This window comes from Pseudomonas marvdashtae (genome assembly GCF_014268655.2).
GTDB lineage: Bacteria > Pseudomonadota > Gammaproteobacteria > Pseudomonadales > Pseudomonadaceae > Aquipseudomonas > Aquipseudomonas marvdashtae.
Genome location: NZ_JABWQX020000001.1, coordinates 3276028 through 3333698 on the forward strand (window position 1 = coordinate 3276028; position 57671 = coordinate 3333698).

46 protein-coding genes (2 of these 46 only partly in view) are annotated in these 57671 nt (G+C 61.2%); 25 read left to right on the forward strand and 21 right to left on the reverse strand.

The features are described 5' to 3' along the window. The 14 genes from HU742_RS14705 to HU742_RS14770 form a co-directional block, all read left to right on the forward strand. On the forward strand, positions 1-391 hold the 3' portion of the coding sequence (locus HU742_RS14705; protein ID WP_186640183.1) for a sugar kinase. It extends 563 nt beyond the left edge of the window; 391 of the gene's 954 nt are visible here — the last part of the coding sequence; the start codon falls outside the window, past its left edge; its stop codon occupies positions 389-391. 62 nt (positions 392-453) lie between these two features. Continuing rightward, the gene (locus HU742_RS14710; RefSeq protein WP_186644575.1) at positions 454-1752 is read left to right on the forward strand and encodes an MFS transporter; all 1299 of its coding nucleotides are present in this window, start codon (positions 454-456) and stop codon (positions 1750-1752) included. 13 nt (positions 1753-1765) lie between these two features. Further along, entirely contained in the window at positions 1766-2743 is a 978-nt protein-coding gene (locus tag HU742_RS14715; RefSeq protein ID WP_186644577.1) for a 2-hydroxyacid dehydrogenase, read from the forward strand. Between the two features lie 565 nt (positions 2744-3308). Further along, positions 3309-4481 (forward strand): YcaO-like family protein, encoded by a 1173-nt coding sequence (locus tag HU742_RS14720; protein WP_225923580.1) that lies wholly within the window; start codon positions 3309-3311, stop codon positions 4479-4481. Between the two features lie 33 nt (positions 4482-4514). Further along, positions 4515-6230, forward strand: coding sequence for an ATP-binding cassette domain-containing protein (locus HU742_RS14725; RefSeq protein ID WP_186644586.1), 1716 nt, complete (start codon positions 4515-4517; stop codon positions 6228-6230). 264 nt (positions 6231-6494) lie between these two features. Then, complete coding sequence (locus HU742_RS14730; RefSeq protein WP_039589986.1) at positions 6495-7454, forward strand: AAA family ATPase; 960 nt, start codon at positions 6495-6497, stop codon at positions 7452-7454. A 9-nt stretch (positions 7455-7463) separates the two neighbouring features. Then, on the forward strand, positions 7464-8408 hold the full coding sequence (locus HU742_RS14735; protein ID WP_186640175.1) for a DUF58 domain-containing protein: 945 nt from the start codon (positions 7464-7466) through the stop codon (positions 8406-8408). Continuing rightward, positions 8405-8899 carry a DUF4381 domain-containing protein gene (locus HU742_RS14740; protein WP_186644587.1) on the forward strand — a complete coding sequence of 165 codons (495 nt, stop codon included), beginning with the start codon at positions 8405-8407 and terminating at the stop codon, positions 8897-8899. Before HU742_RS14735 ends, HU742_RS14740 begins: the two co-directional genes overlap by 4 nt. After that, a complete protein-coding gene (locus HU742_RS14745; protein WP_186640173.1) occupies positions 8892-9971 on the forward strand; it encodes a vWA domain-containing protein in 1080 nt (359 codons plus the stop codon). The genes HU742_RS14740 and HU742_RS14745 overlap by 8 nt, the downstream gene beginning before the upstream one ends. Beyond that, entirely contained in the window at positions 9968-11701 is a 1734-nt protein-coding gene (locus tag HU742_RS14750; RefSeq protein WP_186644588.1) for a vWA domain-containing protein, read from the forward strand. Before HU742_RS14745 ends, HU742_RS14750 begins: the two co-directional genes overlap by 4 nt. Next, entirely contained in the window at positions 11698-13335 is a 1638-nt protein-coding gene (locus HU742_RS14755) for a BatD family protein (protein WP_186644589.1), read from the forward strand. Before HU742_RS14750 ends, HU742_RS14755 begins: the two co-directional genes overlap by 4 nt. Before the next feature lie 276 nt (positions 13336-13611). Further along, complete coding sequence (locus tag HU742_RS14760; protein ID WP_186644590.1) at positions 13612-14856, forward strand: exonuclease SbcCD subunit D C-terminal domain-containing protein; 1245 nt, start codon at positions 13612-13614, stop codon at positions 14854-14856. Continuing rightward, positions 14853-18494, forward strand: a complete 3642-nt coding sequence (locus tag HU742_RS14765) for an AAA family ATPase (RefSeq protein ID WP_186644591.1) — start codon at positions 14853-14855, stop codon at positions 18492-18494. Before HU742_RS14760 ends, HU742_RS14765 begins: the two co-directional genes overlap by 4 nt. Next, positions 18491-19093, forward strand: a complete 603-nt coding sequence (locus tag HU742_RS14770; RefSeq protein ID WP_186644592.1) for a glutathione S-transferase — start codon at positions 18491-18493, stop codon at positions 19091-19093. The genes HU742_RS14765 and HU742_RS14770 overlap by 4 nt, the downstream gene beginning before the upstream one ends. 162 nt (positions 19094-19255) lie before the next feature. Here the strand turns inward: HU742_RS14770 and HU742_RS26905 are convergent, their stop codons facing one another. The 7 genes from HU742_RS26905 to HU742_RS14800 form a co-directional block, all read right to left on the reverse strand. Continuing rightward, the gene (locus HU742_RS26905) at positions 19256-19381 is read right to left on the reverse strand and encodes a hypothetical protein (RefSeq protein WP_264082673.1); all 126 of its coding nucleotides are present in this window, start codon (positions 19379-19381) and stop codon (positions 19256-19258) included. Between the two features lie 169 nt (positions 19382-19550). Further along, positions 19551-19730 (reverse strand): hypothetical protein, encoded by a 180-nt coding sequence (locus HU742_RS14775; RefSeq protein WP_018611529.1) that lies wholly within the window; start codon positions 19728-19730, stop codon positions 19551-19553. 156 nt (positions 19731-19886) lie between these two features. Next, positions 19887-21062, reverse strand: coding sequence for a lactonase family protein (locus tag HU742_RS14780; protein ID WP_186644594.1), 1176 nt, complete (start codon positions 21060-21062; stop codon positions 19887-19889). Then, positions 21049-21345 (reverse strand): DUF5629 family protein, encoded by a 297-nt coding sequence (locus HU742_RS14785; protein ID WP_186640160.1) that lies wholly within the window; start codon positions 21343-21345, stop codon positions 21049-21051. Before HU742_RS14785 ends, HU742_RS14780 begins: the two co-directional genes overlap by 14 nt. A gap of 199 nt (positions 21346-21544) precedes the next feature. Next, the gene (locus tag HU742_RS14790; protein ID WP_186644596.1) at positions 21545-23125 is read right to left on the reverse strand and encodes an aldehyde dehydrogenase (NADP(+)); all 1581 of its coding nucleotides are present in this window, start codon (positions 23123-23125) and stop codon (positions 21545-21547) included. Positions 23126-23137: 12 nt separating this feature from the next. Further along, complete coding sequence (gene araD1 / locus HU742_RS14795) at positions 23138-24130, reverse strand: AraD1 family protein (protein ID WP_186644598.1); 993 nt, start codon at positions 24128-24130, stop codon at positions 23138-23140. A 174-nt stretch (positions 24131-24304) separates the two neighbouring features. After that, positions 24305-25627 carry an MFS transporter gene (locus tag HU742_RS14800; protein WP_186644599.1) on the reverse strand — a complete coding sequence of 441 codons (1323 nt, stop codon included), beginning with the start codon at positions 25625-25627 and terminating at the stop codon, positions 24305-24307. 192 nt (positions 25628-25819) lie between these two features. On the opposite strand from HU742_RS14800, the gene HU742_RS14805 reads away from it, so the two are divergent. From HU742_RS14805 to HU742_RS14815, 3 genes are all read left to right on the forward strand, one after another. Further along, positions 25820-27556: an IlvD/Edd family dehydratase gene (locus HU742_RS14805; RefSeq protein WP_186644600.1), complete on the forward strand. Its 1737-nt coding sequence runs from the start codon at positions 25820-25822 to the stop codon at positions 27554-27556. 105 nt (positions 27557-27661) lie between these two features. Next, positions 27662-28381: a FadR/GntR family transcriptional regulator gene (locus HU742_RS14810; RefSeq protein WP_186640150.1), complete on the forward strand. Its 720-nt coding sequence runs from the start codon at positions 27662-27664 to the stop codon at positions 28379-28381. Between the two features lie 167 nt (positions 28382-28548). Beyond that, positions 28549-33219 (forward strand): dermonecrotic toxin domain-containing protein, encoded by a 4671-nt coding sequence (locus tag HU742_RS14815; RefSeq protein WP_186644601.1) that lies wholly within the window; start codon positions 28549-28551, stop codon positions 33217-33219. 71 nt (positions 33220-33290) lie between these two features. Here HU742_RS14815 and HU742_RS14820 read toward each other — a convergent pair whose 3' ends face one another. The 8 genes from HU742_RS14820 to HU742_RS14855 all read right to left on the reverse strand — a co-directional run bounded on the left by HU742_RS14820 (position 33291) and on the right by HU742_RS14855 (position 43662). Then, entirely contained in the window at positions 33291-35666 is a 2376-nt protein-coding gene (locus HU742_RS14820) for an efflux RND transporter permease subunit (RefSeq protein ID WP_186640147.1), read from the reverse strand. 43 nt (positions 35667-35709) lie between these two features. Then, positions 35710-36762 (reverse strand): WD40/YVTN/BNR-like repeat-containing protein, encoded by a 1053-nt coding sequence (locus HU742_RS14825; RefSeq protein WP_186640145.1) that lies wholly within the window; start codon positions 36760-36762, stop codon positions 35710-35712. 365 nt (positions 36763-37127) lie between these two features. Next, positions 37128-39785 carry an aminopeptidase N gene (gene pepN, locus HU742_RS14830; protein WP_186644602.1) on the reverse strand — a complete coding sequence of 886 codons (2658 nt, stop codon included), beginning with the start codon at positions 39783-39785 and terminating at the stop codon, positions 37128-37130. Positions 39786-39798: 13 nt separating this feature from the next. Further along, positions 39799-40629, reverse strand: a complete 831-nt coding sequence (locus HU742_RS14835; RefSeq protein ID WP_186644603.1) for a DUF2797 domain-containing protein — start codon at positions 40627-40629, stop codon at positions 39799-39801. Beyond that, the gene (locus HU742_RS14840; RefSeq protein WP_186640141.1) at positions 40626-40886 is read right to left on the reverse strand and encodes a YeaC family protein; all 261 of its coding nucleotides are present in this window, start codon (positions 40884-40886) and stop codon (positions 40626-40628) included. The genes HU742_RS14835 and HU742_RS14840 overlap by 4 nt, the downstream gene beginning before the upstream one ends. Before the next feature lie 45 nt (positions 40887-40931). After that, positions 40932-41804 carry a rhomboid family intramembrane serine protease gene (locus HU742_RS14845; RefSeq protein ID WP_186640140.1) on the reverse strand — a complete coding sequence of 291 codons (873 nt, stop codon included), beginning with the start codon at positions 41802-41804 and terminating at the stop codon, positions 40932-40934. Beyond that, positions 41801-42775 (reverse strand): metallophosphoesterase, encoded by a 975-nt coding sequence (locus tag HU742_RS14850; RefSeq protein ID WP_186640229.1) that lies wholly within the window; start codon positions 42773-42775, stop codon positions 41801-41803. Before HU742_RS14850 ends, HU742_RS14845 begins: the two co-directional genes overlap by 4 nt. Beyond that, positions 42772-43662 carry an NAD(+) kinase gene (locus HU742_RS14855; protein ID WP_003180647.1) on the reverse strand — a complete coding sequence of 297 codons (891 nt, stop codon included), beginning with the start codon at positions 43660-43662 and terminating at the stop codon, positions 42772-42774. The genes HU742_RS14850 and HU742_RS14855 overlap by 4 nt, the downstream gene beginning before the upstream one ends. 105 nt (positions 43663-43767) lie before the next feature. On the opposite strand from HU742_RS14855, the gene HU742_RS14860 reads away from it, so the two are divergent. Then, positions 43768-44733, forward strand: a complete 966-nt coding sequence (locus HU742_RS14860; RefSeq protein ID WP_186644604.1) for a DUF1853 family protein — start codon at positions 43768-43770, stop codon at positions 44731-44733. 47 nt (positions 44734-44780) lie between these two features. Here HU742_RS14860 and HU742_RS14865 read toward each other — a convergent pair whose 3' ends face one another. Together HU742_RS14865 and HU742_RS14870 are read right to left on the reverse strand one after the other, a co-directional pair. Then, positions 44781-46064, reverse strand: coding sequence for an arsenic transporter (locus HU742_RS14865; RefSeq protein ID WP_186644606.1), 1284 nt, complete (start codon positions 46062-46064; stop codon positions 44781-44783). A gap of 189 nt (positions 46065-46253) precedes the next feature. Beyond that, positions 46254-46811, reverse strand: a complete 558-nt coding sequence (locus HU742_RS14870; RefSeq protein WP_186644607.1) for an NADPH-dependent FMN reductase — start codon at positions 46809-46811, stop codon at positions 46254-46256. 186 nt (positions 46812-46997) lie between these two features. On the opposite strand from HU742_RS14870, the gene HU742_RS14875 reads away from it, so the two are divergent. Together HU742_RS14875 and HU742_RS14880 are read left to right on the forward strand one after the other, a co-directional pair. Beyond that, positions 46998-47228 (forward strand): hypothetical protein, encoded by a 231-nt coding sequence (locus HU742_RS14875; RefSeq protein WP_186644608.1) that lies wholly within the window; start codon positions 46998-47000, stop codon positions 47226-47228. An 88-nt stretch (positions 47229-47316) separates the two neighbouring features. Then, a complete protein-coding gene (locus HU742_RS14880) occupies positions 47317-48210 on the forward strand; it encodes a LysR substrate-binding domain-containing protein (RefSeq protein ID WP_186640130.1) in 894 nt (297 codons plus the stop codon). Here HU742_RS14880 and HU742_RS14885 read toward each other — a convergent pair. The 4 genes from HU742_RS14885 to HU742_RS14900 form a co-directional block, all read right to left on the reverse strand. Continuing rightward, on the reverse strand, positions 48176-48790 hold the full coding sequence (locus HU742_RS14885) for a GNAT family N-acetyltransferase (RefSeq protein ID WP_186640128.1): 615 nt from the start codon (positions 48788-48790) through the stop codon (positions 48176-48178). The genes HU742_RS14880 and HU742_RS14885 overlap by 35 nt on opposite strands. 172 nt (positions 48791-48962) lie before the next feature. Further along, the gene (gene dnaQ, locus HU742_RS14890) at positions 48963-49724 is read right to left on the reverse strand and encodes a DNA polymerase III subunit epsilon (RefSeq protein ID WP_186614965.1); all 762 of its coding nucleotides are present in this window, start codon (positions 49722-49724) and stop codon (positions 48963-48965) included. Between the two features lie 125 nt (positions 49725-49849). Continuing rightward, positions 49850-50302, reverse strand: a complete 453-nt coding sequence (gene rnhA / locus HU742_RS14895) for a ribonuclease HI (protein WP_003180633.1) — start codon at positions 50300-50302, stop codon at positions 49850-49852. A gap of 89 nt (positions 50303-50391) precedes the next feature. After that, positions 50392-51150, reverse strand: a complete 759-nt coding sequence (locus tag HU742_RS14900) for a class I SAM-dependent methyltransferase (RefSeq protein WP_186614963.1) — start codon at positions 51148-51150, stop codon at positions 50392-50394. Between the two features lie 65 nt (positions 51151-51215). Between HU742_RS14900 and gloB the strand changes: the two genes are divergently transcribed. The 5 genes from gloB to HU742_RS14925 all read left to right on the forward strand — a co-directional run. Continuing rightward, positions 51216-51983 carry a hydroxyacylglutathione hydrolase gene (gene gloB, locus HU742_RS14905; RefSeq protein WP_186640126.1) on the forward strand — a complete coding sequence of 256 codons (768 nt, stop codon included), beginning with the start codon at positions 51216-51218 and terminating at the stop codon, positions 51981-51983. A 99-nt stretch (positions 51984-52082) separates the two neighbouring features. After that, positions 52083-53531 (forward strand): transglycosylase SLT domain-containing protein, encoded by a 1449-nt coding sequence (locus tag HU742_RS14910; protein ID WP_186640124.1) that lies wholly within the window; start codon positions 52083-52085, stop codon positions 53529-53531. Positions 53532-53764: 233 nt separating this feature from the next. After that, positions 53765-55597 carry an extracellular solute-binding protein gene (locus HU742_RS14915; RefSeq protein WP_189664453.1) on the forward strand — a complete coding sequence of 611 codons (1833 nt, stop codon included), beginning with the start codon at positions 53765-53767 and terminating at the stop codon, positions 55595-55597. Further along, complete coding sequence (locus HU742_RS14920; protein WP_186644609.1) at positions 55594-57447, forward strand: extracellular solute-binding protein; 1854 nt, start codon at positions 55594-55596, stop codon at positions 57445-57447. The genes HU742_RS14915 and HU742_RS14920 overlap by 4 nt, the downstream gene beginning before the upstream one ends. A gap of 4 nt (positions 57448-57451) precedes the next feature. Then, on the forward strand, positions 57452-57671 hold the 5' portion of the coding sequence (locus HU742_RS14925) for a microcin C ABC transporter permease YejB (protein WP_186644610.1). It continues 854 nt past the right edge of the window; the window shows 220 of its 1074 coding nt (coding positions 1-220); it begins with the start codon at positions 57452-57454; its stop codon lies off the right edge, out of view.

Genomic DNA, 57671 nt, shown 5'->3' on the forward strand with positions numbered 1-57671 from the left:
TGCCCTGGCTCATTGGGTCTTGCCGGGGCTTGGCGAAGGTCGCTTGCTGACCGGCCGTGAAGATCCGGCCGACATCGCCGCGTTCTACCTCGACCAGGGCGCCGAAGTCGTGGTGGTCAAGCTCGGCGCCGACGGGGCCTATTACCGCACCGCACTGGACCAGGGCTTTATTGGCGCCGTGCCGGTTCCCCGGGTCGTGGACACCGTGGGCGCCGGTGATGGCTTCGCCGTCGGCCTGATCAGCGCGCTGCTTGAAGGCCGCGACGTCACCGAAGCGGTACGACGCGCCAACTGGATTGGCAGCCGCGCGGTGCAGAGTCGCGGGGACATGGAAGGTCTACCGACGCGCCTGGAGTTATCGGCTGAATTCGAGGCCGCCTGCTGCCAATAGAGGCTGGAGAAGTCTCTCAAACGCACCTGCTGAACAAAAACAACAAGCTCAGGAGTCATGACATGCAAACGCTCAATCTCGCCGCCCGCCGCTGGTGGTACATCATGCCCATCGTGTTCATCACCTACAGCCTGGCGTACCTCGACCGGGCGAACTACGGTTTCGCCGCCGCCTCGGGAATGGCCGAGGACCTGATGATTACGCCTGGGTTGTCGTCGCTGCTGGGCGCGCTGTTTTTCCTCGGTTACTTCTTCTTCCAGATACCCGGGGCGATCTACGCGCAAAAACACAGCGTGAAAAAACTGATATTCGTCAGCCTGATCCTCTGGGGCTCGCTGGCGACCCTGACGGGTGTGGTCTCCAACGCGTACTGGCTGATCGTGATCCGCTTCATGCTCGGCGTGGTCGAAGCCGCGGTGATGCCGGCGATGCTGGTCTACCTGTGCCACTGGTTCACCCGCGCCGAACGCTCGCGCGCCAACACCTTCCTGATCCTTGGCAACCCGGTGACCATGCTGTGGATGTCCGTGGTCTCGGGCTATCTGGTGGAGCAATTCGACTGGCGCTGGATGTTCATCATCGAAGGCTTGCCGGCGGTGCTCTGGGCCTTTGTCTGGTGGCGCCTGGCCGATGATCGCCCGGCCCAGGCCAAGTGGCTCACCGACCAGGAAAAACAAGACTTGGAAAGCGCGCTGGCCGCCGAGCAGGTCGGTATCAAGGCGGTGAAGAACTATGCCGAGGCCTTCCGCTCGCCCAAGGTGATCATCCTGGCCCTGCAGTTTTTCTGCTGGAGCATCGGCGTCTATGGTTTCGTGCTGTGGCTGCCATCGATCCTCAAGGCCGGCCTGAAGATGAACATGGTCGAAGCCGGGTGGCTGTCATCGCTGCCTTATCTGGCGGCGGTGATCGCGATGCTGATCGTCTCCTGGGCGTCGGACAAAGTGCAGAAGCGCAAGCGCTTTGTCTGGCCGCCGTTGCTGGTCGCCTCCATCGCCTTCTACGCTTCCTACCTGCTGGGGGCGGAGCATTTCTGGTGGTCCTACACCTTGCTGGTGATCGCCGGCGCCTGCATGTATGCGCCTTACGGTCCGTTCTTCGCCATCGTCCCGGAGATCCTCCCGGCCAACGTCGCCGGCGGCGCCATGGCATTGATCAACAGCATGGGCGCGCTGGGTTCGTTCGGCGGTTCGTACCTGGTGGGCTACCTCAACGGCTCCACCGGCTCCACCGGCATGTCCTTCTTGTTGATGAGCGGCGCGTTGCTGCTGTCGGTGGTACTGACCCTCGCCCTCAAGCCCGGCGCCAGCGACCGGGTCGTGTCCAAAACTGCGACGCCACAGCCGGCGCCCGCCCGTTCCTGAATCGAGAATCCTCATGAAAAAACACGTCGTGGTGTACAAAGCACTTTCAGCGCAATTGATGGAACGCCTGCAAGCGCAGGCCCAGGTCACCCTGATTGAGCGCCTCGATGAGCAGGGCCTGGCCCAACTGCGCGAAGCCCTGCCCAGCGCCCATGGCCTGCTGGGCGCAAGCCTCAGGCTCGATGCGTCGCTGCTGGACCTGGCGCCCCACCTGGAGGCGATCGCCAGTGTTTCGGTTGGGGTCGATAACTACGATATCGATTACCTGACCGAACGGCGGATCGTGCTCACCAACACGCCGGATGTGCTGACCGAGACCACCGCCGACACCGGATTCGCCTTGATCCTGGCGACCGCCCGCCGCGTGGTGGAGCTGGCCAACCTGGTCCGCGCCGGGCAATGGCAGCAGAGCATCGGCGCCAAGCATTTCGGCAGCGATGTCCACGGCAAGACTCTCGGCATCGTCGGCATGGGACGCATCGGCGAAGCCTTGGCCCAGCGCGGGCATTTCGGTTTCGGCATGCCGGTGCTCTATCACAGCCACTCGCCCAAGCCGGCGGTGGAGCAGCGGTTCGGCGCACGTTATTGCAGCCTCGAAACACTGTTGCAGCAGGCGGACTTCATCTGCTTGACCTTGCCGCTCACGGCCGATACCCACGGGCTGATCGGCGCACAAGCCTTCGCGCAGATGCGTCCCGAGAGCATCTTCATCAATATCTCCCGGGGCAAAGTGGTAGATGAAGCGGCGTTGATTGAGGCCCTGCGCAACCAGAAGATCCGTGGCGCGGGGCTGGACGTGTTCGAGCGTGAACCCTTGAGTACGGATTCGCCGTTATTGCAGATGGACAATGTGGTAGCGACCCCACACATGGGATCGGCCACCCACGAGACGCGGGAAGCGATGGCGCGCTGTGCCGTGGACAACCTGTTGGCGGCATTGGCGGGTGAGCGGCCGGTGAATCTGGTGAATGCGGGGGCGTGGATAGGCTGACCTATAGCCGCCTTCGAATATGCCATCGCGAGCAGGGTCGCGATGGCAACTGTGTTCATTTAGAGATTCAAGCAACACAACCTTTCCGGGCACACCCGCCTTAAACACCGCTGCCAGATTATCCTTTTGATCCTTGCTTAAAATAATATAAACATCCCAAACGGCGAGAACAGTAGAGAGAAACCACACTTTCAACAAAGCAGCTACATTCCTACACTCCCCTCCTACTCAACGGCAAGAACGAACCTACGTCAGCCTCGGAAGTCGCGCAATAGCCTTCACCTCACCCCAATGCTATTAATTAATCACTTGCGAACAAACGCAAGTTGGGCGCTCGCGTCGCGACGCCCATCAACTACATTGGAGTAACCGACATGGGTAGAAAACGCTCTGAAATAAATAACACCTTCTTTGGCCTGCCGCAGGCATTAGGCTTTTCTAAAGACCTCCTCGCAACGGAAGCCGATTTTTTTGCGTCACTGACCAATTAAGCCAGTGACCGATTAATTATCGGCGAACAGATGCCGAAAGGATCCCCTTTCGGCATCCTTTAATGGAGATCCATATGTCAGAACGAGAACTATCACCCACCGAAGCGCTATTCAATATCATGTCCACGCTCCATACACTGGGCCTCAGTGCAGTAACACGATATACGACATCATCCAAGTTAGTAGCAACGGCCGAACTGTTTGATGATAACGACAACCTCGTTGAATCGGGAGCAGGCAAGGGACCAGATTCACTAATAGGCGCACTGGCAGAAAGCATTGAACACTTCAGCACGTTTCAGCCTCTTGCTGATGCTCCCATAGGATACCGCTCCGACAAGATAGCTACTCAAAAAGCAGTTACAGACGATGGAATTTTTACCAGCCTGCCTCACACCGAAAAATTAATCGAATGCTTTAGGCTTACTTCGCTCAACAACAATGAGGAGCTATTCGCGCCGTGCGTCCTTCTATGCCCTGAAACGACGCAAAACATCCACGGCGATTCGAATTCCGCACTGCGTTTTCTATCTCGCTACTCGTCAAACTCAGGAATTGCTTTTGGTTGCACAGAGAACGAAGCACTGTTACATGGTACCCACGAAACAATCGAGAGGCATATCCTTTCTCTTTTCTACATGACTGTCTGTGGCCTCGGCCCGGCAATGGAACTATACACACCTTCTGTCGCGTTGCTTCAAACAGCGCTGGGGAGCCACCCTGCTGCCTTGGCGTCAGCGAACAGACTGCAAGTGATCATTATCAAGGACGTGCTGTCAGTTTATTTTGCAGTGGCATTTCCCAAAGGGGGCCCTGGAGCTCACCATCTTTCACCCATCGGCTCCGGATGCTCGCTTGAAATCCATACTGCAATCCAAAGGGCAGTTACTGAACAGTTCCAGTCCGAGGACTTATATGATGGCGCTGAAGAATCCATAGATAGAGAAACCTTTGACCTATTATCTAAATCAAGGCACCTGAAATGCTTGATTGACTTCGCACCACTCATGAGAGCGACACTTCCTATAATTGACACCCCTGCACACATCGCCCCCTTAACAGTCTCTGAACAATTAGAAAAATTGCAAAAAAACCTATCAAATAAAAGAATGAAAATATTCCGCCGAACAGTAGCTCGTTTTTCAGACTATAGCTTCGTCACTCAAATTTACATTCCAGGACTTGAGCGCTTCAATATCATTAGAAACGGTCGCCTGGTGGTGCCTCAGTACGTGTTACGCGGTTGAATTATCGAACACAAAGCAACCAGGAGCGAGTACATGCACAGCATCTGGGCAATGATAAAAAACGCCTGCAAACAACACACCAGACTTCTAGCAATAACCATAACCACAATCATCGCACTTAAACTGATTACACTTGCCCCTCCACTGTTACTCGGAACCATCATCGACACCCTGCAAGGCACTGGAAATCCAGCATCCAGCACCCTGCTCGCACTGACGACAGGCCTGATTATCGCGGGATGTATTCATGCCATCATCACTCCTTTGCAACTCCATGCGCTGTCGAAGCTGGTCCAGAGCATTATCATGAACGCTTCCATTGAGTGGATCACCGAACTCATAGGCAAAGAGTTTTCGTTATTCAACTCCTGGAGAATCGGCCACTTCATCAAATCGGTCGAGCGCGGAATTACTGCGCACGAACAACTACTCACCTTCATTGTGACCATTGCGCTTCCCGTACTCTTGGAATTCATAGTCGTTGGGGCTGCTTTTATTTACATAGGGGGCGGTGAAATTTTTTTGAGCATGACGGCGTTCGGAATTATCTATCTGGCAGCCACCCATAAAATTATCAAATGGCGGAGGAAGCACATCGATGCAGTCAATGAACAGGAGGATGAGTTAAGCGCCCACCTCTACAACACCCTCAACGCGGGAAAAATCATAAAGCTGGAAAGTGCCATACCTACTGCCCTGCTCCCGTTGAACGCGGCGTTCGGACGTTATGCCAGCGCTGCGGTGACTACGGCATCCTCTGGCGGCCTGCTGAGCACCGCCAAGATACTGTTCGTAAGCCTTTCCACTGGGGGATTGCTCTACTGGGGCGTCGTGGACCAACTTTCGGGTCAGCCCAGTATCAGTGTCGGGCAGCTGGTTGCCATTTTTTCAATCGCGGGGAGTTATCTGCTCAGTATTTCAACCTTGACTGAAGGGTATCGTGTTCTTGATCAGTTCCTTGCAGACCAGCGTCAATTTCAGGGTCTGCTATCACTTCCGGCTTTCGATCGCAGCAATCGGCTGGCGTGGGTTGATTTCCACCGATCCTCAGTTCTGGAGCTTGGACCCTGCGAAGTGGCAGGAACGGGACCGCTTCGCCTGTCGATCAAGCGCTCCCTGGCATTTGTTCAAGGGCAGTCAGTGGCCGTTACAGGCCCTAGCGGCGCAGGCAAAACCACTTTTCTGGAAGTCCTCGCCGGGCTTGATGCATCAATGCGGGACCAACTGAGTATCGACTCGGTACCGGTTTCACTTTTGACCGGTCAAGCTCACTTGGACACCTTGAGGTACTGCCCCCAGCAACCACGGTTTCTGGAAGGCTCTTTTGAACAGTCGGTTCTGTTTGGAGGCAGCGCATCGCCGATTTTGTCAAGAGCCATACGACAACTGGAACTGGATGAGATCGTGACAACACGGCAGGTCAGCGAAAATGCATCAAATATCTCCGGAGGCGAAGCCAAACGCCTGTCGCTGCTGCGCCTGATCAACAAGCCTGGGAAATTCAATATGTTCGACGAGCCAAGCGCATCCATCGAACCTAGGCTAACCACGCCTCTTTGGGACCTGTTATTCGACGTTTTTGCCGGGCAGGGGTTGATATGTGTCACCCATGACATTGACCACTTGCATCGGTTTGACCGGGTCATTGTGATGCATGACGGGGCAATCGTGGAGGATGGTCCGTGGCGGGATCTGATCGACAGGCCAGCAATCAAGCTGCTGATGGATGAGATTCGGATGCAAAACTAGCGAAAATATGAGGTGCCGGATCTACTACGGTAATCGCGAGCAGGCTCGCTCACAATGGATCGGCGGCGCTCCTTGATCCTGCCTCCACCGCCAATCCCCTGTGGGAGCGAGCAAGCCCACTCCCACACCAGATCCAAACCGATCACAAATCCGCACACCAGACAAAATCCCGTTAGTCGCCACCCCCCGCCATGCATTAAAGTAACGCCCCCAGCCCCGGCGTTATCCAGACGCCTGGGCCACCCTTTCCAGGAACAGTCACCGATGGAACATCGTGAAGCGCTGCTGGCGCTGCGAACCTTTCTTTCAACGCAGATTCTCGGCCAGGAAAAACTCATCGAGCGCCTGCTCATCGCCCTGCTCGCCGACGGCCATATGCTGGTGGAAGGCGCGCCCGGGCTGGCCAAGACCAAGGCAATCAAAGAGCTGGCCGAGGGCATCGAAGCGCAGTTTCATCGCATCCAATTTACCCCCGACCTGCTGCCCGCGGACATCACCGGCACTGAAATCTATCGCCCGGAAACCGGCAGCTTCGTGTTCCAGCAAGGGCCAATCTTTCACAATCTGGTATTGGCGGACGAAATCAACCGGGCCCCGGCCAAGGTCCAGTCGGCCTTGCTCGAAGCGATGGCCGAGCGGCAGGTCAGCGTCGGGCGCAGCACCTATGAACTGTCGCCGCTGTTCCTGGTGATGGCCACGCAGAACCCGATCGAGCAGGAAGGCACCTATCCGCTGCCCGAAGCCCAACTCGACCGCTTCCTGATGCACGTCAAGATCGGTTTTCCGGATGCCGCGGTTGAGCGCCGTATCCTGCAACAGGCCCGGGGCGAAGCACTGAATGGCGAAACCAAGCCTGAGCGGCGCGTCAGCCAGCAGGCGATTTTCTCGGCGCGTAAGGAAATCCTCGGGCTGTACATGGCAGACGCCGTGGAGGAATACCTGGTGCAGCTGATCATGGCGACCCGCAACCCGGCCAAGTTCGACCCGGAAATGGCCGAGTGGATCGCCTACGGCGCCAGCCCACGGGGCTCGATTGCCCTGGACCGCTGCGCCCGCGCCCACGCCTGGCTGGCCGGACGCGACTTTGTCAGCCCGGAAGACATCCAGGCCGTGCTGTTCGACGTGCTGCGCCATCGCATCATCCTGTCGTTCGAAGCCGAAGCCGCCGGCATTGACCAGGACCGGGTCGTGCAGCGGATTCTCGACGTCGTCGCAGTCGCTTGAGTATTGGCAATGAATGACCCACTGGCGCCCGTCCCGGGCATCCGCGTCAGCCTTTCGGAGCTGATCGAGATGCGCCACCGCGTGCGCGAGGTGCAATTGTTCTCCACCCCGGGCCAGCGCAGCCCGCTGATCGGGCTGCACCACTCCAAGCTGCGTGGACGCGGGGTGGATTTCGACCAGGTGCGGGTCTATCAGGCTGGCGACGATGTGCGGACCATCGACTGGCGCGTCACCGCGCGGACCCAGGAGCCTCATACCAAGCTGTTCCACGAAGAACGGGAGCGACCGATCTTCATCATGATCGAGCAAAGCCATCGCCTGTTCTTCGGCTCCGGGCAGGTGTTCAAATCGGTGCTGGCCGCCCAGGCCGCCAGCCTGATCGGTTGGGCCGCGCTGGGGCACAACGACCGGGTGGGCGGGCTGGTGTTCGGCAATAACACCCATTACGAAGTCAAGCCCCGGCGCAGCAAGCAGAGCCTGCTGCAATTGCTCAATCGCCTGGTGCGCGTCAATCAATCGCTGAACACCGAAGGTGAGTCGGACCGCGACTCGTTCGGAATCGCCTTGCGCCGAGCCCGGGAGGTGCTGCGCCCCGGTAGCCTGGTGATCGTGATTTGCGACGAACGCGCCCTGTCCGACAGTGCCGAGCAGCAATTGAGCCTGCTATCGCGCCATTGCGACCTGTTGCTGCTGCCGTTGTCCGACCCGCTGGACCACGCTCTGCCCGCCGCGGGGCTGCTTCGGTTTGCCCAACGCGGCGAGCAGCTGGAGCTCGACACACTGAATTTCGAATTGCGCCAGACCTATCGCGCCCAGGCCGAGGCGCGGCTGGAGCGCTGGGAGTTGCTGGCGCAGAAGCTGCGAATCCTGTTGCTGCCGTTGAGCACCCAAGGCGACATGGTCGAACAACTGCGCGAGTACCTGAACCCCAAGCGGCCAGGGAAAACCCGATGAGCAGCCTTGATCAACTGCAGCCGCTCATGGTCCCGCCCCCGATTGGCTTCTGGCCGCCCGCGCCAGGCTGGTGGTTGCTGCTGGTGCTGATGCCACTGCTGGGCCTGGGCCTGTGGCAGTTGCGCCGGTTCATTCCCGCCAGGCGCAGCGATTCGCGCACCGAGCAACCGCTGGACCCGGTACGCCTCGCGGCGCTGGCCGAACTCGCCCTGTTGCCCAAACCCTACGACGGCGCACCCGCCGGGGCCTGGCTGCAGCAACTCAATGCGTTGCTCAAGCGCCTGTGTCGCAATCACTATCCCTACAGCCAGAGCCACACCCTCAATGGACGCAAATGGCTGGCCTTCCTCGATAACCGCTGCCCGGCCGCCGGCCTGACTCGCTGGATGATCCTGGTCGAAGGCGCCTACAAGCCTGAATGCAAGCTCGATGACAAAGCCATCGCCGGCCTGACCCAGGCGGTCGAGATATGGATTCGCAAGCATGTTTGAATTCGCCTGGCCGTGGATCTTCGCCCTGTTGCCATTGCCCTGGCTGATGCGCCTGGTACTGCCGGCGGCGGACAGCGGTGAGCCAGCCCTCAAGGTCAGCTTCCTGGAAGACCTCGAAGGCTTGGTTGGGCGCCGGGCCCGGGCCAACCTGCCCACCTGGCGCCAGCAGGCGCCCTTCATCCTGCTGTGGCTTCTGCTGCTGATCGCCGCCGCCCGCCCGCAATGGCTGGGCGACCCTCTGCCGATCGCCGCCAGCGGCCGCGACCTCTTGGTGGCGGTGGACGTGTCAGGATCGATGGATTTCCCCGACATGCAATGGAAGGACGAGGAAGTCAGTCGCCTGGCGCTGGTCCAGCACATGCTCGGGGACTTTCTCGAAAGTCGCGAAGGCGACCGGGTCGGCCTGATCCTGTTCGGCAGCCAGGCTTATCTGCAAGCCCCGTTGACCTTTGACCGTCACACCGTGCGCCGCTGGCTCGACGAGGCGCGGGTGGGCATCGCCGGCAAGAACACCGCCATCGGCGATGCCATTGGCCTGGCACTCAAACGCCTGCGCCAACGTCCGGCCCACAGCCGCGTGCTGATCCTGGTCACCGATGGCGCCAACAACGGTGGCGAGATCGATCCGCTGACCGCCGCCCGACTGGCCGCCGATGAAAGCGTGAAAATCTACACCATCGGCGTGGGCGCCGATCCGGAGCAAACGGGCACGGCCGGCTTCCTGGGCGTCAACCCGAGCCTGGATCTCGACGAAGCGACACTCAGGGACATCGCCCAAGTCACCGGCGGTCAATATTTTCGAGCCCAGGATGGTGAGCAGTTGCTGGCGATCAAGACCACGCTCGACCAACTCGAACCGGTGGCGCAGCAACCGACCCAGGCGCGCCCGTCCCTGGCGCTCTATCAGTGGCCGCTGGCCGTTGCGCTGTTGTTGAGCATGTTGCTGGTGGCTAGGGAACGCTGGCCGGACAACCCGTTGCAGCGGCTGTTCACCCAGCCGCTGTTTCAGCCATCGCAATCCTCTGAATGGCGCAAGCGGCTCAAGCGCCTGCGACTGCGGAGGCGCCGATGATCGCGCTCTGGCCGCATTGGCTGCGCCCTGGTTTCATCCTGCTGCTGCCTCTGTTGGGTTGGCTGCTCTGGCAACTGTGGCACCGGCAGAAACGCGTGGGCCGCTGGCAGATGATCCTGCCCCCGGCGTTCCATGCGGTGCTGCTCAGCGGTGGCAGCGGCCGTGAAAGCCGACTGCCCTGGATTGCCCTGGGCCTGGGCTGGCTGCTGATGGTGCTGGCCTTGCTCGGCCCAAGCTGGACGCGGGTCGAACAGACCAGCCAGAAACCCGCCGATCCTCTGGTTGTGATCCTGGAACTGAGCCCGGAAATGCTCGCCAACGACGTCCCGCCCACGCGCCTGGAGCAGGCCCGGCGCAAAGTGTTGGACGTGCTGCAAAATCGCAGTGACTCGCAGACCGCGATCATCGTTTACGCCGGCAGCGCCCACACCCTGGTGCCGCTGTCCGACGACCTGGCCACCAGCACCAACCTGCTCGAGGCCCTGACGCCGTCGATCATGCCGCAAAACGGCCACCGCGCCGACTTGGCCGTCATCAAAGCCATGGCCTTGCTCGATCAGGCCGGGCTCGGTCATGGCCGGATCCTGCTGATAGGGTCGTCGCTGAACGAGCAGGAACGCCTAGGCATCCGGCAGGTTCTGGACGGTTCCGCGACGCGCTTGCTGATGCTCGGCATCGGTACCCGCGAAGGCGCGCCGGTGGCCCAGGACGATGGCAGTTACCTCAAGGACGCACAGGGCGCCATCCTGGTCCCGCGCCTCGACAGCCCGAGCCTCAAGTCCTTCATCAATGAACTGGACGGCCGCTACCGGCCGGCACGCCTGGATGACGGCGACCTGCGCGGCCTGGGGCTGCTGGACGGCCCAAGCCGTCTGCGCAGCGATGGTCAGAAACTGCGCCTGGATACCTGGGCGGACCAAGGCTATTGGCTGCTTCTGCCACTGTTATTGCTGGCCGCTTGCGCCGGGCGGCGTGGTTGGCTGTTCTGCCTGCCGCTGCTGTTCGCCTTTCCGCAAACCGGCCATGCCTTCGAATTCCAGGACTTGTGGTTGCGCGCCGATCAACAGGGACAGCATTTGCTCAAGCAAAAACGCCCCGCCGAGGCGGCCGCCCATTTCGAGGACAGCCAATGGCAAGGGGTTGCCTTGTACGAAGCCGGTGCATACAGCGAAGCCGCCCGACGGTTTGCCGAAGGCAACGATGCCCGGGCTCATTACAATCGCGGCAACGCCTTGGCCAGGAGCGGCGAGCTGGAAGCCGCCATCGATGCCTATGAACAAGCCTTGGAGCTGCAACCGGACCTGCGCCCGGCGCAGACCAACAAAGCCCTGGTGGAAAGTTTGTTGAAAGAGCAGGCACCGCCGCCGGATACGCCCAAGCCTGCCGAACGCGAGGAACCGGACCCCGCCGTGCAACCGCCGGATACCAATGCTTCAGCCCAGTCTTCAGAGCCGGGCCAGCCGTCTTCCGACGCCAGCGCGACGCCCGACGAATCCCAGGCATCCCAGGCACCGCCGCCCGGCGCCCAGGATGTTCCCGGCAGCGAATTGCCGGACGAGCAGACCACCACCCCGCCACTGCGTCCGGCCGCGGGCCAGCGCAATGAAGAAGAACAGCGCCAGGCACTGGAACAATGGCTGCGCCAGATCCCGGATAACCCGGGGGAACTGCTCAGGCGAAAATTCTGGTATGAACAGCAAAGCCACCAGGCCCAGGAAAAACACCAATGAGCCGCTGCACCGTCTATCTGCTTCTATTGCTGCTCTGGGCTGCCGGCTCCCAAGCCGCACAGCTCACCGCCAGCGTGGACCGCAGTCGCCTGAATTCCGGGGAGACCGTTGAGTTGACGCTCGAATCCAACGACGCCACGCTGTTCGGTAAACCCGACCTGAGCCCACTGCAAGCGCTGTTCGATGTGCGAGGCACCCGCCAGGTCAACCAGTTGACCACCCTCGACGGCGAGAATCGCGCCACCACCCGCTGGATCGTGACCCTGCTCCCGCGCCAGAGCGGCACCGTGGTGATACCGGCCCTGCAATTGGGCGAAACGACCAGCCAGCCGATCACGTTGCAGGTGATCGAAAGCGAAACCCGCAACGCCTCCGGCACCCTCGCGCCCGTCTTTATCGAGGCCAACCTCGACCAGGCCCAGGTGTATGTGCAGGCCCAGGCGATCCTTACGCTGCGCATCTACCACTCGGTGTCGCTGTACGACGACAGCAGCCTGACACCGTTGCACATTCCTGACGCACGCACCGAGCAACTGGGCGAATCGCGTACTTACGAGAAGGTCATCAACGACGTTCGCCACGGCGTGATCGAACTGCGTTACGGCATATACCCGCAGCGCAGCGGCGAACTGACGATCCCTGTCCAGACCTTCAGCGCCACGCTGGTCGAGCCAACCGCCCAGGACACGGCAACGCCGGGCGCCAAACCTGGCCAGTTGATGCGCGTCAGCTCCACGCCATTGCCATTGACCGTCATGCCCAAGCCCGCCAGCTACCCGGCCGATCTGCCGTGGCTGCCGGCCCGCAGCCTGTCCTTGAGCGAAAGTTGGAGCCCGGAACCGACCCACAGCCAGGTCGGCGACTCACTGACCCGCAGCCTGACGCTGGAGGCCGAAGGCTTGACCAGCGCCCAACTGCCTCCGTTGCCCGCGACCGAGATCAACGGCCTGCGACGTTATCCCGACCAGCCGGTGCTGAGCAGTCGCAGCAGCGAACGCGGCCTTGTGGGCAGTCGTGAAGATCGCGAGGCGCTGGTGCCCAACCGCAGCGGTACCATCGAGCTGCCACCGGTGGAAGTGGTCTGGTGGAATACCCTGGAAGATCACCTGGACCGTACCAGCCTGCCCGCGCGAACCCTGCAAGTGGCGAACAATCCGAGCCTGATGGTGGATACACCGGCGGGCCCCGCTCAAATCGTCACGACCGTGGACAGCGAGACGCTGTGGTATTGGCAACTGAGCACGCTCATCCTGACCTGTACCACACTGCTCGGGTTCGGCCTGTGGTGGCGAGCCCGCTGGCAACCGGCGATCCTGCGCTCGGCCCAGGCCGGACCGAGCCCACGCACCCTGCTGGACGACCTCAAGCGTGCCTGCCTGGCCAACGACCCCCACGCCACCCGCCAGGCGCTGGACGCCTGGGCCCGCCAGCAACCGGAAACCCTGGCCGACATGGCGGCGCGTTTCGTGCCGCTGTCCGACGCCCTCGACGGCTTGAACGGCGCCCTCTACAGCGAAACCGGCCAGCACTGGCAAGGCGAAGACCTGTGGCGTGCGATTCGGACCATCCCGCCTCTTGAGGGCGCACAAGATTCGACCAGCGATTCGAGCCTGCCGCCGCTCTATCCCAAATGACCCTCGCGAACGGCGCCGATCTTTTGTGGCGAGGGAGCTTGCTCCCGCTGGCGCGCGCAGCGCGCCCAAAGCCAGGCGCCTCGGTGTATCGGAAAGGTTGCGACTGGCTAGTTGGGGCCGCTGCGCAGCCCAGCGGGAGCAAGCTCCCTCGCCACAGGATCGCGCTGCAGCAGATCCAGGGAAGTTGACCAAGTCCCCAACGCCATTTCCCAGTAAACTCTGCATTTTTGCGCCGCCTCTCTTCCCGCGGCCATCCTCTGTTTTCTGGAGTCTGCCTTGCGTCTGTTTCACACCTCCGATTGGCACCTTGGGCAAAACCTCCACGGCCAGGATCGCGACTTCGAACACGCCTGTTTCCTCGAATGGCTGCTGCGTCAGCTGGCCAACGAAAAGCCCGACGCGCTGCTGATCGCCGGGGACATCTTCGACACGGTCAACCCACCGGTCAAAGCCCAGGAGCGCCTGTACGACTTTATCGTCAGCGCCCACGAACAAAATGCCAACCTCACCATCGTCATGATCGCCGGCAACCACGACTCCGGCTCGCGCATCGAATTGCCGGCGCCGTTGATGCGTCGCCTGCGCACCCACGCATTGGGCCGGGTGTTGTGGCTGGACGATGGGCAGCTCGACGTCGAGCGTCTGTTGCTGCCGTTGCCGGATGCCAAGGGCAAGGTCAAGGCCTGGTGCCTGGCCTTGCCATTCCTGCGCCCCGCCGAGGTCACCGGCGCACAACTGGGCGACGACTATTTGCGGGGCATCGGCCAGGTGCACGAATGGCTGATCGCCGCCGCCAACAGCAAACGCAAGAAAGGACAAGCGCTGATCGCTGTCAGCCACGCGCACATGGCCGGCGGCTCGGTGTCCGAGGACTCCGAGCGCAGCCTGATCATCGGCAACGCCGAGGCCTTGCCGGCCAGCCTGTTCGGCCCGAGCATCAGCTACGTCGCCCTCGGTCACTTGCACAAGCCACAGAAGGTCAATGGCGAAGAACGCATCCGCTACAGCGGCTCGCCGATTCCGCTGTCGTTTTCCGAGATCGGCTACCAGCACCAGATTCTCGACGTCACCCTGGATGGCGAAACCCTGGTAAACGTCGAACCCCGGCTGATTCCCCGGGCTGTCAACCTGCAACGCCTGGGGCCAGGGCCACTGGCCGATCTGCTGGTGCAACTGAAGGAGCTGCCGGACATCGACCTGTTGGCCGATGTCCAGCGCCAACCCTGGCTGGAAGTACGAGTGCGCCTGGACGAACCGCAGCCGGACTTGCGCCATCAGGTGGAAACCGCCCTGCAAGGTAAAGCCGTACGCCTGGTGCGAATCGCCGCCGAGTATGCCGGCAACGGTGGTGCCGGCGGTGCCGATGACGGCAGCGCACTGGTGGAACTGGACCAACTCAGCCCGCAGGAACTGTTCAGCCGCGCCTGGCAGGACACCTACGGCAATGAAGTCGACGAGCAGACCCTCAGGGACTTCGCCCTGCTATTGCAGGACGTGCAGATGGAGAGCGAGCAGCCATGAAGATTCTCGCGATCCGCCTCAAGAACCTCGCCTCCCTGGCCGGCCCTTTCGAAATCGACTTCACCGCCGAGCCATTGGCCAGCGCTGGCCTGTTCGCCATCACCGGCCCCACGGGTGCCGGGAAAAGCACCCTGCTCGACGCCTTGTGCCTGGCCTTGTTCGGCGCGGTGCCACGCCTCAACAACACCGGTCGCGACGCCAAGGTGCCGGACGCCGACGGCGAAATCGCCACGGGTGACCCACGCACGCTGTTGCGCCGGGGTACGGGCGATGGTTACGCCGAAGTGGATTTTCGCGGCGTCGACGGCCGCCGCTACCGCGCTCGCTGGGAAGCCAATCGCGCTCGGGAAAAAGCCGCCGGCAAGCTACAAGCCAGCCGCCAGAGCCTTCGCGACCTGGACAACGATCAACTGCTGGCCAGCCAGAAAGGTGAATACAAGACCCAGCTCGAAGCCGCCCTCGGTTTGAACTTCGAGCAGTTCACCCGTGCCGTGCTGCTGGCCCAGAGCGAGTTCAGCGCCTTTCTCAAGGCTGACGACAACGACCGCAGCGAGTTGCTGGAAAAGCTTACCGACACTGCCCTCTATACGCGCCTCGGTCGCCGCGCCTTCGACAAGGCCAAGCAAGCCAAGGAAACCCACAAGCTGCTACAGGACCAGGCCACCGGCGTCACGCCGCTGTCCCCCGAAGCCCGGGCCGAACTGGACCAGCGCTTCAACCAAGCCCAGCAATTGCTCAAGGCCCAGCAGGCGCAGCTCAAGCAACTGGAACAGCAGCACACTTGGCTCAAGGACCTGCGCCAATTGCAGGATGAACAGGCCAGCGCCGCCGAGCAGTTGCAACAGGCCCAGGTCGATTGGACCGCGCTGGCGGATGAACGCCTGAAACTGGCACGCCTTGAGCAATTGGCGCCCCAGCGCCATCAATTCATCCGCCAGGCTGAGTTGACCCGGCAACTTGAACCGCTGGCCGTCAGAATCCTGCAACTGACCCAGCAGCAGGTCGAGCTGCATGAACAACAGACCGAACTGGAAAAGGGCCTGGGCGTGGCGCAGTTGGCGCTGGCTGCCGCCCGCCAGCAGAGCAACGATAACGCGCCGCTGCTGCGCCAGGCGTTCGATGAACAAAGCAACCTCGCTCGCCTGGCCAGGGAAGTCGGTCAAGGCGCCGAGCAGTTGCAACAGGCCCAACAGGCTTGCAGCGATGGTCAACGCACCATCGACACGTTGCTCGAACAGCAACGGCACGTCAGCGAGCGCCTGCAACGGATTGCCGGCGAACTGGAGCAAAGCGTCGATCTTGCACCACTGGGCGATGCCTGGAGTGCCTATCGTGATCGCCTCCAACAACTGATGTTGATCGGCAATCGGTTGAACAAGGGCCAGGACGAACTCGCCCTACTGGAACAGAACGCGACTCGCGCCGCCGATGATCTCGCGGCCCGTCGGCAGAATCTCGACGTGCTCTACAAGGAGGCCGGTGCCGAACCGCAAGCGGTCGCCGAGCAGATCCAGTTGCTGGCCAACCTGCTGCAAGACAATCGCAAGCAACTGCGGGCGTTCGAAGAATTGAGCCGGCTATGGGCCAGTCAACAGGAACTGAACAGCCGCAGCGCGCAATTGGAGCAGCGCCAGCAACAAGCCTTGCAGGAGCGCGACCGACTGGTACGTGAAGGTGGCGAAGCCAAGGCCGAGCTGACCGTCGCCGAACAGACCCTGGCCGTGACCCGTGAGCTACTGGAGCGCCAGCGCCTGGCTCGCAGCGAAAGCGTCGAGCAACTGCGCGAACAGTTGCAGGACAACCAGCCCTGCCCGGTGTGTGGCAGTGTTGAACATCCTTACCATCAACCCGAAGCGCTGCTGCAAAGCCTTGGACGATTCGATGAAAGCGAAGAGGCCAACGCGCGCAAGGCCGTCGACCTGCTCAATGAAAAAGTCATTGATCTGCGGGCGCAATACAGCGGAGTCATCGCCCAGCTCAAGGAATTCAAGCAGCAACAGGAACAACTCGCGGCCCAACAACAAAGCCTCGCGCCAAGTCTCGAAGCCCATCCACTGGCGGAGCCGTTGCTGGCCCAGGATTCGGACAAGCGTGACGCCTGGCTGGCCCAGCAAAACAGCCAGTTGACCCAACGCATCAGCCAGGACGAACAGCGCCAGGCTGCCCTGCTCACCCTGCAACAAGACGCCGCGCGCCTGTCGCAACAACTGCGTGATGCCGAAACGGCGAGCCAGCAGGCGTCACAGCATCTGAACAACCAGCAACAGGAGCTGGCCCGGGATCGCCAGCGCCTGGATGAAGAGCTGGAGCATTTCAGCACGCTGTTGCCGTCCGCCACGCTACAGGCTCTGCGCAGCGACCCCGCGGCAACGTTCATGCAACTTGACCAGCGGATCAGCCAGCGCCTGGCGCAACTGGAACAGCAACGCGAGGAACTCAGCGAACAGCTTCAGCGTCAGCAAACCCTGGAGAAAGAACAGGACCGCCAGCAGACCCGCGTACAGCAACTGGAATCGGCGCAACAGCAATTCCATGCGCTGAATGAGCAACATCAATCCTGCCAGCAGAAACTCGCGCACCTGCTAGGCGAACATGCCAGTGCCGAACAATGGCAGCAACAGCTCGATCTGGCCCAGGAACAGGCCCGCAATGCCGAGGCAACAGCCCATCAGCAACTGCAGGATCTGCGCAACAGCCTTGTCCAACTGGCTGCCGAACTCCAGGCCCGTCATGAACAGGCCCATGGTTTGGAGGCCGAACAACAGACGCTGGCCGCTGGCATTGCGCAATGGCGCGCCTCTCACCCTGAACTGGACGACGCGGCGCTCGATGGCCTGCTGGGCCTCGACGAGCAACAGGTCAGCCAACTGCGGCAACGCCTGCTCAACAACGAAAAAGCCATCGAACAGGCCCGCGTCCTGCTGACCGAGCGCGAGCAGCGCCTGCAAAATCACCAGGCCCAACACAACGGCCACCTGCCATCGGAAGAATTGGCCGATGCCCTGTCCGTGCTTCAGGATCAATTTGCAGTCAGCGAACAACAGTGCGCCGAGTTGCGTGCCCAGCAGGCCGAGGACCAACGCCGACAAAATGCCAACCAGGCACTGGCCCAACAGATCGAGCAGGCTTATACCGAGTACCAGCGCTGGGCACGCCTGGACGCCTTGATCGGCTCGGCCACTGGCGACCGTTTCCGCAAACTGGCCCAGGCGTACAACCTCGATTTGCTGGTGCACCACGCCAACGCCCAGTTGCGCCAACTGGTGCGCCGCTATCGCCTCAAGCGCGGAGGCAGCATGCTTGGCCTGCTGGTGATGGACACGGAAATGGGTGATGAGCTGCGCTCGGTGCATTCGTTATCCGGCGGCGAAACCTTCCTGGTCTCCCTCGCCCTCGCCCTGGGCCTGGCCTCGATGGCATCCAGCACGCTGAAGATCGAATCGCTGTTCATCGACGAAGGCTTCGGCAGCCTCGACCCCGAGTCGCTGCAACTGGCGATGGACGCCCTCGACGGCTTGCAGGCCCAAGGCCGCAAAGTCGCGGTCATTTCCCACGTGCAGGAAATGCACGAGCGGATCCCGGTGCAGATCCAGGTCCGTCGCCAAGGCAACGGTTTGAGCACGGTGGAAGTGAAATGAGCCGCGCCACGCTGTATTCCTTCCGTCGTTGCCCGTATGCCATGCGAGCGCGGATGGCGCTGCGCTACAGCGCGATCGATGTGGCTATTGTCGAAGTCAGTCTCAAGGCCAAGCCGGCCGAAATGCTCGCACTCTCGAGCAAAGGCACGGTGCCGGTGCTGCAGGTCGATGGTCGGGTGATCGATGAAAGCCTGGAGATCATGCACTGGGCCTTGGCCCTGCACGATCCGCAGGATTGGAAACTGCGGGACGATGCCCAGGGCCAGGCGTTGACGGCGGCGTTGATCGAGGAAAACGATCAGGTCTTCAAGCTCCACTTGAATCGCTACAAATACCCGGAGCGGCATCCTGAACATCCGGCAGCGCATTATCGGAGCGAGGGGGAAGTTTTTCTGCGCAAGCTGGAAGGACTGCTGGAAACCCGACCCTTCCTGGTTGCGGGCCACCTGAGCCTGGCGGATGTAGCGCTACTGCCATTCGTCCGCCAATTTGCCCATGTCGATCGCGACTGGTATTCCCTGGCGCCCTACCCCCGGCTCCAGAAGTGGGTGCAGGGCCTGCTCGATTCCGAGCTGTTCGTAGCGATCATGGCCAAGTAGCTGTTGGTCTTGCGAGCGCGCTTTTGTGGCGAGGGAGCTTGCTCCCGCTCGGCTGCGCAGCAGACGCCTTGGTTGTAGACCGAATAGGCCTGCTGCGCAGTCCAGCGGGAGCAAGCTCCCTCGCCACAAAAGCGATGATGATGTTCAAGCCGCGCGACCCGATCAGTCTCTCACCAAATTCAACAACCGCTCGCGAGCCACTTCCATTTCGCCGGGAATTGGCTGGGCTGCCGAGACAATCGGCGTGGAATAGAGAAACAGCAACATCACTGCAAGACGCATCGCCATGGTGTCGATCCTTATTGGTAAGGAGTCAATTAACTAGCGTCAAATTTAACCACATGGCCAAGTGATATCACAATAGGGTTTTTACCCAGACGCACGAAGCCTGCGATCTTTTCTCTCTTTAGCACGCTAAGGGAGATGAAAAGATCGCAGGCTTCATTTGCAGCGAGAGTCAGTGTTGGGTCTTGTGGTCCAGCGCCGCGTAGAAGTTGGCGCTCTGTTGCAGGTATTTCTCGGTGTAGCTCTGGGTGCGGTTTTTCTTGTCGCTGATTTCGATGCTGGCACTGGCTGGCAAGGCCACGGTAGCGGAAATGGCGGAAGCAGCGATCACGGAGAAAAGATTCAGATTCATGGCGGTAGTCCTCGGATTCAGTTAGCTGATTTGCCCGTTGGGGCCGTGAAGCAAACTTACGCGCCGAGGCGTCTCGCCTTGAAATGCTTTGTAATACTAGCGACTATCAGTCTCGTTGATACAACTGCGAAGGCCCCGGGAATCGGGGCCTTCGGTCTATTGACGGACCAGGAATTCAAGATCGCTGGGCGCATCCATTGATAACTTCTGCACGGTCTTTCCCAGTAGACCGGTCTTTGGATCACGCTCGATGACCACGATCTGGTTGCTCTTCTGATTGGCCACCAGGACGAATTTTTCGCTCGGATCGAGGCTAAATTCTCGCGGATGATCGCCTTCGACAGAGCGCCGCTGGAGTTCCTTCAGCGTGCCCGTCGCCGGGTCGATGGCCAATACCAGAAGTTCGTTGGTGGTGCCGCGGTTGCTGACATACAGAAACTTGCCATCCTTGGAGGCATGCAGCGCCGCCGCTGCCCTGCCCGGCTGGGGCTTGTCCGCCGCCAAATCAACAAGCTGGCGCTGGGTCAGGCGGCCATCGGCGTAGTCGAACACGGCGACCTGGGCGGTCATTTCCATGGTCAGCCAGGCGTGCTTGCCGTCACGGCTGAACAACAAGTGGCGCGGCCCGCTGCCCGGCGGCAACTGCACGAATGCCGGGTCGGCGGGTGTCAGCGGCAGCTCGGGATTGGCCTTGGGGTCGTAACGGTAGACGAAGACCTTGTCCGCCCCCAGGTCATTGGCAAACACGTACTTGCCGTCTGGCGAAGGCACCGCCGAATGCACATGGCCGGACTTCTGCCGCTCAGGATTGACCCGGCTCGGCTGATGACTGCCCGACTGCACCACCGGCGCCAGCTTGCCGCCTGGCCCCACCGGCAGCACCACCAGGGTGCCGCCCGGGTTTTCCAGCACGGAATAATTGCTGACCAGCAAATGCTGGCCATCGTGGCTCAGACTGGAATGGGTTGGCTCGTTGCCCAGGCTTTGTACCTGATTGATCAGGCTCAGTTCATGGGTCTTCGGGTCGATGGCGTAGCTGCTGACCTTGCCCACCGGATCCTTCTGTCCCGGGCCGTTTTCGTTGACCACGAACAACCGGGTCATGTCCTTGGAAAGGGTCAGCCAGGAAGGGTTGTCCGTCTTGATCACTTGCAGCGGCTTGGCGTCGAGCTGTCCGGTGCGACTGTCGAACTGCATGCGGTAGATGCCTTGGCTCTGGTCCGCCGTGTAGGAGCCGACCAGCAGTTGATAATGTTCGGCGGTTTCTGCCTGGACGCCCATGGCGCCCACGCTGCCGGCCATCAACAACGGCCAGAAACTACGCATCTTCATCTTCTTGGTCCTCGTCGTCGTGGCCGCTGGTCGCTTCCACGCATTCCAGGTGATGGTCGCCCGAGTCGCTGGTGATGATCCAATGCTTCAGGGCTTTGTCAAACGTCGCGGCCTGCATCTGCGCGGGCGTAAAACGCCAGTGCTCAAGGGTGCGGCCGTTCATGCACTCAACGTGCAACTGGTCTTGCTCGTCGAGGGAAAAATCGAACGCGTGCAGCCCGTCAATGATCAGCATGTCGCAGTGTTCGAGGGCGTGCAGCAGGGTGTCGGTGGAAGCAGTCATGGCGATCAGTCGGTCATTGGGAAAGGCAGCATGATAACCCAATGTCGGACCGGGCCTGGGCCCATAAGGTTCGAAAAACCTGCCACCGGCACATTCGCCAACGCAAACAGGCCCGCCCCACACCCGAACGCATTCGAAGTGTGGGAGCGGGCCTGCCTGGATCAGGCAGTCCATCAAAGCTCAATGGACTGCCTGATCTTCAGAGCGCCGCGCGCCCCGGTACGCCATCCACCAGCCGCTGGATGCCCAGCGGGTTGGCGTTCTTCAACGGCTCCGGCAACAGGCTGTCGGGGTAGTTCTGGAAGCACACCGGACGCAGGAAACGATCGATCGCCAAGGTGCCGACCGACGTGCCACGGGCATCGGATGTCGCCGGATAAGGCCCGCCGTGAACCATCGAGTCGCAGACCTCGACGCCGGTTGGATAACCGTTGAGCAGGATGCGGCCGACCTTCTGTTCCAGCAGCGGCGTCAGTTCGCCGAACTGTTCGAAGTCCGCCGGCTCGCCAATGATCGTAGCGGTGAGTTGGCCGTGCAGGCCGTTCAGCGCGGCGGTCAGTTGCGCCTGGTCCGCCACTTCGACAAACACCGTGGTCGGCCCGAAGACTTCTTCCTGCAACGCCTCGTCACCGTTGATCAACAAGCTGGCGTCGGCCTTGAACAACTGCGGCTGGGCCTGGTTGCCTTGCTGCTCGCGACCGGCCAAGTGCTCGATGCCCGAGTGAGCCAACAACTTTTGCAGGCCCTTGCCGTAACTTTGCAGCGTGCCGGCGTTGAGCATGGTTTGGGGTGCCTGGTCGCCGATCAGGGCCGCCACCTGCTGGGTGAACGCGGTGAACTCAGGCGAACGGATGCCGATCACCAGCCCAGGGTTGGTGCAGAACTGACCGCAACCCTGCACCACCGAGGCGGTCAGGTCGCGAGCAACGCTGTCGGCACGGGCCTGCAAGGCTTTTGGCAAGACGATCACCGGGTTGATGCTCGACATCTCGGCGAAGACCGGGATCGGCTGGGGCCGGGCGGCGGCCATGTCGCATAGGGCACGGCCGCCCTTGAGGGAACCGGTGAAGCCGACGGCCTGGATCGCCGGATGCTTGACCAGCCATTCGCCGACACCACCGCCGTAGATCATGTTGAACACACCGGCCGGCATCGAGGTCTTTTCGGCTGCGCGAATGATCGCATCGGCCACGTGTTCGGCCGTGGCCATGTGGCCGCTGTGGGCCTTGAACACCACCGGGCAACCGGCGGCCAGCGCCGCTGCGGTATCACCACCGGCGGTGGAAAATGCCAGCGGGAAGTTGCTGGCGCCGAACACCGCCACCGGGCCGAGGCCGATGCGGTACTGGCGCAGGTCCGGGCGCGGCAGCGGCGTGCGCTCAGGCAACGCGCTGTCGATGCGCGCGCCGTAGAAATCGCCACGGCGCAAGACTTTGGCAAACAGGCGCATCTGCCCGCTGGTGCGCCCGCGTTCGCCCTGGATCCGTGCGGCTGGCAAGGCAGTTTCACGACAGACCACGGCGACGAACTCATCGCCCAAGGCATCCAGCTCATCGGCAATCGCGTCGAGAAACTCGGCCCGACGCGCCGCGCTCAGGCTGCGATAAGCAGGATAAGCCGCCGCCGCGGCCTTGGCGGCAGCGTCGACTTCTTCAGCCGTGGCCTGGACGAAATCATGGGGCAAGGCCTCGCCGGTGCTGGCGTCGACGCTTTGCAGGCGGGTCTGGCCGGCCGCGCTGCGTGCGCCGCCGATGTAGTTGTGGCCAAGGATCTGGTTCATCGCAAGTCTCCTTTAAAGTGTGCCGATAGTACCTGGGTTGAACACCGCGTCTACCGGGGCAATGCCATTGACCAGCGGCGCGCCGAATTCAGCCTGGCTGATTTCGAACACATCCCCCGGCTGGGTGCGGATGCCATCGGCGAACGACAGGGTCGCGGTGCCGAAGAAGTGAACGTGCACATCCCCCGGGCGCAGGAACTGACTGTACTTGAAGTGATGGAACTCCAGGTTTTCGAGGCTGTGGCACATGTTCGCCTCGCCGCTGAGGAATTCGTTCTGCCACAGCACTTCGCCGTTGCGCAGGATACGACTGGTCCCGGACAGATGTTGAGGCAGTTCACCCACGCGAAGTTCCGGGCCAAAGCTGCAACTGCGCAGTTTCGAATGGGCCAGGTACAGATAATTCTTGCGTTCCATCACATGGTCAGAGAATTCGTTACCCACCGCAAAGCCCAGGCGATAAGGCTTGCCGTCGAGACCGATGACGTACAGGCCGCTGATTTCCGGTTCTTCGCCGGCGTCTTCGGCGAACGGTGGCAGAGGGAACGGCTGGCCCGGACGGACGACGATACTGCCGTCGCCCTTGTAGAACCATTCCGGTTGCACGCCGGCCTGCCCGGCCTGGGGTTTACCGCCCTCCACGCCCCATTTGAAAATTCGCATGGTGTCGGTCATCGCGCTTTCGTCACCGGCCTGCTGATGCATCTTGTCCCGGGCAGAGGCGCTGCCCAAATGGGTCAGGCCGGTGCCGCTGACCAACAGGTGCGCCGGGTCCGGGTGATCCAGCGGCGGCAGGATGCGCAACTCTGCGAGCAGTTGCGCGTAGTCGTGGCTGGCACTCAGGCCCAGGCCATTGACCTGCTGCTCAAGCTTCAAGCCCGCTTCGATGGCGGCCAGCGCCAGCTCCCGCACAGTACCGGCGCCCTGCACTTCGCGCACCTGATCGCCGTCGACCAGGCCGACACGGCGCTCGCCGTTACTCAATTCGAACTGAACTAAACGCATGCTGTTCTCCTGTTAAACAAACACAACACTGTACGCATCGATCGTTCCCACGCTCTGCGTGGGAATGTAGCCCGTGACGCTCCGCGTCACTGGACGCGGAGCGTCCCTTGAGGCATTCCCACGCAGAGCGTGGGAACGATCAAACAAAAGCTCTCTTCCACAATTGCAATAAGTTCAGGTACGCGTCGCCCCGCGGGCACTGGCGGCGAACTGATCGGCCGGCAACACGTGCTTGCGCTCTAGCAGGCGATACACCACGCCGGTCAACACCAGGCCGAACACCATCACACCCGACAGGAAATACAGCCCCGACGCCAGGTTACCGGTGTATTCCTTCAGCGCGCCGATCACGAACGGCCCGATGTAACCGCCCAGGTTGCCCACCGAGTTGATAAGTGCAATGCCCGCCGCCGCACTGGCGCCGGCAAAGAAACGCCCCGGCAAAGTCCAGAACACCGCCGTGCAGGAAAACAGCGCGAACGCCACCAGGCACAACGCCGCCAGCTGCAGCACCGGCACCGTCAGCCAGGCACTGAGGAACAGGCCGATGGCGCCCAGCACATACAACACCGCCAAGTGGCCGTAGCGATCGTTCAAGCGGTCGGAACTGCGTGGAATGATCAACAACCCGATAATGCCGAAGATGTATGGCACCGAGGACACGAAACCGGTCACCAGGTCCGTGCCACCGAACTGCTTGATCAGCGTCGGCAGCCACAGGCCCAGGCCGTAGATGCTCAGGGTCACCGGCAGATAGAACAGCGCCAGCAGCAACACACGCTTGTCTTTAAGCGCATGCAGCGGATTGCCATGGCGGGTCTGGCCGTATTCTTCAAGGTCCTTTTTCAGCTCACCGGTCAGCCAATCCTTTTCGCTCTGGTCCATCCATTTGACCTGGTGCGGGCCGTCCGGCAGATAACGCAGCACCGGCCAGGTCAACAGCACCGCCGGCATGCCGATGACGATGAACAGCCACTGCCAGCCATGCAGACCGAGGATGCCGTCCATGCCCAGCAAGCCACCGGACACGGGGCCGGTAATCATCATCGCGATGGGTTGGGACAGAATGAACAGGCCGAGGATCTTGCCGCGATGGCGCACCGGGAACCATTGGGTGATGTAGTACAGCACGCCCGGGAAGAACCCGGCTTCGGCCGCGCCCAGCAAAAAGCGCATCACATAGAAGCTGTACGGCCCTTGCACGAAGGCCATGCCGATGGTGATGGCGCCCCAGGTGATCATGATCCGGGCGAACCAGCGTCGGGCACCGAAGCGTTCGAGCATCAGGTTGCTGGGGATCTCCAGCAGGAAATAGCCAATGAAAAACAGCCCGGCACCCAGGCCGTAGGCAGCATCGCCGATACCGAGGTCGGCGCCCATATGAAGCTTGGCAAAGCCCACCGCAGAGCGGTCCACGTAGGCGATCAGGTACAGCAGGATCAGGAAGGGAATCAGTTTCAGCGTGATGCGACGAATAAGCCGCAATTCCTGGCTCATGGGACCGGTCTCCGATTGTTGTTGTTATAGAAGCTCGGGGGATTTCTCTGGCGATTTACGCTAGGACAACCCCTCCGTTGAACCGGACTATATAGTAATACTATTTGAGCAACAACACTTCCAAACCGCGCAAATTGCGCTTATGTTACGCTTCAGCTAGAACAATATAGTCATACAATAAGAGAATCGATCATGTCTGATAAGAAACCCTCCCTGCGCTCGGCCCAATGGTTTGGCACCGCCGACAAGAACGGCTTCATGTACCGCAGCTGGATGAAAAATCAGGGCATCGCCGACCATCAGTTCCATGGCAAGCCGATCATCGGCATCTGCAACACCTGGTCGGAGCTGACACCGTGCAACGCGCACTTCCGGCAGATCGCCGAACACGTCAAGCGCGGCGTGATCGAGGCCGGGGGCTTCCCGGTGGAATTCCCGGTGTTCTCCAACGGCGAATCGAACCTGCGCCCCACCGCCATGCTGACCCGCAACCTGGCAAGCATGGACGTGGAAGAGGCCATTCGCGGCAACCCGATTGACGGCGTGGTGCTGCTCACCGGTTGCGACAAAACCACCCCCGCGCTGTTGATGGGCGCCGCCAGCTGCGACGTGCCAGCCATCGTCGTCACCGGTGGGCCGATGCTCAACGGCAAGCACAAAGGCCAGGACATTGGCTCCGGCACCGTGGTCTGGCAATTGAGCGAACAGGTCAAGGCTGGCACCATCACCATTGACGATTTCCTCGCGGCCGAGGGCGGCATGTCCCGCTCGGCCGGTACCTGCAACACCATGGGCACGGCCTCGACCATGGCCTGCATGGCCGAAGCCCTTGGCACCTCCCTGCCCCACAACGCCGCCATTCCAGCGGTGGACGCGCGGCGTTATGTGCTGGCCCACATGTCTGGCATGCGCGCCGTGGAGATGGTCCGCGAAGACCTCAAGCTGTCGAAGATCCTGACCAAGGAAGCCTTCGAAAACGCCATTCGCGTCAACGCCGCCATTGGTGGCTCGACCAACGCGGTGATCCACCTCAAGGCCATTGCCGGCCGCATCGGCGTGCAACTGGACCTGGACGACTGGACCCGCATCGGTCGCGGCATGCCGACCATCGTCGACCTGCAACCGTCCGGGCGTTTCCTGATGGAAGAGTTCTACTACGCCGGCGGTTTGCCCGCCGTGCTGCGGCGTCTGGGCGAAGCCAACCTGATTCCGCACCCGAACGCCTTGACCGTCAACGGCAAGAGCCTGGGGGAAAACACCAAGGACGCGCCGATCTACGGCCAGGACGAAGTCATCCGCACCCTCGACAATCCGATCCGCGCCGACGGTGGCATCTGCGTGCTGCGCGGCAACCTGGCGCCACTGGGTGCAGTGCTCAAGCCTTCCGCTGCCACCGCCGAACTGATGCAGCATCGCGGCCGCGCGGTGGTGTTCGAGAACTTCGACGAGTACAAGGCGCGGATCAACGACCCGGAACTGGACGTTGATGCCAGCTCGATCCTGGTGATGAAAAACTGCGGGCCGAAGGGTTATCCGGGCATGGCCGAAGTCGGCAACATGGGCTTGCCGGCCAAGCTGCTGGCCCAGGGCGTGACGGACATGGTGCGGATTTCCGATGCGCGCATGAGCGGCACCGCCTACGGCACCGTGGTGCTGCATGTGGCACCGGAAGCAGCGGCCGGCGGACCTCTGGCGGCAGTGAAGGAAGGCGATTGGATCGAACTCGATTGCGCCAGCGGCCGCCTGCACCTGGACATCCCGGACGCCGAACTCGCCGCGCGCCTGGCCGACATCGCCCCACCGCAGCAACTGTTGGTCGGTGGCTACCGCCAGTTGTACATCGACCACGTACTGCAAGCGGACCAAGGCTGTGACTTCGACTTCCTGGTGGGCTGCCGTGGGGCCGAGGTGCCACGCCACTCTCACTAATCCCCTCGCCACAAGTCACTCAAGCCCAAGGGTTTAGCCTGATGAATACCCGCCGCGCCTGCTATCATGCGCGGCACCCCCTCGTACAGGATCGCGCCGCGCCCCATGGATTACCGCAAACCCTCCGACCGCAAAAGCATGCATGCGCGCATCGTCCAGGAACTGGGCATGCAGATCGTCTCCGGGCGCTTCAAGCCCGACGACAAACTGCCGGCCGAAGCCTTGCTCTGCGAAGAATACGCGGTCAGCCGTCCGGTGTTGCGCGAAGCCACGCGGGTGCTGGTCGCCAAGGGCCTGGTGTATTCGCGACCGCGCGTGGGCACGGTGGTCAAGCCGCGTCGGGAATGGCACATGCTCGACCCCGATGTGCTGCATTGGCTGATGCAAAGCAGCCCGCAAAATGAATTTTTCAACCTGCTGACCAGCGTGCGCAGCATCATCGAGCCGGCCGCCGCTTCTCTCGCCGCGCAATTCGCCACCGATGAAGACATCGCGGCCATCAACGAAGCCTACCAGCGCATGGAAGCAGCTCCGACCCCCGAGGCGCTGCTGCAACCGGACCTGGACTTCCACAGCCGCATCGCCGACGCCACCCACAACGACCTGCTCGCCAACTTGTGCAACATGCTGTCGGTGGCCATCGCCGAGGCGCTCAAGCATTCCAACCAACGGCCCAACCTGCATGAGCTGGCGATGCCCCGACACAAAGCGATCCTCACCGCCATCGAGAACCGCGACGCCCTAGGCGCTCGCCATGCCACGCTGGTGCAGCTGGACGATGCCCGTAGCGCGCTGAACGTGGTGCTGGGCAGCGACCCAGCCTGATCACCCAACTCAACACCCTCGCAGGAACTTCAAAAAGCGCTGTCGACCAGGACGGCATGACTCGCGCTTGAAGAGGCGGTACTTATATACCGCACGCCATACAAAGGGACGCTGATACTTGCCCCGTCGTCATCCCGACGGCCATGAGATCAGGAAAAGGATGTCTTATGACCTCGCCCTCTTTGGCTGACCGCCCCTCTGCGCTTGCGCAAAATGTCAGCTTGCAATTCGCCGACTGCCCGACCTTCGAGCAGATCGTCCAGCAAGAGCTTAAACGCGCCCTCCAGTCGAAATACCCCTCGCTGGTCATCGACCTCGCCAAGACACAATTGGCCAGCCCCGATGCGATCGTCCGAGGTTGGAATTTTCAAGCGCTCATGCCGCTTGTGCTCGACTACCTGTCCCTCGGCACGCCCGTGGATTTTGGTTCACAGGGAATCCTTGAATGCTATCTTTCCGACTCACCGCCCCGACGCCTTCGGCCAGCCGATGGAAGGCTGGACATGGCGCTCGTCGAAAAGTGCGTACTTGAACTGCCTTGGCGCGTCCCCATCGGACTGCAAGATGCACTGACCCATTATTGGAATGGCGACATCGCTGCCCGCTCCCAGGCCGTCCCCCATGCTCGCGCCAGCCGCTGGCAATGGCTCAGCGATACCCTCAAGAACATGCTGAATATCCACGGGCTGCAACAGCCGGGATTGTCCGAACCGGCGCGCGACGCCCTGGACCAGATCGTCCGCTGGCCGGACCGTGAGGAGCGCTTCAAGCGCAATCTTCCACCGGTCTATGCCTACCGTCTGGAAAGTACCGTCACCTACGGAGCCACCAGTACCGTGCTGCCCGGCACGGCCATCCTCCTGATGCATTACACACGGTATGGACTGGTCATTTTACTGAGTTGCCCCGGCAGCGCCGTGCAATCCTTCGAATCGATAGAAGCCTTCAACAGCTTTTGGGCCGAACGAATCTCCAATCGCTACGCCGTCGACACGGTCATCTGCCAACGCTACGAGATCGCTGGCAATGCCTTCGACACCCAGGCCGCGATGATACTGGAGCAGCAACTGACCGACCTGAAAACCGTCCAGTTACCCTCTCGGATCGGACAGAAGGACTTGAGTAAGCTCTTCCAGGAACTGAGCGATCCTGCCCGCTATCTGCACGATGCCCCACGCCTCGCGCCAGACCTCTCGACACAACTGCTGCCTGAATGGCTGGCAAAGGCGTCCCTCCTGGACCAGACCAGATTCCAGCGATACAGCCTGGCACTCGCCGGTGCCAGAAGTCGCGGTCAAGGGCGTCCGCGCCTGATGGATATCAACGCTTTTACGGCAGACGCCTTGCTCGCCCGGATGGAAAAAACCAACGGCAGCAGCCCGATCAGGGCCCATTCCGGGCAATTTCAACCCGACGACGTGCAACTGACCTTCACTCTATCCACGGGATACCCCGGGACCATCGGAATCAGCCAGAAAAAAACCATGAGCCTGACCCAACTGGCCATCAATAACCTGGTCGCGCGCCCCAGCGGCTATCTGGTGCTCAGTCATCGTCGGGGCCTGACCTTACCGGCGTGGTTGACACCCGGCTACATCACCGACAAGGGCGGGCTGATCGAACAGGTAGATATAGGCAGCAGCTATCCGCGTTATCTTCAGCAGGAGCTGCTGAGCGACTCGTCTCAAGCGCGCCAGTACCAAAGAATTTTTGCTGAACAGATCCCGGCGCAGTTGATGCTTGAAGCACTGCAGCAAGCGCTCGATAACCAGAATGGCATGACCCACGAAGGGCTGCGTCTCATTGAGACACTGTTCCAACCTGACGCTGGCGACCAACGGGTTGACGGTCGTCCCGTGTTCATCCGGCACTTGGCTTTCCTGCGCAAGCCCAAGGCTACGCCTGACATCGTCGCCAATATGTTCATCATCGAGGCACAGGGCACCCAAACCGGTCCGCACATATTGTATCGTCCCCTTTACACACCCTCCTTGTTGGCGTTTGCGACGCGCCAGGCGCTGTTAAAGGCCATCGCCACCGCCGGGGATCTGCAAGACAGTGTGCTGACCTGGATGTCCGACGGTGCACGGGCGGTGTATGCCAACGGTGGTTTCCTTGAGCCACACGTCGTGCATTTTTTCCAGGGCGACGAGTTCAACCTGCCCGAACGGCCCGCCCCGGCGACGCTCGCCGACGACGGCGTCAACGATGAGTTGCTGCAATACCAGCGCCACGGCGAGTTGATGCAGTATCTTTATGGCTGCAACGCACGAGCCCTGATCGCCCAGGCCGACCGCAACTCTGTCTCTAACCGCGAGAGCCGCTGGGCGGTGTTCCTCGAAGGTGGCAGCCTGCTGTTCAATGCGTTCCTGTTTCCGGTCTTGCGTGGTCCAACCATGGCCGTCGCCTGGCTATGGAGCCTGATGGCCAGCGCCAGCCAGGATATCCCGGCCCTGGTCAGTCAGGACCCGGAGACCCGCGAACTCGCCGCCGTCGATGTGCTGGTAAACCTGGCCATGCTGGTAAGCCAGTTACGCGCCGCCCGGCTGCCCGCCCGTTCACCGCTGCCCGACGCACTCAAGACGCGAGCTCTTCGCCCTCCCGCCCCACGAGTCGTCGCACAACAATGGCCCGCGCCGCCCCCGCCCAGCGTCTTCGAGGGAACCGTGACCTTACCCGGCGAACCCTCCGGCAGACATTTGGCCCTTGCGTTCAGCAGCCCCCGCTACAACCTGAGCCCGGAACAGCGCACTCGCATACGAGGCATGCAGGTGCCACGCCCCGCCACGTTGCCTGAACCAATAAAGAATGGGCCCTTGAAGGGCCTGTATGTGATCGGCAACAAATGGCACGCGGTAATCCAGGAAAACCTGTATCGGGTCGACCCGGATCCGGAGGCTGGCACTTCGATTGTCGATCCGCTCGATCCCACACAAATCGGGCCTCTGTTGCAATCGGACCTCGACGGCAACTGGACACTGGATTTGCGCTTGCGCCTGGTGGGAGGAGCCCTGCCAAGGCGCCTGGAAAATCAGCGACGTCTCAATGCAAAAAAAGCCGCTGACCTTAGCAATGAACTGGCGGATTACCTCGCGCAAGAGAACAAACGAGACAAGGCGCTGGACATCGCCCAGCAAGTCATGACGCGATTCGAAGAAACACCCGGCTTTACCGAAGAGCAACGCGCGCCGAGACGCAAGCTGTTTTACGACCTGCTCAACGAGCAGACCGAGGCCTATCTCAAATTGCTCGACAGCCTGCCCGAACGAGACAGGTTAGGTATCGGCCTGCCCTCCGAGAGTATCCGCGCACTGATGGAAAATGTAGTCAACAACGCCCGCAAGGCCGTGCTTGTGATCGAAGCACAAATGCAGGCGCTCAATGCGGCTCACCCCGGTTTTTCAGGGGAATTGGTCGTGCGAGTCGTGATGAGCGATATGGACGGCTACCTGACGTACCTTGATGGCATGAGCGATATCAACGACCGCGCAATCCATTGGCTGGAACTCAAGGATGAGTACCTGGAAAAGTTATTGAACCTGGACTCCATCGGGGCGCAAGCGTTCGAACGCCTGACACAGGGTCGTCCGCTCAATGAAAGAAACGTTATCGGTGCAAAGGCCTTGCAGGTGGCTGCACTTCCCATGCTCGCAATCAAAAATCCGGCATCCGATTTACCCGATAGCCTGTACCGCATCGTCACACCGTTGGCGGAGCAAATGCGCTCCCATGCTGATCTGCAAGCGTATGAGCTGTCCCCTTCGGAGCAATTGGACGTGCTGACGAGCCTCACCCAGCACTACGGCGAGGCCTTGGACGCGCTGCAAGGTATGCGAGTGCTCTATGTCGACGATATCAACGAGTCCTATTTCGACAGACTGATCAAGCTGCTCGACAGTCTGTATCGCGACGTATCCCGGAAACTGGCGGCCGAAGTCAAACCCGAACCCACGCCGCGCAAGCGTGGGCCAAAACGTCCCAAGGTAAATTCGGGACGCCCCAATAAAAAGGTGATCAAGACGCGCAAGAATGGCGTGCTGATCGGCGACCTCAAGCCAGCCGGCACCGTCTTGCCGATCGAGGTCGTCGAGCTGCGCTCCGAAGTCGATGACCAGGTCATTGCCACGTATTCGCGTCACGACGAGGTCTGGGATGTCGTTGAAGAACGTCGCCCCACTCCTGCGCCAAGGACGAGAGCTGTCAAAACGATTAAAAGTGATGCGCGCCAGTTGCTGGAGCAGTTGGAAGAACGTTTACGTCGTGTGGAAAGCTATAAGAAGCACTGCCGCCATCCTCAGGAAATCGAGGAAATCATGAACAATGAGGCGGACCGCTTTAGCGCCCTCGCAACCGAACTCGACAGGGCCTTCACCGCGTCGCAAGCCACGCGCACGCCAGCCGAAAAGGCGCTGGGTAACCAATTGTCAGAGGCGATATCCAGGCTGAAGACCAAGGGCAGTGCCCTGCGCACCGAGTTGAGCCTGCAGTTGCCACCCACCGACGGCAACCTGCGGTTCCTTTTCGAAAAAAACCTGATCCAGGTCGCACGCCTGGGCGAACGCAAAGCCCTGAAAGGGGCCCGCATGGATTTTCTTCAGGAATATGCCGTCAATGACCGTAACGGCTCCCCCCTCTGGTACGCTCACTTTCACTACGAAACGGCTGATACACCAAAAGCCGACTATAGCGTCGCGCATCTGAAAAGCCGGGAGCAACGCCGGGAACACTACCATTCGCTGCTCGCCAAGGCGCAAAACCCCTACGCGGTGATGGATGTGCACCGAGGGCAGATTGGCAAATCCCTGGCCAGCGACAAGTTCCTGCCGTTGGCGCCCTGATCGCAACGAAAGAAAAAGCCGCAGCCCCTGGGCTGCGGCTTTTGCCGATCAATCAAGTGAAGTACACCCCATCAATGGGCAAACAACGAATTGCCCTTCTGCCCCGCCAATTTCTCAGGCTTGATCAGGAACCGCGCCAGCGCCGGCAGCAGCCACAGCGCGCCGAACATGTTCCACAGCAGCATGAACGTCAGCATCAAGCCCATGTCGGCCTGGAACTTGATGGCCGAGAAAATCCAGGTGCACACGCCAATCGCCAGGCACAGACCGGTGAACAGCACCGCTTTACCAGTGGATTTGAGCGTCTGATAGTAGGCTTCCTGCAACGGCAAGCCGGCCCGCAGGAAACTTTCCAGGCGGCTGTAGATGTAGATGCCGTAGTCCACGCCGATCCCCACGCCTAAGGCCACCACCGGCAAGGTCGCGACCTTCACGCCAATGCCCATGAATGCCATCAGGGCGTTGCCCAGCACCGACGTCAGCACCAGCGGCAACACGATGCACAGCGTCGCCGCCCAGGAACGGAAGGTGATCATGCACATGGTCGCCACGCAGATGTACACCAGGATCAGGATGGTCAGTTCCGACTCCTTGATCACTTCGTTGGTGGCCGCCTCGATCCCGGCGTTACCGGCGGCGAGGATGAACTCCAGGCCATCGCGGTTATTTTCCTTGGCGAAGTCCTGCACCGCCTTCACGGCGCGGTCCAGGGTCTCGGCCTTGTGATCGTTGAGGAACACCAGCACCGGCGCCAGGGAGCAGCTGTTGTTGTACAGGCCATCGGCCCGGGCAATGGAGTTGTTCAGCACGTCCGGGTTGCGCGACAAGGTTTCCCATTTCAGGTTGCCCTCGTTCATGCCCTTGATCATTTGCTTGGACACGGTCACCAGGGAAATCGCCGACTGCACGCCCTCGGTGTTCTGCATCTTCCACATCAGCTCGTCGATAGGCGCCATGGCCTCGTAGCGCGAGCAGCCTTCGGCCTTGGTCTTGACCATCACCACCAGCACATCGGAACTGGTGGAATAGTTACTGATGATGAAATTGTTGTCCTGGTTGTAACGCGAGTCCGGACGCAGTTCCGGCGCCCCCTGGTCCAGGTCGCCAATCTTCAGGTTCTGGCTGTACCAGAGGCCGCCGCCAAAGGCGAGCACGGCCAGGGCAATCGACACCGGCGCGACTTTGGCGCTGGCGAAATTCGACAGCAGGCGCCAGAACGGATGCTCGCGGGTCGCGTCTTTCTTGCTGCGCTCAACGGCACGCTTGCTGATGCCGACGTAGGAAATCGCCACCGGTAGCAGGATCAGGTTGGTGAACACGATCACCGCCACCCCGATGGACGCGCCGATGGCCAGCTCGCGGATCACGCCGATGTCGATGATCAACAGGGTAATGAAGCCGACGGCATCGGCCAGGATGGCGATCATCCCCGGCAGGAACAATTGGCGGAAGGTGCGCCGTGCGGCGGTCAGGGCGTTGTCCGCCTCGCTGGACTGCAAGGCGATGCCGTTGATTTTCTGCACGCCGTGGGAAATGCCAATGGCGAAGATCAGGAACGGCACCAGCATCGAATACGGATCGAGACCGAAGCCGGCCGCGTGCATCAACCCCAACTGCCAGACCACCGCCACCAGCGTTGTGCTCAACACCGCGACGGTGCTGCGCATGCAGTTGGTGAACCAGTACAGCAGGATCAGGGTAATGACGAAGGCCACGCCGAAGAACAGCACCACCATGACCAAGCCATCGATCAGGTCACCGACCTTCTTGGCGAAACCGACGATGTGAATCTGCACATTCGGATTCTGGGCTTCGAACTTGTTGCGGATCTTGTCTTCAAGCTCGTGGGAAAACTTGCGGTAGTCCAAGGCGAGCAATTTGCCCTGGTCCTGCGGGTCCGGGTAAGACTCCAGCAGCGGGATATCGATGATGCTCGACTTGAAATCGTTGGCGACAAGACGCCCCACCTGGCCGGACTTGAGCACGTTGTTGCGCAGAAGATCGAGGCTTTCGGCCGAGCCGTTGTAACTCTGCGGAATCACCTCGCCACCGGCGAAGCCCTCTTCCGTCACCTCGGTCCAGCGCACGCTGGGGCTCCAGAGTGACTTCAGGCCGGAGCGGTCGACGCCCGAAATGTAGAACACTTCGTCGTGGATCTGGCGCAGCGTCTCCATGTAGTCCTTGGAAAAGATATCGCCGTCGGTGGCCTCCACGGAAATCCGCACCGTGTTGCCCAGGTTCGCCAGGTCATTGCGGTGCTCGAGCATCTTCTCGATGAAGGGGTGCTGGAGGGGGATCATTTTTTCGAAACTGGTGGACGGCCGGATCAGCGTGGCCTGCCAGAACAGGAAAATGCTGACCAGCAGGCAGATGATGATCACTGCCGGGCGGTTGTTGAATATAAGGCGTTCGAGAAACGTCGCCTTGTCTTGGTGATGACTGCTCATGGGGTCCGCCTTCTTGTTATTGTGCCCGTCTGACAGGCCCGGCTCATTTGCTCAATTCGGCGCCCGAGGACGTGGTGGCGCGAACGCCGCCCTGTCCCGCCAGGATCAGGTTGCCGTTGCCCGCCGCCGTGACCGCCGCCACCGAAATACGATCCGGGCGGTTGAACACGCTGAAGGTCACGCCGTCATCGGTGCTGCGCACCACACTGCCGCCGTTGCCGACGATCACGATCGAGCCGTCCGACAGAAGCGTGCTTCCCGACAAACCGAACTCCAACGCGCCACGGGCGGCCTTGAGTTCGACCTGCTCCCAGGTATCGCCGAAATCGGTGGAGCGGTAGAGGTTGCCGCGCAGGCCATAGGCCAACAGTGTCGAAGGCTGGGCGGTGCCAATCACGCCAAACAGCGAGCCCTCATACGGGCCTTCGAGCTTTTCCCAGGTCTGTCCCCAGTCGGGGGATCGGAACATGCTGCCGGCTTCGCCGACGATGAACAGCCCGGCGTCTTTCACGGCGGTCAAGGCGTTGAGGTGGAATTGGTCTTCGTTGTCGAGGCGGTCACTGACGTCGGCCCAGTGCTTGCCGCCATCGGTGGTTTCGTACAACGCACCGTAGGCGCCCACCGCAAGACCATGGCTGGCGTCCTTGAACCAGACGTCCAGCAACGGCGCTTCGCGGGTGAGGTCTTCGAATTGCTTGGTCCAGGTACTGCCGCCGTCGTCGCTGGCGAGGATCTGCGCGTCGTGCCCGACGGCCCAGCCGTGTTTGTCGTCGACGAAAAACACCGCGGTGAGCAGTTGGCGAGTCGGCACCTTGGCCTGGGTCCAGGTCTTGCCCTGGTCATCGGAATAGACGATATGCCCACGGTCGCCGACCGCCACCAGGCGCGGCCCGGCGTGGACAACATCGAGCATCAGGGTCTTGCTGGCCTTGGCCGATTCGACGGAATAGATGACATCGGACGTCGATGCCGCGACCGCCAGCACCGGTGCCGACAAGACGGCAGAGCCCAGCAGCGAGAGCACCGAGGCCAGCAACGCCACTCGGCGCAGCAACGGCGGCCGGCAGCGGCCCACAGCCATGACAGGCTCATTCATAGACCTTTCCCCCATTATTATTGTTATGGCGTGATACGTTGCCAGTCTTGGAGCATAGCCCTGAAACCTGCAATCTAGAGCCACTCGCAAGCGGAACCTATCGTATCGGGCTTTCGAAAGGTCTGACAATCGACGCCACGTTATCTTTTGTTAACCACGGGGGGTTGACGCTTGGAGTGAATGGCGAGGTATTCGGCGGGGTGATGGCCAGGGGCTCGGCGGTGGCGGGTATTCCCGATCGTTCCCACGCTCTGCGTGGGAATGTATCCAGTGACGCTCCGCGTCACGGCTTTAAAACGGACGCAGAGCGTCCAAGGCGGCATTCCCACGCGGAGCGTGGGAACGATCAGCAACGCAGAGCCTGTTTATGCCAGGCTCTTGCTCACCACCTCGAACACATCGGCGGAAAGCCCGCCGGACGCCAGGATGCGCTCCAGCTCGGCCTTCATCAGCGCCTGGCGGGCGCTGTCGTACTTGCGCCAGCGAGTCAGCGGCGCCAGTTGCCGCGAGGCGATCTGCGGGTTGAAGCCGTTGAGCTCGATCACCAGGTCCGCCAGGAAGCGATAACCCGAGCCGTCGGCTGCGTGGAAGTTGATCAGGTTCTGCCCGGCAAACGCGCCCACCAGCGCCCGTACCTTGTTCGGGTTCTTGATATTGAACGCCGGGTGCTCCATCAGCGCCTTGACTCGCGCCAGCCCACCCGGCAGCGGGCTGCCGGCCTGGACGCTGAACCACTGATCCATGACCAGCGGGTTGCCCTTGAAGTTTTCCGCGAACACTTCCAGCGTCTTGGCTTTTTCGGCTTCGTATGGCGAATTCACCAGCACCGCCAGCGCGGTCAGGCGCTCGGTCATGTTGTCGGCGGTGTCGAACTGTTCCAGGGTCGCGCTCAGCACCTCGGGCTTGTCCGTCAGCATCAGGTACGACAGGGCGATGTTTTGCAGCGCGCGCCGAGCGAAGTGCTCGGCCTCGGCCACGTATGGCGTGCGCTTGGACAGGTCGCGGTTGGCTTCATAGCGCAGCCACAACGCCTCGAACAGGCTCTCGGCCAACTGCCGGCGGGCAAATTCGCGGGCGGCGTGGATCGCCTCGACGTCCGCCACCTCACTGATTTCAGTCAGGTAGGCTTCGCTTGGCAGCGAGAGCATTTCCGCGACCATCGCCTGGTCCAGGGATTCGTCCGACAGGACGGTGCGCAACGCGCTGACCAGCCGCGGATCGAGCACCAGGCCCTGGCCCTTCTGATGCTGGCCGATCAATTCCTGCAACACCTGCACCGATAGCTGCTGGCCGGCGTCCCAGCGGTTGAAGCCATCGCTGTCGTGCTGCATCAGGAACATCAACTGGTCGCGATCATACGGGAAGCTCAGCTTCACCGGCGCCGAGAAACCGCGCAGCAGCGACGGCAAAGGTTTCTCGGTAACGTCTACGAATGTGAACGTCTGCTCGGCTTCGGTGACCGAGATCACTCGGGTGGTGCCGTTCGCCGCCGCCTCATCGGCCAGGCGCAACGGGATCTCGGCGCCCTTGCTGTCCAACAGGCCCAGTTCCACGGGAATCACGAACGGCAGTTTTTCAATCTTGTCCGGCGTCGGCGGACAGCTCTGGCGGAAGGTCAGGCTGTAGGTCCTGGCCGCGGCGTCGTAGGACTCGCTCACCGCCAGCCGTGGCGTGCCGGCCTGGCTGTACCAGCGCTTGAACTGGCTCAGGTCGACACCGTTGGCATCTTCCATGGCCTTGATGAAATCGTCGCAGGTCACGGCCTGGCCATCGTGGCGCTCGAAGTACAGGTCGCTGCCCTTGCGAAAACCCTCAGGCCCCAACAGGGTGTGGATCATGCCGACCACTTCCGAGCCCTTCTCGTACACGGTCAGGGTGTAGAAGTTGGAGATCTCGATGAAGCTGTCCGGACGCACCGGGTGGGCCATGGGCCCAGCGTCCTCGGCGAACTGGTGGGTACGCAGGTAAGCCACGTCCTGGATGCGCTTGACGGTCGCGGAATTCATGTCCGCCGAAAAGCCGGCATCGCGGAACACCGTGAAGCCTTCCTTGAGCGACAGCTGGAACCAGTCCCGGCAGGTCACGCGGTTGCCCGACCAGTTATGGAAATATTCGTGGGCAACAATCGCCTCGACCCGCTGGTGCGCGGCGTCGGTGGCGGTTTCGGCCCGGGCCAGCACGGCGCTGGAGTTGAAGATGTTGAGGCCCTTGTTCTCCATGGCGCCCATGTTGAAATCGTTGACCGCGACAATCATGAAGATGTCCAGGTCGTATTCGCGCCCGTACACCTCTTCGTCCCAGCGCATCGACTTCTTCAGGCTGGACATGGCGTGCTGGCACTTGTCGATGTTTTCCGGCTCGACGTAGATGCGCAGCGCCACGGTGCGCTCGGTCATGGTGGTGAAGGTGTCTTCGACGCACCACAGGTCACCGGCCACCAGGGCAAACAGGTAGGCCGGTTTCTTGAACGGGTCTTCCCAGGTCGCCCAGTGCCGCCCGTCTTCGCCAGGACCGCTGGCGATTGGGTTGCCGTTGGACAGCAGCACCGGATAGCTGTGCTGTTCAGCCACCACCGTGGTGGTGAACTTGCTCATTACGTCCGGACGGTCAAGGTAATAGGTGATCTTGCGGAAACCTTCGGCCTCGCACTGGGTGCAGAACATGCTGCCGGATTTGTACAGGCCTTCCAGGGCGGTGTTGGTTTCCGGATGGATGCGCACGGTGGTGTCGAGCGTGAACGCCTGGGCCTTGGGCTGCAAGGTCAGGTGGCTATCGTCGAGTTGATAGTCGCCCTGCCCCAGGTCGGCGTCGTCGAGCTTGATCGACAACAGCTCCAACTGCTGGCCATCGAGCACCAACGGCGGCAGCCCGGCACCGCGCTCGGGATTGCGGCGCATCACCAGTTGCGCATGGACCAGGCTGTGGTCCTCGAACAGCTCGAAGGTCAGGTGCGTCTCGTCGATCAGGTATTCGGGTGCCTGATAGTCCTTCAGGTAAATCATCTTCGGTTGTTCGGTGCGCATGGGTCGAATCCTTCTACTGATGCACGGCGAGCTGGTAAGCCGTGTATTTACGAATATTGATCACGCCGGTGTCGAAAATCAGATACTGGCCCTTGATTCCCAGCAGCGTGCCTTCGGCGATCGGGTTCTTGTCCAGGTTGAAGCTGACGATCTTGGCCGGATATTGCTCCACCGGGTAACGGATCTCGACCGGTTCGACGTCCGCTATGGTCTGGATCGCCTGCAGGCCGAATCGTTCCTGCAAACCCTGCAGGCCTTGGGCGCAGCTTTCAAACAGTGAATCACGAATCCGTGGCAAATCCACCGCGACGGCGTCGCCCTTGAGCAAGGCCCGCCAGTTGGTCTTGTCCGCCACTTGGCTGCGAAACAGGTCTTCGACAAAGCCCGACTGCTGCCGGGTCGCCACTCGCAGGATCGGCAACGCCTGGCTCGCGCCCTGGTCCAGCCAGCGGGTCGGCAACTGCGTGGCACGGGTGATGCCGACTTTCACGCCTGAGGAGTTGGCCAGGTAGACCACATGATCGGTCATGCAGAACTGCTCGCCCCAGGCCGGATCCCGGCAAGTGCCCGCCTCGAAATGGCAACGTTCCGGGCTCATGATGCACAGGTCGCACTGGGCCAGCTTGGTCATACAGGGGTAGCAATAACCCTGGCTGAAACTGGTCTTGGTCCGGCGTCCGCAGTGGGTGCAGTGGATCGCACCGAGGTATTCCAGGCGGATCGTTCTGCCGATCAATGGATTGACCGGCACCTCGACGTCGCCCAGGCGAAAGGCGTATTGAACGTTCGGCCCGTCAAGGCGTGCCGACATCTTGCTGATTGCACCGCGGCCAATCTCGATCAATGGATGGCGTCCGATTTGAACAGGATATTCGGCACTTCGGTCGCTTTCGACTGGCATTCCTGCGGGCCCATGTAGCCGGTGCGCTCTTCCTCGGGCAGGTTCTGGATTTCCCAGGCGATCATCGCCTGCAGCGATAGTTCGCGTTGCTCGGCGGTGAGCTTGTTGCCATCGGCCCATTTACCGATTTCCACGGCCAGCTTCAGGCTGCGGTAGATATCGGGGGTGATGTTCTTGATCATTTCGTTAAAGGAAGACATGGGTTCTCCGCGCAAACGCGCATTGTCAAAAGGCACAGGCGCCGGTCAAAGGGCCATTTTACGGCGAGCGAACAGCCCGCCCAACAAACCCGTGAAGCAGCCGACGAGCAGCCCGCCGACGTGGGCCGCATTGGCGATTTCACCGAAACCGATCAGCGAGACCAGCCCGGACAGGCACAACAGCAACCACACCAGCATCATCACCAGCACCCCACGGGGCAAGTGATAGGCCGGGTTCGGTGCGAGCAGTTGGTAAATCCAGCAATGCCCCAGCAGGCCGTATAGCACCCCGGACAGCCCGCCGAACAGCGTCGCGCCACTGAACACGTACTGGGCGAAATTCGACACGAGGCTGAACAGCAGCGTCAGCCCCAACAGGTTGATACCACCCTGGCGCGCTTCGATCCTGCGCCCCAGCTCCCAGTACCACATGCCATTCATGGCGATGTGCAGGAAACCGAAGTGAACCAGCATCGGTGTTACCAGGCGCCACCACTGTCCCGCCGCCAGGCTGTCGCCCAGCGGGGTGAACTGGATGTAGTCACCGACCACGCGAAATTCGAGGAAGGTCAGCCAGCGCAACGTCTCGAGGTTTTCACCCAGCAGGGTCACGGCCGCGACGATCAGGCTCGACAACAACACCAGCGCGGTGATCGGGCTGGCCTTCAGTTGCTGGACAAACCCGGGGCGAGTCGAGGTGCGGCCGGAGGCTGGAAGCTCCAACTGCTGGTCCGGATCGCCAGCGGGAAAACGGGCATAGAGCGAACGCACGTCTTCGCTGATTTCATCCGGCACCCAAAGCACTTGCTCGCCCGCCTCTTCGCTGACGCGATGGGGCACTTGCATGCGTTGCAGCAGCTTGACGAAGCCGCTCAGGTCGACTGCCAGGGGCAGGCGCAAAACCGCGACGACACTCATCGCACAACCTCCGGCCGTTCGACATCGACCCAGACGAACTTGTGCGGATCCAGGCGGGTTTCCTGGTCGAGTCGATAGGCGACCAGCTTGCCATAGAGCACGGCGCTGTAATCCAGGCAGGCCAGGTTCGGACGCAGCGGCGCGGGTTTGCCGCTGCGCCAGTAATGGCCGACGAACAGCAACGGCTCGTCGACGCCATAGCGCAGCAGGTTGTTCTTTTCATCCGGGGACAACGGTGTGCGGGCCACCGGTTCGGGCAGCGCATCGGGTTGGAACACGATGTCGCCGTAGGTCTGCGGGTTGTCTTCCCAGAATTTGGTGCGAAAAAACGAGCGGGTCAGGCCATCGCCGCCGGTCAAGGTCATGCCATGGGGCAAGCGCATATCGGTACCGCGCAGCAAACGGTCGAACACGGTACAGGCGAAACTGCCCGATTCAGCCGAGGCCTGGAGAAAATGCTCGTCGACGCAGCCATTGGGGAACAAACCCCGCAACGGCTCGATCAGGCCGGCGTCCCAGCAGGCGTGCACAACCCGGAAGCGCCCGGCGTCGATAAACAGCGGTAGCTCGTAGAACCACTTGAGGAAATCCTGCCAGTCGCCCGGATGTTGCTCGAATTGACTCAGGGTTTCGTTGAGCAGGCGTGCGTGTCGCGGCGTGTGTTCGCGCACGTAGCGCTGGCCGCTGCCCGGCAACGCCGGTGTGCTCCAGCCCAGGGCGTTGAACTCATGGTTGCCCATGATGCACAACGCCTGGCCGGCCTGGACCATGTCGTGGACGATGTGCAGCGCCTCGCGAATCCGCGGACCCCGGTCAATGATGTCGCCAAGGAACACGGCCATGCGCGACGGATGCCGCCAGACCCCGCCCTGCTTGTGGTAACCGAGTCGGTCCAGCAGGTGTTCCAGCGTCAAGGCGCATCCGTGCACGTCGCCGATCAGGTCGTAACTGCGCGCGGGATCGAGCATCAGTCGCCTCCACCCCCCAACCGACTGCCCCAGCCGAGCTTGGTCCGGCAGACTTCGTAGTAATTGTGGTCCAGCGGGTGGATCAGGCGCAGCTTCTGCGCTTTCTTGCTGACGGTGATGGTGTCACCTGGCGCGCAGGTGAAATGGTTCTGGCCGTCACAGGACACTTGCGGGTAGATCTGCATATCCTTGGACACGACGATTTTCAGCTCACTGTTGCCATCGACCACGATGGGTCGCCCAGACAAGGTATGGGGGTACATCGGCACAATCACAATAGCGTCGAGCTTGGGGTGCATGATCGGCCCGCCGGCAGACAGTGCATACGCGGTGGAACCGGTCGGCGTGGCGACGATCAGGCCGTCGGCCTTCTGGCTGCAGACGAACTGGCCGTCGATATACAGCTCGAACTCGATCATGCGCGTGGATTTGCCGGGGTGCAGCACCACGTCGTTGAGCGCGTCGCCCTGGCCGATGGCCTCGGCGTGACGACGCACCTCGGCTTGCAGCAGGAAGCGGTTTTCCACCAGGTAATGGCCGTCGAGCACCTCGGCGACCTTGATTTCCAGCTCGTCAGGGCGGATATCGGTCAAGAAACCCAGGCTGCCACGATTGATCCCCAGCACCGGAATATTATGCCGGGCCAGTGCCCGGGCGGCGCCCAGCAAGCTGCCGTCGCCACCGACCACGATGACCATGTCGCAGACTTCGCCGAGCATCTTGCGTGACGAAGTCTGCAGGCCGTGGCCCGGCAGCACTTCGGCGATGGTATCTTCGAGAATCACGTGCAGGTGCCGCTCCAGGAGGAAGCGCTTGAGACGGCGAACGGTGTCCAGCACCTGCGAACTGCCCAGGCGACCGATGATGCCGATATTGCGAAATTGCTCCATGAGGCTCCTGCGAAGGTCTGCGGCGGGCGAAAAACACGATTATGGGCGAAAGCGCTCCATAGACAAAATTCTTTAAGCCTCCGGCGCAACGGCTATGCTCGCAAGATGATCCTGTTCCCTGAATTGCTGGACCTGCCCCGCCGCCTGCACCATCCCGAAGTGCGCGACCTGGCGTGGGTGATCGTCGCCCCGCCGATGCTCATCGACCCGCCTTGGCCCCAGCGCCATCCGCTGGCGGGCAGTGATTGGGTGCAACAGCCCCATCGGCTGGAAGATTGGCTGCGACAATTGGACCGCGACAGCTTTCCACTCCTGCAGTGCCTGTCCCAAGGGCGGACGCGGCGCCTGGGCCTGTATTACGAAAGGCTGTGGCAGTTTGCCGTGCAGCACGCACCGGGGATCGAGTTGATCGCGGCGAACCTGCCGATCCGCCGCGAAGGCCATACGCTGGGCGAGCTGGACCTGTTGCTGCGCGATGGCGAAGGGGTTCATCACTTGGAACTTGCGATCAAGCTGTACCTCGGGCCACAGCACGGTAACGGGCTCGATACCGCGCAATGGCTTGGCCCGGGCTGCCATGACCGGCTCGACCGCAAGCTGGCGCACCTGCGCGAGCATCAACTGCCGATCTCGGCACGTCCGGAGAGCCGCGAGGCCCTGGCAGCGCTGGGCATCGAACACTCGGGCATCGGGTCATTTCGCTCGCACCTGTGGCTCGGCGGTTATTTGCTTTACCCCTGGCCAGGCGAGGCCGAACCACCCAGCGGTGCTCATCCCAGGCACTTGCGCGGCCGGTGGCTGCACCAACGAGATTGGCTCGGATTCGTCGCCCAGCGCCCGCCAGGCCGCTGGCAACCCCTGCCCCGCGCGGCCTGGTTGGCCCCGGCGCATTACCCGGCGGACCAGACCTGGACCGCCGCGCAACTGGACGCTTGGCGAGCGACCCTCGACCCCATGGCGCCAGCGCAACTGATGGTGCGCCTGACGGAAAATGCCAAGGGCGAGTGGGAGGAAGCTGAACGGGCATTCCTGGTAGCGGATCTGTGGCCGGATGTGCCGGGCAATGGCTAAGCGCCCGCCCGGCTGAACGCCTGCTCGCGCGATGCGTCCGACTCGATCTAGAAGGACAGCCGTACCGCCAGCGCCGCCAACGTCACCAGCAACACCGGCACCGTCAGAACGATCCCGACCTTGAAGTAATAACCCCAACCGATCTGGATGTTCTTGCGCGCCAGCACATGCAGCCACAGCAACGTCGCCAGGCTGCCAATCGGGGTGATTTTCGGACCCAGGTCGCTGCCGATGACGTTGGCATAGATCATCGCTTCCTTCACCACACCGGTGGCCTGGCTGGCGTCGATGGACAAGGCACCGATCAGTACCGTCGGCAGGTTGTTCATCACCGATGAGAGCAACGCCGTCAACAAGCCGGTGCCCATGGCCGCGCCCCACACACCGTAGCCGGCGAAGGCGTCGAGCCACTGGGCCAGATAGTCGGTCAGCCCGGCGTTGCGCAGGCCATAGACCACCAGGTACATGCCCAAGGAGAAGATCACGATCTGCCACGGCGCTTCTTTCATCGCCTTGCGAGTAGAGATCTTGTGACCGTGAGCCGCGACAGCCAACAACAATGCGGCGCAGACCGCCGAGATCACACTGATGGGAATCCCCAGCGGCTCCAGGGCAAAGCAACCCAGCAGCAGGATCACCAGCACCGCCCAACCTGCATAAAACGTGGCCTTGTCGTGGATCGCCGTTGCGGGATCGTCCAACTGATCAGGGTCATAGTCACGGGGGATGTCGTGGCGAAAGAACCACAACAAGATCGCCAGGCTCGCCGCCACGCTGACCAGGTTCACCGGCACCATCACCGCCGCGTAGCGGTTGAAGCCAATGCCGAAGAAGTCCGCCGAGACGATGTTCACCAGGTTCGACACCACCAACGGCAGGCTCGCGGTATCGGCGATGAAACCGGCACCCATGACGAACGCGAGGGTCGCCGCCGGGGAGAACCGCAACGCCAGCAACATCGAAATCACGATGGGCGTCAGGATCAGCGCCGCGCCGTCGTTGGCGAACAGCGCCGACACCAGTGCCCCGAGCAGCACCATGAATGCGAACAGCTTGCGTCCGCTGCCTCGCCCCCATCGGGCCACATGCAGGGCGGCCCAGGCAAAAAAGCCGGCCTCGTCCAGCAACAGGCTGATGATGATCAGCGCAACAAACGTGCCGGTGGCGTTCCAGATGATGTGCCACACCAAGGCGATATCACCGACCTGCACCACCCCGCTCAGCAACGCCAACAGCGCGCCGAGCATGGCGCTCCAGCCGACACCCAGCCCTTTGGGCTGCCAGATCACCAACGTTATGGTCAGCAGGAAAATCAACGACGCGAGAAGCATGCGCAACAACCTTGGGAGTAAAACGGTTTGAAAGAAAGCGTCAGCAACAGCGCGCCACCGGACGATCGGCCATGGCGTGCAAACGGTAGTAGACCCATTGCCCTTGGCGCCGGTCGCTTCGGCATTGCAATACGCCCCCGTGGCGAGGGAGCAAGCTCCCTCGCCACGGGATCTACCGTACTGTCGAGATCAAACCTTCTTGTGCTGCTCGACCCACTGGCCATAGGCATCGATGAATTTCTGCAGGAACGGTCGCACAGATTCCGACAGGTTACCGGCTTCGTCGACGGCAGTTCCCGCGCCACTCAGGTAAGCTTCAGGTTGCTGCATGCAAGGCACATCGAGAAACACCAGGGACTGGCGCAAATGGTGGTTGGCACCAAAACCGCCGATGGCGCCGGGCGATGCGCTGAAGACCGCGCCAGGCTTGCCGCTCAGGCAACTTTTGCCGTAGGGACGCGAGCCGACATCGATGGCGTTTTTCAGCGGAGCGGGCACCGAGCGGTTGTATTCGGGCGTGACGAACAACAGCGCATCGGCAGCGCCCACCTGCTGGCGAAACGTGGTGTAGGCCGCTGGCGGCGTTACGTCGATGTCTTCGTTGTAGAGCGGCAGCTCGCCGATTTCGACAATTTCCAGTTTCAGATGAGACGGGGCCATGTCGGCCAGGGCCAGCGCAACCTTACGGTTGATCGATGCCTTGCGCAGGCTGCCCACTAAAACGGCCACTGTGTAGACATTACTCATGAGAGGCTTCTCGACTGTCGGTTAAAAGGGAGCCTGTAGTTATAGATGATCGGCACCACAATTGGACCAATGGAACGTCGAAAACCTTCCGGCCGGACTATTTTTTTCATGTAGGAAAACTTACCGCACTTGATCAAGGTCTACAGAACCGCAAATCGAGTGATCTATTTCCAGAGGTTCTAAGCAATGGCAGCAGTACTTGTCGGACAATTTCATGCGCGGGACGCCGAAGGTCGCGTCTATTCGGTGCATGAATTCCAAGAATCAGACCCGTCGCCAGACGGTATTGGCAAGGATGTCATCACCTATAAACTGGCGATTGGCGACCGAGTCAACAAATTAGCTGAGGGCACGTTTGTCCTGGTGCAGTCCGGTGTCGAACTGACCCGCGAACCTGAAACACAGATAGCCTCATAACCTCAGGTTCAATGAGCAGAAGTCGCACCCGCAATTGGGTTAGGATTCAGCCACTCAATGGCTTACCTGCCTAATACGGACTTCTTGCATGCGTTTACGCCACATCGAAGTGATCCAGGCGCTGCTGCAGACCGGCCATCTCGGTACAGCGGCTGAATGGCTGCAATTGCCGGCGGTCGAAGTCGAGTCGATCCTGCGCGACGCGGAGGCCCAGCTCGGTTTCATGCTGTTCGCCAGCGTACGCGGACGGTTGCAGGCCACTCGAGAAACCCTGGAGTTGCGCGAAGGCATCACGCGACTGTACGACACCCTCGAACCGATACAGCGGCTGGCCAGCAGCCTGAAACATTATCAGGCGCCGCCCCTGCGCATCATCTGCACCCCGCCGCTGGCCCAACAGCTGCTGCCCCTGAGCATCGCCGCCCTGCGCAGGCGCCATCCAGATGCGCCTTGCACGCTGCTCAGCCAACCGACACGCGACATCGTCAAGAGCCTGCTGCTGCGTGAAAGCGACCTGGGCCTGAGCCTGCACGATCCCGAACATCCCGACATCCACTGCCAGATGATCGCCCAAGGCAAACTGCAATTGCTCGCGCCCCACGGCTGGCTGCAACCGCGGCAAAAATACATTTCGCTTCAGGATCTGGCGGGCCAATCGCTGGTCGGGCTCGAGGGCCACGATCCGCTGAGCCCGGTATTCGACCATAAGCTGGCGGCGCTACGGCCGGCACCGCTGGTGCAGATTCGCGTGCAGACCCACCAGATGATGCGTGCGATGGTCGAGGCTGGGGAAGGCCTGGCCATTGTCGACCCGTTCACCGCCTCCGGGGCCAAAGGCAGCGGGCTGGACATTTGCCCGGTGTCGCCGGCCGTTCCCATCTGTCTTTATGCACTGAGCCTGAACGGCGCGCCGCCTTCACCGACAGTGCAATCATTGCTGGAGCGGGTTACGGAACAAGCCGAGGCGTTGCTGAACCACTGACGGTCATGCCCAGCGGATCGTCGAACAACCGGTACCAGAACAACGCCACTTCGGCGGTGTGCCGATCGATGCCGCGATAGCGCAGGTGGTCGATTCCTCCCAGCACATAGCCGCAACGCTCGTAGAGCCGGCAGGCGCCCAGATTGTTGTTCTGGGTTTCCAGCATGATGCCCGGCAGTTTTTTCTTGCGACTCCAGAACTGGGCGACATCGAGCAGGGCCTTGGCTACGCCATGCCGGCGAGCCGGGGCATGCACCGCTAATTCGTCGATGTGGGCGTAACCGTTCCAGTTGGTACTGACGACCAGATGCCCCACCGGCTGGTCATCCAGATAAGCCATGAAGATTTCGCTGTCCGGCGCGTCGCGAAAGCTGCTGAACTCTTCCGGATCGATGCCGTAGCACTTGCGATACGGAACGATGGGCGTCACGGGCCATTGATCCACGGGCCGACCGATCTGCGCCGCGCCGTAGACACTGACCTCGAAACTGAAGTCGCTGCCCCAGATGTAGGCCGCGAAGCCATCATCGACGACGCGCACCGACAGGCCGGGGTGCTTGGGGTTCATGACCGGTTGCATGCTGGGGAACGTCCTCATTCCTTGAGACAACCAACGGCGTCGTGCCATCCATTGCCCTTGCCTCTCGAAACTTCACACATCAAAGCGGGTATCCATGGCCTGCCTTCACTTCAGGTTAGAAGAGACTGGCGATTGTCGCGAGATTGACATGACCGAACCCGTGGGCGGTGCATCAGTTGGCCGCAGCCTGCGCCTCGGCCAATTGCGTCCACAATGCCGGGGCACCGGCCGACTTGGCGATGGCTTCCAGACGTGCGGCATGCTCAGCCAAATCGCTTTCGCTGGCACGGATGATCCGGGCCGGCTTGCGGTCCGCAGGCAGACGACGAATTTCGGTCGCCTGGTTACCCGAACCTTCACCGGTGCCGTTGCCGTCCGAAGCGTTGCCGGCCAGGGACAGGCTGGTCTGGCCGCCGGTCATGGTCAGGTAGACGTCAGCGAGAATCTCGGAGTCGAGCAAGGCGCCGTGCAGTTCACGACCGGAGTTGTCGACGCCGTAGCGCTTGCACAGGGCATCGAGGCTGTTGCGCTGTCCGGGGTGCCGCTCCCGGGCCATCATCAAGGTGTCGAGGATGGTGCAATGCTGGGTGATATCCGCCCGGTCATGCTGACCCATCAGGGCGAATTCATTGTTGATGAACCCGACGTCGAACGCCGCGTTATGAATGATCAGTTGCGCGCCCTGGATGAATTCGAAGAACTCATCGGCCACCTCGGCGAAACGCGGCTTGCCCACCAGGAATTCGTTGGTGATGCCGTGCACGCCGATGGCGCCTTCGTCGCTTTCGCGGTCCGGTTGCAGGTAAACGTGAAAGTGACGGCCGGTCAGGCGCCGACCCATCAGCTCGACACAGCCGATTTCGATAATCCGGTGACCGTCGGTCACCGGCATGCCGGTGGTTTCGGTATCCAGTACTACAGATCTGTTGGCCATCTAGTGTTCAGCTCTCAACGGACAGTCTTGCAAAAGCGCGGATGTTAACACGCTCACGTAAGGATGAGCCGAAGCCTGCTTTTTGTGGCCACAGTTTAATCCTGGCCAGACTGACGAGGCCCGGATCAAGCCTGCTTGTAACCGCGCACTTCATCCACCCCTCGGTTGGCCAACTGGTCGGCCCGCTCGTTTCCGTGGTGACCGATATGACCGCGCACCCATTTCCAGGTGACGTTATGACGGTTGACTTGCTCATCCAGGAGTTTCCAAAGATCAGCGTTTTTGACCGGCTCCTTCGCCGCCGTCTTCCAGCCGCGCTTCTTCCAGTTCGCCATCCACTCGTTGATGCCTTTCATCACATACTGCGAGTCGGTCACCAACAGCACGTCGCATGACCGCTTGAGTTCTTCCAGGCCGCGAATGGCGCCCATCAGTTCCATGCGGTTGTTGGTGGTGTTGGCTTCGCCGCCCCAGAGCTCCTTTTCCACGCCCTTGCACACCAGCAACGCACCCCAGCCGCCCGGGCCGGGATTGCCCTTGCAGGCGCCATCAGTGAAAAGTTCTACGCTATCGCTCATGCCAATCTATCCAAAAAATTGCAAAGGCCTGCCGGTCGGGAGCGATCGACGCCCGAAGCCGAATGCCGGCAAGAACCATCAGAAAAGGGTTACGGCTCGATGTGACGGCGATTGACCTTGGCCATCGGCAAGGGAATCAGCTTGCCCATCGGTTCGCGTCGCGCCTGGCGCACCGGGCGCAAGCCGACTGCGATCTTGCGCGCGACCAATAAATAGAAGCCGCCGCCGGACAGTTGCCAGTCACCGGCCTTGCGCTCCCAGCCGGCCAGACGGGCCTGCCACTTGGGCGACGCAAGCGGCGGACGATAGCACCCGAAGCGGCGTTTCTCCAGCGCGAAGCCCAGCAGGTTCAGCCAGTCGCCTACCCGCGAGGCCGAAATGCAACGGGCCTGGCGCAACGCGTCGCTGGCAAAGACATGCCGCAGCCCCCAACTGCTCCACGGATTGATCCCAATGATCACCAAGTGCCCGCCGGGACGTACGCTGCTGGCGGCTTCTCGCAACAAACCATGGGGCGACAAGCAGAAATCCAGGCCGTGCTGCATCACCACCACGTCGGCGGCGTGCTCGCTCAACGGCCAGGCCTGCTCTTCACAGACAATCTCCACGCCAGGCAACGGCGCGCCCAGGCGAACGTTGCGCTGGACCTGCGGCGCCGAAGGCGGTGTCTGCGCCGAGGGACCGTAATGCACCAGATAACCGCCAAAGAACCGGCCCAGCTCGTCTTCGAGCATACGTCGTTCTTCTTCCAGCAAGAATTGCCCAACCGGGCCGGATAGCCATTCACGGGCGGAGCTGATCAGTGCCAGCCATTCAGGATCGGCCTGAGCGAACGCTTCATCGGTCATTGCATTCTCCAACGCGCCAGGAAGTTCTAAGATGCGCCTTTGTTTTGAGCTTGGCGAATTCCGCGATGATACAGATCACTGCCCTGCCCGCGTTTACCGATAACTACATTTGGTTGTTACAGGATCACTCGACCCGGCACTGCGCCGTGGTCGACCCGGGCGACGCCGCCCCCGTCCAGGCCTGGCTCGACGCGCATCCCGGCTGGGTCTTGAGCGACATCCTGGTCACCCACCATCATCATGACCACGTCGGCGGTGTCCAGGCGCTGAGAAACGCGACCAACGCCACCGTGTACGGCCCTGCCAGCGAGAACATCCCGGCGCGGGACGTGGCCCTGGAGGACAACGCCAACGTCAACGTGCTCGGCCTGGATTTCGACGTCTACGCCGTCCCCGGGCACACGTTGGGGCATATCGCCTATTACCACCGCGGCCTGCTGTTCTGTGGCGACACGCTGTTCGCCGCTGGCTGCGGCAGGCTTTTCGAAGGTACGCCACAACAGATGCACCACTCTCTGGGCCGACTTGCCGCGCTGCCTGAAGATACCCTGGTCTATTGCACCCATGAATATACCCTGAGCAACCTGAAGTTCGCCGCAGCGGTCGAGCCAGCGAACCCGGACATTGCCGCCCGCCTGGAAAAAGTCATCCAGCAACGCGACCAAGGCGTCATCACACTGCCTTCGACCCTGGCCCTGGAAAAACTCACCAATCCTTTTTTGCGCACCGCTGAAACATCCGTTAAACAAAAAGCAGACGAACGGAACGGCCAGCGTAACCAGACGCCGAGTGAGGTTTTTGCGGCCTTGAGGGCGTGGAAAGATAAGTTCTAAGGCAGCTATCGATTGATACAAAAATTCTGAATGGTTGACCTGTTGGGGTGCGCTTCCTAGAATCGGCCGACATTTTTGCCCGGAACTTACTTCCAGCCAATGTCGTCATCTATCCGTAGGTCCGTCCAGTCAGACACATTGACCCGCTTGGCTCAAGCCATCGCGGTGGCTGTGTCCGCCACGCTGGCGGGCTGTCAGAGCAGCGGCCAGGTTCCGCAGGCCGATGTTGCGCATACGCCGAAAATCGCTGCGCGGGCCAAGCAGAAGCCGGTTTGGCTCACCGAGAAGCCCACCCCCCAGGTGCCCCAGGACGTGTGGGAACGCATGCGCCAGGGTTTCCAGCTCCAGGAAACCGCCGGCGTCAACCCGCGCATCGAACAACAGCGCCTATGGTTCGCCAGCAACCCGTCCTTCCTGGAGAACGCCGGCGAGCGTGGCAGCCTGTACATCCATTACATTGTCGAGCGACTTGAAGAACGCAACATGCCGCTGGAGCTGGCGCTGCTGCCGGTGATCGAAAGCGCCTACAACCCCATGGCTTACTCCCGGGCCAACGCAGTGGGGCTGTGGCAGTTCATCCCGTCCACGGGGCGTTATTTCAACCTGCGCCAGACCCGCTTCTACGACGGGCGTCGCGATATCACTGCTTCCACCACGGCCGCCATGGACTACCTGACGCGCCTGCATGACATGTTCAACGGCGACTGGCTGCTGGCGCTGGCGGCGTACAACGCCGGTGAGGGCACCGTCAGCCGGGCCATCGAGCGCAACGAGAAACTGGGCCTGCCCACCGACTACTGGAACCTGCCGTTGCCCAGCGAGACCCAGGCCTATGTGCCGAAGCTGCTGGCGCTGTCCCAGGTGGTGCTGTCCCCCGATGCCTATGGCGTGAATCTCAACCCGATCGCCAACGAACCTTACTTCCAGGTCGTCGAGATCAACCAGCGCATGGACCTGTCCAAGGTCGCCGCGGTCGCGAACATCGACGAAGACGAACTGTTCCAGCTCAACCCGGCCTTCAAGCAGCGCACCACCATCGATGGCCCGCAGCATTTGCTCGTGCCGACGTCCAAGGCGCAGTTGCTGACCGCCAGCCTGTCGACGATGCGCCCGGAAGAACTGATCAGCCCGCGTTCGCTCAAACCGGTTTTCGAAACCGCCGAAGACAGCGACGTGGAAGGTGCCAGGCGCACCTACCGCGTCAAGCGCGGCGACAACCTGGCGCAGATCGCCAAGGCCAACAAGGTCCAGACCAAGGACCTGCAACGCTGGAACAAGCTCAGCGGCAACAAGCTCAAGGTCGGCCAGACCCTGGTGATGCAAGACACCAGGGCTACAAAGGCTAACGGCAAGCGCATCAATACGGTCGTGGCCGCCAAGGGCAAGGAACAAAAGAAGCAGACTCAGTACAAGGTCAAGCAAGGCGACTCGCTGTATGTCGTCGCCAAACGCTTCAATGTCGAGATGCAGCACCTCAAGCGCTGGAACCCACGAATGGGCAAGGCGCTCAAGCCTGGGCAGATGCTGACGGTCTATTCCCCGCATTGACACCGGGGCTCCGGTGGCTGGGGGCTTGTTGTGGCGAGGGGATTTATCCCCGCTGGGCTGCGAAGCAGCCCCCCCTGGATCTATCTGATACACCGAGTTGTCAGGTTCTAGGGCCGCTTCGCGCCCCAACGGGGATAAATCCCCTCGCCACAAGCCCCCGCCTTTTTCCTGCCGATACAAGCTGTTACTGTACAGCCCATAAAAGCCCAAGCCGCCTGTATCGGATCCCAGACTTGATACGTCCCCTCCTCCTGCTCCTGATCAGCCTGGCCCTGAGCTCACCCGCTGGCGCCACCATCAGCGAAAGCCATGGCTATGCGCAATTCGGCACGCTCAAGTACCCAGCCCGATTCACCCACTTCGACTGGGTCAATCCGCAAGCGCCCAAGGGCGGCACCTTGCGGATCATGGCGTTTGGCACCTTCGATACGCTCAACCCCTACACATTCAAGGGCAGCAGCCCGGTCTCCACGGCGAATTTTCTGCAGTACGGCATCAACGAGCTGAACGAGCCGTTGATGGTCGGTACCGGCCAGTACGCGCCGTCCGGGGATGAGCCGACGTCGAGTTACGGCTTGATCGCCCAGTCCGTGGAATACAGCGAGGACCGCAGTTGGGTGGTGTTCAACCTGCGACCCGAAGCACGCTTCCACGACGGCGTACCGATCACCGCCTACGACGTGGCGTTTTCCTATCGAACGCTCCTCAAGGACGGCCATCCGCTGTACCGGACCAACCTTCAGGAAGTGCTGCGAGTCGATATCCTCAGCCCGCTGAAAATCCGCTTCGTCTTCAAGCGCTCGGGCAATCCGCTGCTGATCCTGCGCCTGGGTGAGTTACCGGTGCTGCCACAACATTATTGGAAAAACCGCGATTTCAAGGCGACCACCTTCGAGCCGCCCCTGGGCAGCGGCCCTTACCGCATCACCAAAGTCCAACCGGGCCGCCAATTGATCTTCGAGCGGGTCAAGGATTACTGGGGCAAGGACCTGCCGGTCAATCGCGGAAAATACAATTTCAACCGGATGGAAGTGGAGTTCTACCGCGACAGCGAAGTCGCCTTCGAAGGGTTCAAGGCCGGCGAGTTCGATATCTACATCGAACACCAGGCCAAGAACTGGGCCAACGGGTACAACTTCCCGGCGGTCAACCGTGGCGACGTGATCAAGGCGCAGATCCCCCACCAGATTCCGACCCAGACCCAAGGCCTGTTCATGAACACTCGGCGCGCAACCTTCGCCGAGGTCAAGGTACGGGAAGCCCTGGGATTGATGTTCGATTTCGAATGGACCAACCGCACGCTGTTCAGCGGCGCCTACAAACGCACCCTCAGTTACTACCCAAACAGCGAATTCTCGGCGACGGGCCTTCCGGTGGGCCACGAATGGCTGTTGCTCAAGCCGTACCGCGAGCAACTGCCCGCTCAGTTGCTCACCGAGCCCTTCAGCCTGCCCAAGACCGACGGGCGCGGCATTCCCCGGGAAACCCTGCGCAGGGCCCTGGCCCTGCTGAAGGAAGCCGGATGGACCCTCAACGGCCAGCGCCTGCTGAACGCTGAAAGCCAACCCTTGCGCTTCGAGATCCTGTTGGTGAATCCGAACCTGGAGCGCATCCTCCAGCCTTACGTCGAGAACCTTGCCAGCATCGGCATCCAGGCCCGCCTGCGCACCGTGGACCGAGCCCAGTACAAGCAGCGCCTGGACCAGTTCGACTTCGACATGATCCTGCTGACCCTGGGCCAGACCCTCAGCCCCGGCCTTGAACAATGGCAGTATTTCCACTCCAGCCAGGTCGGGATCAAGGGCAGCAAGAATTACGCGGGGATCGCCAACCCGGTGGTCGACCATTTATTGGAAAAGCTGCTCGCCGCCCAGACTCGCGACGAACAGGTGGCCGCCGGCAAGGCGTTGGATCGTGTGCTGCTGTGGCAGCATTACTGCATCCCCAACTGGTATCTCAATTATCATCGCCTGGCGTACCGCAACCGGTTCGCCTTTGTCACTACGCCGCCCTACACCCTGGGCCTGAGCGCATGGTGGCTGAAATCTTCGGAGAAAGATCAATGAAGCCTTTACGCGCCCTGCTCCTGCAGGCCAGCAGCCTGTTATTCGCCGGGCTGGCTTGTGCCGCGCCGCAGCACGCCTTGACCTTGTACAACGAGCCGCCGAAATACCCGGCCAACTTCAAGCATTTCGACTACGTAAACCCCGACGCGCCCAAGGGCGGGATATTTCGCCAGGGCGGGTTTGGCAGCTTCGACAGCCTCAACCCTTTTATCAACAAAGGCGTACCGGCAGAGGACATCGGCCTGATCTACGACACCCTGGCCAAGCAAGGCCTGGATGAACCGTTCACTGAATACGGCCTGATCGCCGAGAAAATCGAGAAAGCCCCGGACAACGGCTGGGTGCGTTTCTACCTGCGCCCCGAAGCCCGTTTCCATGACGGCCATCCGGTGCGCGCGGACGACGTGGTCTTCAGCTTCCAGACCTTGACCAGGGACGGCGCCCCGATGTTTCGCGGTTATTACAACGATGTCGCCGAAGTCATCGCCGAAGACCCGCTCAAGGTCCTGTTCAAATTCAAGCACACCCACAACCGCGAACTGCCGCTGATCCTCGGCCAACTGCCGGTATTGCCGAAACACTGGTGGGCCGACCGCGACTTCAACAAGGGCAACCTGGAGTTCCCCCTGGGCAGCGGCCCCTACAAGGTCAGCGAAGTGAAGGCCGGTCGCTCGATACGCTATGAGCGCGTGAAGGATTATTGGGGCAAGGACCTGCCGGTCAATCGCGGCTTCTATAATTTCGACGTATTGACCACCGATTATTACCGCGACAACACGGTGGCCGTCGAAGCCCTGAAAGCCGGGCAGTTCGATTTCTGGCTGGAGATGAGCGCCAAGAACTGGGCCAATGCCTACAACATCCCGGCCGTCACCGAGGGCCGGCTGGTGAAGGAACAGATCCCCAACGGCAACCCCACCGGCATGCAAGGATTTGTCTACAACCTGCGCCGGCCGGTGTTCCAGGATGTGCGAGTACGCAAGGCCTTGAGCCTGTTGTTGGACTTCGAGTGGACCAACAAGCAGCTATTCAGCGGCGCCTACGCCCGCACACGCAGTTATTTCGAGAATTCGGAGATGGCCGCCACTGGCCTGCCCGGCGAAGACGAGCTGAAGATCCTCGAACCACTGCGGGGCAAAATCCCCGAGCAGGTCTTCACCGAAGCCTTCCAGCCGTCGATGTGCGACGGTAGCGGCATGATCCGCGACCAGCAGCGCAAGGCCTATCAGTTGCTGCAAGAAGCGGGTTGGCGCATCGTCGACGACAAGATGGTCGATACCCAAGGCAAGCCCGTGGTCCTGGAGTTCCTGCTGGCCCAGACCGAGTTCGAGCGGGTCCTGCTGCCATTCAAGCGCAACCTGAGTGACCTGGGCATAGAACTGGTGATCCGCCGCGTCGACGTGTCCCAGTACATCAACCGCGTGCGTTCACGGGATTTCGACATGGTGGTGGGCAGCTTCCCGCAGTCCAGCTCACCGGGGAACGAACAGCGCGAATTCTGGATGTCGGCCGCTGCGGACAAACCTGGCAGCCGCAACACCATGGGCCTGAAGGATCCCGCCGTCGACCAGTTGGTGGAACAGTTGATCAACGCCGACTCGCGCAAGAGCCTGGTCACTCATGCCCGCGCGCTGGACCGGGTGTTGCAGTGGGGCTACTACGTGATACCCAACTGGCACATCAAGACCTGGCGCGTCGCCTACTGGAACCACATCGGCCATCCAAAAGTCCCGCCGACTTATGACATCGGCACCACCACCTGGTGGGTCAAACCGGAGATCAAGCCGGCCGATGAAGTGGAGAAACAAGTGATCGAGCAACAAATCGCCGCCCCCGCGAGTGTGGAGTAACAACATGCTGGCTTATATTTTTCGGCGACTGTTGCTCATCATCCCGACCCTGTTTGGCATCTTGCTGATCAATTTCGTGATCATCCAGGCGGCGCCCGGCGGCCCGGTGGAGCAGATGATCGCCAAGCTCGAAGGCTTCGAAGGCGCCACCAGCCGCATCGCCGGTGGCGGTGCCGAAGTATCGGTGGCCGGCTCCGCCTACCGTGGCGCCCAAGGCCTGGACC

Excerpts from the sequence above, each read along its gene's own strand:
- HU742_RS14805 (WP_186644600.1), top strand. The coding sequence starts at position 25,820 with ATGTCTGATAAGAAACCCTCCCTGCGCTCGGCCCAATGGTTTGGCACC.
- HU742_RS14745 (WP_186640173.1), top strand. The coding sequence starts at position 8,892 with ATGTTTGAATTCGCCTGGCCGTGGATCTTCGCCCTGTTGCCATTGCCC.
- HU742_RS14755 (WP_186644589.1), top strand. The coding sequence starts at position 11,698 with ATGAGCCGCTGCACCGTCTATCTGCTTCTATTGCTGCTCTGGGCTGCC.
- HU742_RS14880 (WP_186640130.1), top strand. The coding sequence starts at position 47,317 with ATGCGTTTACGCCACATCGAAGTGATCCAGGCGCTGCTGCAGACCGGC.
- HU742_RS14885 (WP_186640128.1), bottom strand. The coding sequence starts at position 48,790 with ATGCAACCGGTCATGAACCCCAAGCACCCCGGCCTGTCGGTGCGCGTC.
- dnaQ (WP_186614965.1), bottom strand. The coding sequence starts at position 49,724 with ATGGCCAACAGATCTGTAGTACTGGATACCGAAACCACCGGCATGCCG.
- HU742_RS14770 (WP_186644592.1), top strand. The coding sequence starts at position 18,491 with ATGAGCCGCGCCACGCTGTATTCCTTCCGTCGTTGCCCGTATGCCATG.
- HU742_RS14840 (WP_186640141.1), bottom strand. The coding sequence starts at position 40,886 with ATGTCTTCCTTTAACGAAATGATCAAGAACATCACCCCCGATATCTAC.
- HU742_RS14820 (WP_186640147.1), bottom strand. The coding sequence starts at position 35,666 with ATGAGCAGTCATCACCAAGACAAGGCGACGTTTCTCGAACGCCTTATA.
- HU742_RS14785 (WP_186640160.1), bottom strand. The coding sequence starts at position 21,345 with ATGACTGCTTCCACCGACACCCTGCTGCACGCCCTCGAACACTGCGAC.
- HU742_RS14860 (WP_186644604.1), top strand. The coding sequence starts at position 43,768 with ATGATCCTGTTCCCTGAATTGCTGGACCTGCCCCGCCGCCTGCACCAT.
- HU742_RS14875 (WP_186644608.1), top strand. The coding sequence starts at position 46,998 with ATGGCAGCAGTACTTGTCGGACAATTTCATGCGCGGGACGCCGAAGGT.
- HU742_RS26905 (WP_264082673.1), bottom strand. The coding sequence starts at position 19,381 with ATGGCGATGCGTCTTGCAGTGATGTTGCTGTTTCTCTATTCCACGCCG.
- HU742_RS14730 (WP_039589986.1), top strand. The coding sequence starts at position 6,495 with ATGGAACATCGTGAAGCGCTGCTGGCGCTGCGAACCTTTCTTTCAACG.
- HU742_RS14790 (WP_186644596.1), bottom strand. The coding sequence starts at position 23,125 with ATGAACCAGATCCTTGGCCACAACTACATCGGCGGCGCACGCAGCGCG.
- HU742_RS14800 (WP_186644599.1), bottom strand. The coding sequence starts at position 25,627 with ATGAGCCAGGAATTGCGGCTTATTCGTCGCATCACGCTGAAACTGATT.
- rnhA (WP_003180633.1), bottom strand. The coding sequence starts at position 50,302 with ATGAGCGATAGCGTAGAACTTTTCACTGATGGCGCCTGCAAGGGCAAT.
- HU742_RS14825 (WP_186640145.1), bottom strand. The coding sequence starts at position 36,762 with ATGAATGAGCCTGTCATGGCTGTGGGCCGCTGCCGGCCGCCGTTGCTG.
- HU742_RS14900 (WP_186614963.1), bottom strand. The coding sequence starts at position 51,150 with ATGACCGATGAAGCGTTCGCTCAGGCCGATCCTGAATGGCTGGCACTG.
- HU742_RS14815 (WP_186644601.1), top strand. The coding sequence starts at position 28,549 with ATGACCTCGCCCTCTTTGGCTGACCGCCCCTCTGCGCTTGCGCAAAAT.
- gloB (WP_186640126.1), top strand. The coding sequence starts at position 51,216 with ATGATACAGATCACTGCCCTGCCCGCGTTTACCGATAACTACATTTGG.
- HU742_RS14720 (WP_225923580.1), top strand. The coding sequence starts at position 3,309 with ATGTCAGAACGAGAACTATCACCCACCGAAGCGCTATTCAATATCATG.
- HU742_RS14750 (WP_186644588.1), top strand. The coding sequence starts at position 9,968 with ATGATCGCGCTCTGGCCGCATTGGCTGCGCCCTGGTTTCATCCTGCTG.
- HU742_RS14740 (WP_186644587.1), top strand. The coding sequence starts at position 8,405 with ATGAGCAGCCTTGATCAACTGCAGCCGCTCATGGTCCCGCCCCCGATT.
- HU742_RS14870 (WP_186644607.1), bottom strand. The coding sequence starts at position 46,811 with ATGAGTAATGTCTACACAGTGGCCGTTTTAGTGGGCAGCCTGCGCAAG.
- HU742_RS14715 (WP_186644577.1), top strand. The coding sequence starts at position 1,766 with ATGAAAAAACACGTCGTGGTGTACAAAGCACTTTCAGCGCAATTGATG.
- HU742_RS14910 (WP_186640124.1), top strand. The coding sequence starts at position 52,083 with ATGTCGTCATCTATCCGTAGGTCCGTCCAGTCAGACACATTGACCCGC.
- HU742_RS14920 (WP_186644609.1), top strand. The coding sequence starts at position 55,594 with ATGAAGCCTTTACGCGCCCTGCTCCTGCAGGCCAGCAGCCTGTTATTC.
- HU742_RS14775 (WP_018611529.1), bottom strand. The coding sequence starts at position 19,730 with ATGAATCTGAATCTTTTCTCCGTGATCGCTGCTTCCGCCATTTCCGCT.
- pepN (WP_186644602.1), bottom strand. The coding sequence starts at position 39,785 with ATGCGCACCGAACAACCGAAGATGATTTACCTGAAGGACTATCAGGCA.
- HU742_RS14865 (WP_186644606.1), bottom strand. The coding sequence starts at position 46,064 with ATGCTTCTCGCGTCGTTGATTTTCCTGCTGACCATAACGTTGGTGATC.
- HU742_RS14710 (WP_186644575.1), top strand. The coding sequence starts at position 454 with ATGCAAACGCTCAATCTCGCCGCCCGCCGCTGGTGGTACATCATGCCC.
- HU742_RS14845 (WP_186640140.1), bottom strand. The coding sequence starts at position 41,804 with ATGAGTGTCGTCGCGGTTTTGCGCCTGCCCCTGGCAGTCGACCTGAGC.
- HU742_RS14810 (WP_186640150.1), top strand. The coding sequence starts at position 27,662 with ATGGATTACCGCAAACCCTCCGACCGCAAAAGCATGCATGCGCGCATC.
- HU742_RS14735 (WP_186640175.1), top strand. The coding sequence starts at position 7,464 with ATGAATGACCCACTGGCGCCCGTCCCGGGCATCCGCGTCAGCCTTTCG.
- HU742_RS14765 (WP_186644591.1), top strand. The coding sequence starts at position 14,853 with ATGAAGATTCTCGCGATCCGCCTCAAGAACCTCGCCTCCCTGGCCGGC.
- HU742_RS14725 (WP_186644586.1), top strand. The coding sequence starts at position 4,515 with ATGCACAGCATCTGGGCAATGATAAAAAACGCCTGCAAACAACACACC.
- HU742_RS14855 (WP_003180647.1), bottom strand. The coding sequence starts at position 43,662 with ATGGAGCAATTTCGCAATATCGGCATCATCGGTCGCCTGGGCAGTTCG.
- araD1 (WP_186644598.1), bottom strand. The coding sequence starts at position 24,130 with ATGCGTTTAGTTCAGTTCGAATTGAGTAACGGCGAGCGCCGTGTCGGC.
- HU742_RS14780 (WP_186644594.1), bottom strand. The coding sequence starts at position 21,062 with ATGAAGATGCGTAGTTTCTGGCCGTTGTTGATGGCCGGCAGCGTGGGC.